The organism is Pseudomonas sp. RIT-To-2 (genome assembly GCF_029623465.1).
Taxonomy (GTDB): Bacteria; Pseudomonadota; Gammaproteobacteria; order Pseudomonadales; family Pseudomonadaceae; genus Aquipseudomonas; species Aquipseudomonas silvicola.
The window spans coordinates 1-56,714 of the sequence record NZ_JAPYKM010000014.1 but is presented as its reverse complement, the minus strand read 5'-3'; the positions used below and the strand labels follow the sequence as shown (position 1 = coordinate 56,714).

Sequence of the window (56,714 nt, the reverse complement as noted above, 5' to 3'; positions counted from 1 at the left end):
GTATCGAAAGCCGTCGGCAGGTGACTGACCAGGCCATCGTCATGGCCGTGCTGGGCCGCCAACCCGAACGTGTTCTGGACCTGGGCTGCGGTGAGGGTTGGCTGCTGCGGGCGTTGGCGCAGCGGGGCATCGAGGCAGTGGGGGTGGACGGCGATGCCACGCTGGCGCAGGCCGCGCGGGCGGCAGGTTGCGCACCGGTGCATGTGGCGAGCTATGCGGCGTTGGTAGAAGCCCACGTGGACATCGGCCGCGGCTATGACGTGGTCTGCGCCAACTTTGCCCTGCTGCATCAGGACATCATCCCCCTGCTCGCCGCCATGCACGCCCTGCTTGCCCCTGGCGGCGCGCTGGTGATTCAGACGTTGCACCCGTGGGCGGTGTCGGCAGGTGACTACCAGGACGGATGGCGGGAGGAAACCTTCGCCGGGTTCCAAGGCCAGTGGCAGCCGATGCCCTGGTATTTTCGCACCTTGTCCAGCTGGGTCAGGGCACTGGAGATGGCCGGGTTCAGGCTGGCTGACCTGCAGGAGCCACAACACCCGCAAAGTGCCGTGCCGCAGGCGTTGTTGCTGGTGGGCGAGCGGCAGCCGGTGTGATGCGCCGCTACGCGAACCATCGGCCTTGCACCGCGAGCTGAAGGCCAAAAAGCTCGCTGACACGCCAGCGCCTGCAACAAGACAGTGACTTCGCTGCGGGGGCCTGTTCAGGACGGAAACAGCTTGCCCAGGCAGCCCAGTTTTTTCTTGTAGGAACGTCGCGCCTCCAGCGCCTCCTCGAGGGTGACCGCCACAAAGCGGGCTTTCTGGTTGGGCTGCAGTTGGCCGATCAGGTCCAGGTCGGCGCTGATCACCGTGCCGATCATCGCGTACCCTCCACCCGACACGGCATCTCGGTGCAGCACGATGGGCTCCAGGCCGGCCGGTACCTGGATCGAGCCGATGGGGTAGCAACTGTCGACGATGTTCGAAGGGTCGGAACCCGCACCGAACGGCTGCTCACGGGGCTGAAAGCTCAACGCGCTCCCCCCCTTGAAGCGGTAACCGATGCGGTCGGCTTCCGAGCCGACCGTCCAGGGCTCGGCGAAAAAATTCTGCGCCGCGCTTTCGCTCAAGCGCTGGTAGTAAAGCCCTGGGACCACCCGCAGGGTGATTTCGCCACCCAGGGACTGGCGCAGCGCCATGGGCAAACTGTTGCCGGCGCGGCCTTTGCCGCTGGCGACACCCAACGGCAGTTCATCACCGGCCACCAGCCTGCGCCCCTGAAAACCACCCAGGCCACCCAACGCGTACGTCGACCGGCTACCCAGCACCACGGGAACATCGATGCCACCGGCCACCGCCACATAGGCGCGGGCACCGGCCCTGGGGAAATCGAAGCGCAGCACCTGCCCCGCCCTCACCTTGAATGCCGTGTCCTGGTGCATGTCCACGCCATCGACCCGTGCCGTCATGTGCGCGCCGCACACGGCTACCAGCGCATCGTGCTGAAACTCCAGTTCCGGCCCGACCAGCGTGCACTCCAGGGCCGCCAGCCCTGGCGCGTTGCCGACCAGTTGGTTGGCGGCGCTCAAAGCATATTGGTCCAGCGCGCCGGACGGCGGAATGCCCAGGTGGTAATAGCCTTCGCGGCCCAGGTCCTGTACCGAGGTGGCCAGGCCGGGTTTCAGTACTTTGATCATGCCAGCGCCTCCTGCAAGGCCTTGGGGTAACCGACCGGGTCGGCCAGGAACGCGTCCAGGGAAAACTCCACCGGGCGAATGCGCAGGTCGAAACGCCCCGCCTCCACTTCGGTCACGGCGTGGTCGTAGGCCTCGCGGTCGATAGGTTTGAACTGGACGATGTCGCCCGGGCGAAAGAACACCATGTGCTCCTGAAGGTACGCCAGGTTCTGCTGTGGGTCGTAGATCGGTGCCGGGGTCACGCCAAACATCTGATAGCCACCGGCACCGCGTACCGAGTAGATGCAGCCAAAGCAGCCCCCATGCCCCAGGGTCAGTTTTGGCGTGTCAGTACGGGGGCGCAGGTATTTGGGCACCTGCAACTGGCGCTCGCGCTCGACCATCTGAAACATGAACGGCAACCCGGCCACGAAGCCAACCATGGAGACAAACCACGGCGCGCCGCTGTGCGCGGCGATGAACGCCTCCACGTCCGCCAGGCCGTTGATCCGCGCGGCGTACTCCAGGTCCGTGGCGCTGGGGTCCTGATGGCGGTCACGAAAGCGCATCAGGGTTTCGTGGGTCCAGGGGTCGTTGTACAGCACCGGGATTTCGATGATCCGCGTCTGCAGGGTGCGCTCGGCAACCGCCTCGGCCTCCGCGCCCTGTACCGCTTCAAGCAGGTCGTGGGGGGCGATGCGGTCGGGGTCGAAACGGATCTGGAACGAAGCGTTCGCCAGGCACACATCCAGCACGCCATCGAGCGCCAGGCGCTCTACCGCACGGGTCACGGCCAGGCCCTTGAAGAAGGCATCCAGGGACATGCTGTCGCTGACTTCGGCGAACAGATGCTCGTCGGCGCCAAAGCTGTAACGAATGGGCGTGCTCATGCCGCACCTCCGCGTGCGCCCGCGGCTACCTCGAAGCACTGAGTGGTTACCGGGTGTTCGGCCATGTCTGTTCCCTTTGGAATAGTTGTAGAAAGGCAGGCAAAGCATTTACCGCAAAACCCTGGCCTCTGCGGGCCAGGTGTTTTCACATCAACGGGGGGCGCGCACCTCGATACCGGCAGCATCGAGCGCCCGACGGGTAGCCTCGACCAACGCAAGGGCCCCCGGCGTGTCACTGTGCAAACAGATGGAATCGAATTCAATTGGCAGGTCCTGGCCCTCGACCGTGCGCACCACGCCCTGCTGGCAGGCACGCAGCACGCGGGCCGCCACCTGCGCCGGGTCGTAGGCGCGCACGTTGCGGGTGAAGACGATGGAGCCGCTGAGGTCGTACTCACGGTCGGCATAGAACTCGCGAACCACCGGCTGCCCCAGCTCCTGGGCCACCCGCCAGATCACCGAGTCCGGCATGCAATACAGCAACAGCTCAGGCTCCAGGCGGCGCAGGTTGACCACCAGCAAGCGTGCCGCCTCTTCATCCCTGGCCAGGTGCATGTAGAGCGCACCGTGGGGTTTGATGTGCTGCAACGCCACGCCCTGCACCCGGGCCAGCTCACGCAGCGCGCCGAGCTGATACAGCATGTCGTCCACCAGTTCCTGAGCCGGGGCATTGATGTGCCGGCGACCGAAACCGACCAGGTCGCGAAATCCCGGATGCGCGCCGATGGCCACGCCCAGGCGCTTGGCATGCTCCACGGTACGGCGCATGGTGCTGGGGTCGCCGGCATGAAACCCGGTGGCGATGTTGGCCGAACTGATGAAGCCCATCAGCTCATTGTCCACGCCATCGCCGATGGTCCACGGGCCAAAGCCTTCACCCATGTCCGAGTTGAAATCCACTGCCTGCATGACGCGCCCTCTCCACACTTGTGACTTGGTGCCCACCACGTTAGATTCCTCCTACCCCCTTGGGAAGACCTATTAACAGATAGGGTATCTTCTGAAAAACAGATACCTCGTCGTTTGGAGCGCCTATGTCCCTGACCCTGCGCCAGGTTCGCTATTTCGTCGCCACGGCCGAGATCGGGCAAATCTCCCAAGCGGCCATTCACTTGAACATCTCTCAGTCGGCGGTGACCACGGCGATCAAGGAGCTTGAGAGCATGCTGGGTGTGCTGCTCTTCCAGCGCTCCGCCCAAGGCATGAGCCTGACCGAGGCCGGGCGGCACTTTCTCAACCGTGCCTACGTGATTGTGCGCAGCGTCGACGATGCGTTGAACAGCCCCCTGCCCGACATGCGTGCCAGCGGCCTGCTGCACCTGGCCGCCAGTTACACGGTGCTCGGCTACTTCCTGCCGCACCACCTGCAGCGCCTCGAACACTGGCACCCGGACGTGACCATCCACGTTCATGAACGGGAACGCCACGCCATCGAACAAGGCCTGCTGGAAGGCCAATTCGACATGGCCGTGGTCCTGACCGCGAACCTGAAGCACCCGGACATCGTCTCGGAAACGCTGTTCAACTCGGAGCGCCGGTTGTGGCTGCCCGGCCACCATCCGTTGTGCGAGTGCTCGGCGGTCAGCCTCGCCGACGTGGCGAAGGAGCCCTACATTCTGCTGACCGTGGACGAAGCTGAACAAAGCGCCATGCGCTACTGGCAATTGGCGGGCCAGCAGCCCAACGTGCGGGTGCGCACCAGTTCCGTCGAAGCGGTGCGAAGCATGGTGGCCAACGGTAGTGGCGTGGCGATTCTGTCAGACCTGGTGCACCGCCCCTGGTCGCTGGAAGGCAAGCGCATTGAAACCCTGACCATCACCGACACGGTCACGCCCATGAGCGTCGGGCTGGCCTGGCATCGCGAGCGGGAGCTGAGTCCCGCCATGCAGGCGGTTCGCAATTACTTTCATGATGCATTCCTGGCGCCGCAGCAGCAGGCTGCGCGGCGCTGAAAGTGCGGTACTTGCGTCCTGGTGGGAGCGTAGCTTGCTAGCGAAGAAGGCAGCGCGGTGTGCCTGTTGGACCACGGTGTCCCCTTCGCCAGCAAGCTGTGCTCCCACAGGCTACGCAGTGCTGGTGCGGTACTCGCGTCCTGGTGGTACCTGTTGGAGCGCGTTGCACCCTTCGCCAGCAGGCTGTGCTCCCACAGGCGATGCGGTGCTGGTGGGGTACCTGCGTCCGTGGTGGGAGCGTAGCTTGCTAGCGAAGAAGGCAGCGCGGTGTGCCTGTTGGACCGCGGTGTCTCCTTCGCCAGCAAGCTGTGCTCCCACAGGCTACGCAGTGCTTGTACGGTACTCCCGTCCTGGTGGGAGCGTAGCTTGCTAGCGAAGAAGGCAGCGCGGTGTACCTGATGGACCGCGTCGTAGCCTTCGCCAGCAAGCTGTGCTCCCACAGGCTACACGGCGCTGGTGCGGTACTCGCGTCCTGGTGGGAGCGTAGCTTGCTAGCGAAGAAGGCAGCGCGGTGTACCTGTTGGACCACGGTGTCTCCTTCGCCAGCAAGCTGTGCTCCCACAAGCTACGCGGTGCTGGTGCGGTACTCCCGTCCTGGTGGGAGCGTAGCTTGCTAGCGAAGAAGGCAGCGCGGTGTACCTGTTGGACTGCGGTGTCTCCTTCGCCAGCAAGCTGTGCTCCCACAGACTTGCGGTGCTTGTACGGTACTCGCCTCCTGGTGGGAGCGTAGCTTGCTAGCGAAGAAGGCAGCGCGGTGTGCCTGTTGGACTGCGGTGTCCCCTTCGCCAGCAAGCTGTGCTCCCACAGGCTACGCAGTGCTTGTACGGTACTCCCGTCCTGGTGGGAGCGTAGCTTGCTAGCGAAGAAGGCAGCGCGGTGTACCTGTTGGACTGCGGTGTCTCCTTCGCCAGCAAGGTGTGCTCCCACAGGGTGGAACGCGGCCGGGGCCGCTACGCAGCGCCGGTGACCTTTTCGACGTTGACCATCCATGGCACACCGAAGCGGTCGGTGAGCATGCCGAATCCCTGCGCCCAGAAGGTCTCGCCAAAGGGCATGCGCACGGTACCGCCCTCGCTCAGGCCATCAAACCAGGCTTTGCCTTTGGCCAGGTCATCGGTCGCGATGGACAGCGCATAGCCGGCATGGGGTTTCTGATCGGGGCTGGGGTCATCGCTCATCATCAACTGCGTGCTACCAATCAGCAGGTTGGCGTGCATGATGCCGTCCGGTGGCGCGGACGGGCAGTCACTGCCCGTTGAAGGCTCGGGCGCTTCGGCATAGGTCATCTTGAACTGCACCGTGGCACCCAGCACGGCGCAGTAGAAATCCATGGCCTGCTGGCAGGTGCCAGCCAGGAAGATATAGGGTTGGACGTTCATCACGTTGCTCCCGGACAGTGGCGACGCGAGATGCGCCACCCTTGAACAGTCTAGGCCTTGCCAGCACTGTGGGGAGGAGATTGGACCTGCGGGTGGGCCGACTGGCAACAGCAGAAGCTGGCTTGCCGGCGAGCTTTCTTCAACCGCTGAAAAGCTCGCTGGCAAGCCAGCTTCTGCACGATGGCGGTATGGCTATCGCAAGGCATCTATTCGGAATCGATCAAGCTGTCCGTTTTCACAGCGCCTTCTTCACCGTCGGGCTGCGCATCCTGATCAGCCTCTGGGTCCGCCGGGGGTGGGTTCCAATCCTCGGGGCGTTCATCCGTTCCCTGCTTGGGTTCGGAGCTGGTTTGCTCAAGACCGGACTCATGGTCTTCGGCGGTCTCAGGCGTACTGTCGGCTGGCCCTGGGTAGGCTGCCTCGGGTCCATTATTCAAGTTCACCATCATGATTCTCCCATCGGGAGCGCAGAATTTGCGCGCCTGTACATGGGAGGATGGGCGCAAGCTGCAAGTGCCGGGGCGCCGACGGATGGCCGAGGTGGTACCCTCCCCCGGGTTGATCAAGCAATAGAAGTGTCGCGCCGGGAAATTGTATCCTCTGCCTCAGCGTCCGGTTGGGACAGCCCCCACTCACCGAATCAAGGGAAACGACCTCAGTGAAAGCGCTTATCGTCATCGACGTCCAGCACGGCCTGTTCGCCTCAAGCCCGCCGCCATTCGACTCGCAAGACGTCATCAGCCGCATCAATGCGCTGTCAAACCGAGCAAGAAGCCACGGCGTACCGGTTATTTTCGTCCAGCATGAAGCCACCACCGGTGATTATTTCAGGCACGGCAGCGATGCCTGGAAACTGGACCATCGGCTGGAAACCACCCCCGCCGATCATTATGTGCGCAAGACCACGCCCGACGCCTTCCTTCAGACAGCGCTGCAAGCGGTCCTGACGAAAACCGGTTGCACTGACGTCGTGGTATGCGGCTACGCCACCGAATTCTGCATCGATACGTCAGTACGACGTGCGGCGGGCCTGGGCTACAACGTGGTCTTGGCCAGCGATGCCCACACAACCCACGACAAGGCCCATGCAACGGCGGCGCAGATCATTGCCCATCACACCGCTACGTTGCCTGCGATCAAGAGCTTCGGGGTGCAGATCGTCGCACAGGAGAGCGGGACACTCGATTTTCAGGGCTCAAGCCCTTCCCCAAGCCAGCACAGGTAAAAACGGAGTGATGGATGTGGACCCATTGGCGCGATGACTTCGCTGAATATGGCCCGTGCCCGGAATGCAGCCGGGCACCCGTTGCCTGAACCGCCATGGCAACAACCTCGGTTTCGGCGTGCGGGGCCGGAGCGTTGCTGGCGGATGTTGCAGTGGCTTGCGGCTTCTTCGACCAAACCCATCTGGCGCGGCATTTTTCCAGGGTGTTCGGCACGACACCCGGCGCCTACGGGTAGATCATGGCTCAACAGCCACGGAACCCGGACAGGGACTCGATGGTTGCGGTGCAGCCGCCGCACACGATGACCAGCACGTTGCTATGCGCTCGCAGGGACAGCTTGTTCTCGTAAAGCAGCGCCAGAGAGGCGCCGCACGCCGGCTCAACCAGTGTGCGGTGGTCGTTCAGGTAGGCCAGGCAGGCACTCACCGCCTCTGCGTCCGTGACTTGCACGGGCACCACGGGGCGCTCCTTCGACACGTCAAACGCCCGCTGACAGACCTGCCGCGCCCCCAGCGAGGTGGCCACCCCGGACACCACTGGAATCTCGGTCAAATCCCCCGCCTGGATCGACGCATTGAACGACGCCATGCCTTGCGTTTCGACGGCATAGATCGGCACGCTGCCCAGCCCATTGCGGCGCAACCCTTGATCGACACCGGCGAGCAAGCCACCGCCGCCAACAGAAAGAACCACGGCATCAGGGCGTACACCTTCGGCAACGACCTCGTCGATCATCGATGCATGCCCTTCCCACAGAAGCGGATCGTCGAACGGGTGGACGAAGGCGTCGGCGGGTGTCTCTAACGAACGGGCAAGTTCGTTGGCTTCGAACCATGACTTGCCATGCACGACGACCTCGGCGCCCTCCAGGCCCAAAAGGATTCTGGCTCGCTCCGAGGTTGTTTCTGGCACGACCACGACCACGGGAACGCCCAATCGACGCCCAGCATAGGCAACCGCGAGCCCGGCATTACCGCCCGACGAAGAGATGAAGCGCTTGGCACCTCGGGCGTGGTGCTGCTCGCAGGCGTGACCGACGCCTCGAATCTTGAAAGAACCCGAAGGCTGCAATGCCTCCATTTTCATCCACACCTGGGTGCCGGTGGCGTGGCTCAGAGGCAGTGACTGCAAAAGAGGTGTGTTGATACTCAGAGGCATGTAGTGAGTTCCGAAAAATGCGGTACCGATGAGGTCCTGGCCGGCGTTAGCGTGGCGCGTTCTTCAGCTCGTCCAGGTAGTTGTAAACCGTGTAGCGGGTGACCCCCAGGGCGCTGGCGGCCATCTCTACGCTGCCCTTGATCAGGAAAATCCCCTTTTCCTGCATCTCCTGCACGGCCAACAGGTTTGTTCGCTTGGTATTGGCTCGACCGCTGCCAGGGCTCTGCTCAGTGGCGCTTCTGATGATGGCGTGCACAAGGTCCTCGACGTTGTCGGGTCCAGGCTCGGCATTCGGTTCGGGGACGTGCGCCACTGCTGCGGGGAGCGGCGTGACAGCGCCAACCAGACACTGGAGCAGGTTGATGGCGTCGCTGATCCCGGCAGTATTGACGTTGATGCACAGCGCAGCGAAAGGCCGGCCATTACTGCCACGGTAAAACGCAGTGCTGCTGCGCAGCGCATGCCCTTCGCGGGAAAGCGTCGGGTAGTCCAGCACCAGCGACACAGGCTCATCCTTCTCTTCCAGCACGCTGGCGAAGGCTTTGTCCGCACGCATTCCGGCGAGTACCGAATCGCCTTTTTTCCGCCCGCTCACGTGCGCGTTCGCGATCTCGGCAATCGAGTATTCGGGCTTTCGAAGGTCGTGAAGCACAAGCTCGGCGTTGCCAGGCAGTACGCTGCCGATGGCCCGGACAGTGCTCGTCAAAAGCGCCAGGACGCTATCTTCGTCGAAAGTCAGGGGTGAGGTCATGGAAGTCTTAATTCAACAATTTGTGTAAAACTATCACCATGCCAGTGATATTTTCAACATAACGTCAAAATTTTCCGCCATCGTTCAACAGTGTTCGGTCCTTGGAGCAGCCATCGGCCAGAAGCGTGCGAGGGGGAATATGGACCCAGACCGTACTGGTGCCCTTGGCAATCAACTGACCAGTCCGTTGGAAAAGTTCTCTACGGCGAAGTCTACAAATGCACGGACTTTGGGCGCCATTTGCCTGCTGCTTGGCCAAACGACGTGGAAGGTACTCCCCCCTGCAAGGCTGCTGCTGAGTACCTTTTCCAAACGCCCGGCAGCCAAGCTGTCTTTGACAGCGAAATCAGGTACGCACGCGATCCCTCGGCCTGCCTGCGCAAGGTAGATCAGCGCCTCTACGTTGCTGCAGACCATAGTGACCGGGAGAGACTCACCTGCCTGAATGGCCTGTTGTTTCTTGAAAGGCCACTGATAGAGCTTCCCTGAATTCTGCCACCGGTAGTGCAAGCAGGAATGATTCAAGAGATCGCTGGGCTGGGTCGGAATACCTCGCGTTTGAAGGTATGCCGGCGACGCTACAAGGCATGACCGGTAAGGCCCGAGTGGTCGGGACATCAGCCGGGAATCCTGGAGTTCGCTACCCCGGATAACCACGTCGAACCCTTCGTCGATCACATCCACCATGCGGTCAGTGAAATCCAGATCCAACTGTATCTCTGGATAGCGCTCCATGAATGCGGAGATAAACGGCAAAGGCAATCCTCCAACAAGGGCCAAGCCGACGCGCAAACGTCCACGAGGGGACGTCGTCAGCGCCGAAAGATCGTCTTCTGCGGCTTGGATCTCGCCGAGGATACGCCTGCACCTTTCCAGAAACACTTCACCCTCGGACGTCAGTCTTACCGTCCGAGTGCTTCGCTGGAAGAGCCTGACTCCGACCCGCTCTTCAAGCCTGGAGATGCTCTTGCTGACAGCAGACGCGGATATCCCCATTTTCCGGCCCGTCGCAACAAAGCTCTGGCTCTGCGCGGTTTCGACGAAAATCTCCAGGCCACTCAACGTCTCCACAATCAACTCCGAATTAGTGACTGATGTGTCATTAGTGTTATGCACGTTACCTGCCTTAATCCAGACCGGTCAACGGCATACCATGATCAACACAACGCAGACTTCAACAACCTTCATCTGCCGACTATTCAGAAGCTATCGCAGCCTATCAGCCTGTTCGTGAGGCCCTGAGCCGGGCGTTCGAAGGCTATGCCTTTGGCGATCCAGCGGCAACGGCAAGAGCGATCGGGCTTTTCTTAAAACCGACGATCTCTCCCAGATCGCAAAAGCCGAGAACACCTATGAACACTGCTAACCGCTTGACCATCGTTACGGAATCCCAAGCGTACTGGCGCGTCATCTTCAACAATCCACCGCTCGCCCTGTTTGATCCGAAGACGTTTGCCGAGTTGAACGTACTGATGGACAACATCGAGAAGGATGAGCACCTCAAAGTCGTTGTGTTCGAGAGCGCCGATCCAGATTTTTTCATGAATCACCACGATGTCGAAAATCGCCTGACCGTTCCCGATCAACCAGGGGCAATGCCATTCTTTGGGAACTGGCCAAAGTGGGTCACGCGCCTTGCACAGTCTTCCGTGATCAGCATCGCCAAGGTACGTGGCCGGGCACGTGCTCAGGGCTTTGAATTTGCATTGGCCTGCGACATGCGTTTCGCATCCAAGGAGCACGCACAGTTTGCATTGATTGAAGTTGGTGGCTCATCGATTCCTGGGGGTGGCGGTGTTGAATGGCTTTCGGCGCTGGTGGGACGCTCCCGCGCACTGGAGATCGTGTGCAGCGCTGATGATTTCGACGCTGACCTCGGCGAGCGATATGGCTTCGTGAACCGGGCTCTCCCTGATGCTGAACTCGACGCGTTCGTCGATGCGCTTGCACACCGCATGGGACGCTTCGAGAAACGTGCTCTGGAGACCGGCAAGAAAATGGTAAACGCTCGTGCAGGCGTTCCCACCGAAGGCGATCTGTGGATGTCGAACCATATCCTTCAGGGCGTAGACCTGTGGCCCGAAGCTCAGAATGCATTCACAAAAATGCTCGATGCAGGGCTGGGTAAAGTCGGTGAGTTTGAGCTGAATTTTGCCGAACGGCTTGGCGATCTACCTGCCGCTTAATGACTCCGATAACTGACTGACCACCCAATGTGGGCCGTAATCAAAACGATCTGCGGCTCATGAATGCACCGAGGATAAACCATGACAGCTTATGTTGTTTACGTCAGAGATCGCATCACCGATGCAGAGGAATTCAAGATGTATGAGGAAAGGGCGGGGGCCGCGTCGGCAGGCCATCCAGTCACCCCACTCGCCTTCTACGGCGCGGTGGAAACACTTGAGGGCGCCCCAGTAGATGGTGCCGTTATCCTTCAGTTTCCGACCCTGACGGATGCCAAGGCTGCCTACGATAGCCCTCTGTACCAAAAAGCGCTGAAGCACAGGTTAAAGGGAGCAGACTACCGCGTGTTTATCGTAGAAGGCTTACCAAACGTGGCCGCCTCCGCACCCTGATGGCACGATCTCGACGATTAGAAGGTTAGACACTCCAGGGCGGTGCCATCCTGTCGGTTTTGAAAGCGCTCCCTGCCGGAAGCGCCTTGAACATCAAAGGCTCCGAGCCACCTCAGAGGCAAGCACCAGTCGCTCAAGCCCGATACCGAACCCAGCTCCTTCACGATAAGCTCCACCGCCGACAACTTGCTGCTGTGCCCCCAGCACAGGGCAACGCACCTCAAATCCATTGCCCTCAAGGTAATAACTCAGGCCACGCTTCACTGCGAGATTAAGTTCATATTCGAGTCCCAGCGAGTCAAGAAAGCCGGTGCAAATCGCTTGGCTACGCTGCAATGCCTGCGCGGGTGTGGAACTCAGAATTTCCAGTCCCAGTTGAGTGAATTCGCGATACCGACCGGCTTGAGGTCGCTCATACCGGTAACATCGCGCCACGTAGAAAAACATCGCTTCGTCTCGTGCCCCGAGAAGTGCCTTGTTGCGCTCCTGAAAAAGCGCGGTTGCTTCTGGGATGAGACAACAAGGACGTCCGGCCTTGTCATCAAAGGCCCACATTTGTCCGATTATTTCACTTCCACCGGCTTTCTCAATAAACGTGTCTTGGCCCCACAATGCAGGAACTATGGCCTCTTCAGCCCCGGCATCGATGAAGGTAGCTCCGAAATCTGCCTTCTATCTCACGCATGGTTGCAGCTTCTTTCCCTGTCACTATTCGAGTTCCGCGAAGCATTGTCATTTATAGATCTCCATTTTACAGGCAATAAAAAAGGCGCCATTGGCGCCTTGGTTTGGTTCATTGATTGGTCAGAATGGATGTTTAAAATTCTGAGCATTCGATGAGCGTGAGCAACCGCGGCACCCTGAGTGAGGTCCGTGATGATGACGGCGATTGCTTGGAATTAATTGAGTCATAGCTGATCCTCGCACAATTCTGGAAGCGCTCACAAGCTGCTGTATCTTTTTACCCATCGCAGGCCAATGACGCGGGCCGCTAATCCCGTTTTCACACAGCCCGGGTCTAACACGTCCAGAGCGAAACGCTATTGGAGTCCCTTCAGCCAACCAATCGCTTGCGCATGGGCGTGCATGCCAGCTCAAGCCCCGATGGCGAGGTATAGATGCCACCAACCTCCCCTTGGTAGCCACACCGATGGTAGAACGCAGTAGCATTCGGGGTCGCGTCCAGATGAATTTCAGCAAGCCCAGCCGCAAGCGCCAGTTGTTCCAGGTGCTGGATCATGGCCTTGCCAATGCCCTGCCCCATGTACGCGGGCAGCACAAAGAGAGCGCCCAGCTCCCCGGACTGGAAATCGATCAGCCCCGTCGCAACCGCCACGTCGCCCCACCAGGCAATGTGGTACTGCCGCTCCACACTGGCCCGGTACCGGTCCGTCAGGGGCACGTCCGTCCAGGCTTGAACCTGTTCGGGCGTGTAGACGGTAATACACTGGTGTCTTATGGCCTGAAGCCGGATATCGAAAGCGACCTCGGCGTCGCTGTACCTGGCGGGGCGGATCTGCAGCATGCTCACTCTCCTTGTCATGAATGTTCATGACCGGAGCATGAAAGAAGCCCCGGCCGTTGGTGGCGGGGCTTTGGGGATGCGTGGGACTTACACGCGCAACGCCCTATGGCCCGCCGAAGGCGGTCATCATGGGGCGCATCATGGTTATGCGGCTGCACGTAGTCATGGGGGCATCATCTGATGTTTCAGAAAAGAGTGCAAACTTCGGGGCGCAGAGGCGCTCGATGGACTGCCACCGGCCAGAAGCGGGTGGTCGCGAAAAAAGCCTGAACCCAAGATGCCTGTCTGAAAAAAGTGCCACCTGTTCGACAGCGCCGCACTGGGCCTGTGTAGCCTGGGCCCGCGGTAGTCCGGGTACTTGCCGGCTACACTGGCCGGAACCGCGAGACAATACTCCTTCCAAAGCAGAACGCTACTTGCTCATCGGTAATGCCATGAACCAGCCAATACGTAGCCACTCGTGAAGCGAGTACTCATCAGCGTTCAAGTAGACGCTGCCCTGATCCTTGTCAGGTCGGGCATAGCCATCATCATGGCGTGGCTGATTTGCGCAACGCTTTCACTGGGGGCAAGCTCAGGCTTGGCGCCATGGACCGCAGCGGGTGTGCAGAGGTTCGGGCTACTGTTTATTTTACTGGCTGTAACCCCCAGTGCACCGGGGATTGCCTGGGCGGCTCGACTAGGCAACCAGGTGAATACTTCACGGGCGAAGATCATCAGGCTGGTGGTGCAGCTGGGGAAATTCTGTTTTCTGGCGGGTGCACCTTCTGCAATTTTAATACCTGTCGTTGCAGCGTTCAAATAACGCGTCTATCGATCCATTGCAGCCTTTCGTGTCGGGCGGAACCCGGCCAGAAGCAGGCACAGAGCGACCTAAAGCCGGCTGCGGCCATCCTGACGTCAGCGGCTGACCCAGGCAGGTTCTGCCATCAACAGAAAATTGGCGAGTGTCGGCGTCGTGTCATTGCGGCGGTAGACCAGGCCAGTTTCAAGGTGAGGTCCATGACTGTCCAAATCGAGATAGCGTACCCCCGAGCGCGCCAGGTTTCTCAACGAGGCCGGTACCAAGGCGATACCCATGCCAGCCGAGACCAGGCTGATGATCGTCTGCATTTGAATGGCATGCTGGGCAATGTGAAGGCGCCCGCCGCAAGCGGTGTAATACTCGGTGACCAGGTCATAGAATGCCGGGGCGGCACGTCGGGGGAAGACCACCAGGGGACTCGCGATCATCGCTGCCGCAGACAATCGGCCTCCACCGAAGTCCAGACGCCCCTCCGATAACCATGCCTCAGGCACAGCTGCAATCAGCGGCTCAACCACCAGTGTCCGGTACACAAGCTGATCGGGAATACTCGCGCCCGGGTTGGCGATCACGATGCCGGCGTGCCCTCGCCCTTCGCTCAGTGCGCCGATCTGGACGTCGCTGGTAGCTTCCATCAGCGACAGCTCAACGTCAGGGTACGAACGTCGAAACTGTTCTACCAATGCAGGCAGAACGCTGTAATCCGCTGTGCTGACAAAAGATAGCTCAAGCTTGCCAGCCTGCCCTCGCAGCATGGCCTGTGCGGTGTTCCCCAGCCGGTCGATACCCTCCAGCGCTGCCAACACCTGGGGCAGCCATTGCTCGGCAAACGCCGTCAGCGCCACGCTGCGCTTGGTGCGCACGAACAACGGCGCACCCAGTTCGCGCTCCAGCGCCATGATCGATTGGCTTAGCGGCGGTTGTGTCATGCAGAGGCGCTGTGCCGCCAGACTGAAATGCAGGGTTTGAGCCACCGCCACAAAATGCCTGAGTTGGCGCACGTCCATCACTTATATCCCTGCCGACCTAATAAAGCATAAATAATATATTTCACTATCATCCTCTGGATCTCTAGCCTGAGTCCATACCCACAGCCCAGGAGGACTCCATGCCCGCTTATCGTTCTCGAACTACCACCCATGGCCGCAACATGGCCGGCGCCCGCAGCCTGTGGCGTGCGACAGGCATGACAGATAACGACTTTGGCAAACCGATCATTGCCATCGCCAACAGCTTCACCCAGTTCGTTCCCGGCCACGTTCACCTCAAGGACCTCGGTCAGCTCGTGGCCGGTGAGGTCGCACTGGCGGGTGGCGTGGCGAAGGAGTTCAACACCATTGCCGTCGATGACGGAATCGCCATGGGTCACGACGGTATGCTCTATTCATTGCCCTCGCGAGAATTGATTGCCGACGCCGTCGAATACATGGTCAACGCCCACTGCGCCGATGCCTTGGTGTGCATTTCCAACTGCGACAAGATAACCCCGGGCATGCTGATGGCTGCCATGCGCCTCAACATCCCCACGGTGTTCGTTTCCGGTGGTGCAATGGAGGCCGGCAAGGCGGTGATCAAAGGGCGATACCAGTCTCTGGACCTAATCGATGCCATGGTGATCGCGGCCGATGACGACTACAGCGACGAAGAGGTTGCGGCTGTCGAACGCGCCGCCTGCCCCACGTGCGGTTCGTGCTCCGGAATGTTCACCGCCAACTCGATGAACTGCCTGACCGAAGCCCTGGGCCTAGCGCTGCCGGGTAACGGTACAGCGCTCGCGACCCATGCCGACCGCGAGCAGCTGTTTCGGCAAAGTGGCCGTTTGATCGTCGAACTGGCCAAGCGTTGGTATGAGCAAGATGACGCGCGCACGTTGCCGCGCCACATTGCCAATCGAGCCGCGTTCATAAATGCCATGAGCCTGGATATCGCCATGGGCGGATCGACCAATACCGTTCTTCACCTGTTGGCCGCCGCGCGTGAAGGCGGTGTGACGTTCACCATGGCCGACATCGACCAGTTGTCACGCCGCGTTCCCTGGCTGTGCAAAGTCGCTCCGGCGAGCAACCAGGTCCACATCGAGAACGTGCACCGCGCCGGAGGCATCATGGCGATTCTTGGCGAACTGGACAGGGCGGGTTTGATCGATACGCGCTTGTCGGTCATCCACGCGCCGACCCTCAAAGACGCTCTGGACCGTTGGGATATCGCTCGTCACCCAGACAATCAGGTGCAGACGTTCTTCCGGGCAGCACCAGGCAACGCTCGCACCCAGAAAGCATTCAGCCAGGCGGCGCGCTGGGAAGAGCTAGATACCGACCGTAGTGCCGGTGCGATCCGTTGTGTGGAGCATGCGTTCAGCCAGGATGGCGGGCTTGCAGTTCTGTTCGGGAACCTGGCACCTGAGGGGTGCATCGTCAAAACTGCCAGCGTAGACCCGGCGATGCTGATTTTCGAAGGCAAAGCCATAGTCTTCGAAAGCCAGGAAGCCGCCGTGGCGGGCATCCTCGGTGACCAGGTCTGTGCTGGCGATGTCGTGGTCATCCGCTACGAAGGCCCCAAGGGAGGTCCCGGCATGCAGGAGATGCTCTACCCCACCAGTTATCTCAAGTCCAAAGGGCTGGCCAAGTCCTGCGCGCTGTTGACCGATGGTCGTTTTTCGGGAGGCAGTTCGGGGCTGTCCATCGGCCATGTGTCACCTGAGGCAGCCGAGGGGGGACTGATCGGGCTGGTGGAAACAGGCGATGTGATCAGGATCGACATTCCAGGGCGCAGCATTGCACTGCGGCTGGGCGATGAGACGTTGCGTCAGCGCTACCGAGCAATGCACGCACGCGGGGAGCAGGCGTGGCAACCCGCTCCACGTGCTCGCATGGTCTCCCCGGCCCTCCAAGCCTACGCCGCACTGACAACCAACGCCGCGCGCGGCGCGGTGCGAGATGTGACGCAGGTTCAGCGGCGCATTCAGCCGACCTTTAGGTGTGCGGCTCCATCCGGATAAAACCACCGTCAGGTCGTGGTGCGAATGTGTACCTGGTAAACCCAGAAATGGCCTCAGACCATGGACACCATGCCTGCTCCATAACTCTTTACTGTCCACTCATGCCGTTGTCAGTCAGCAACGGCCTGAAAAACGCTGGCGGTGGTTTGCCTGACCTGTTCCCGCAACCACCGGTGAACCGGTTCGGCATCGTGCCGGGGATGCCAACTCATCGCGATACTGACCGAAGGTGTATCCACTGGCAGTGCGAAAATGTGCAACTGGCTGGAGTTAGGGCTCCATCGGGCGAATGGCTCGGGTATGGCCGCGATGAAATCCGAACTCATGGCCATGGCCATGGCAGCTTGGAAAGAGGGAACCACCAATGCCACGCGGCGTTTTGCGCTTGACGCGGCCAATGCATCATCAATCGGGCCGCCCGCCACTCCACGTCGCGACGCATTGACATGGGGCCAGGCGATGAACTGGGCTAGATCGATGTATTCCGATCCGGCCAGCGGGTGGTCCGCCCTGACGACCCCCATGAAGTGCGTCTTGAGCAGTGTCTGGGTCTTGATCTCGGGTGCGTCCCCGTCGAGCACCCCCAAGTCCAGGTCTACCTCGCCGCTGCGCAACGCCTCCATGCTTTTCTTGGGTCGTAACACGAAGCGCAAGGTAATCCCCGGTGCCTGTTCCAGCAGCCGAGCGCATAACGCTGCCGCCCAGGTTCCGATCACGCCGTCGCTGGTGCGCAACGTAAAGGTACGCTCAACCTGAGCAAGCTCAAGGTTTGGCGGTGTGAGAATCCCCCTCACTTCCTCGATCAGCGTACGCACCCGCTCGCGCAAATCGATCGCCCGCTGGGTAGGCACCAACCCTCTCCCTGCCTGTACGAATAACGGGTCACCCAACGCGTGCCGCAGATGCGAGAGACGACGACTCATGGCGGGCGCACTTAGATTCAAGCGCCTGGCGGCCCCCGCAACGCTGCCCTCGCTGAGCAAGGCATCGAGGTCAATCAAGTGATTGAGGTCGAGATTCTTCATGTGGTTACCTGAATAAAGGAACATAGCCAGCCAGATAGCTGCAAATTGTGCATGCATAGGTTGCTATCAGTGCAATTTATTTAATCGATGGGTTAGGGAAAAATCCACGGCATTCGCCATCATTCCAGGGATCTGCCATGCCTGACTCACCAGACGTACCCGTCGCACGCCGCGCGTCCGTCACGGACGCGATGACCACCTCACTTGCACCGCTATGCGCCGTCGTCATCTGGGCGGGCAACACTATCGTCACCAAAGCCGCTTCCGTGGCCATCCAGCCTGCCTCGATTGTGTTCTATCGGTGGCTTCTCGCGTTTGCACTGCTTAGCCTTTTTAACGGCAAGGGTATTTGGCGTAATCGCCACGTGGTGGCGCAGCACTGGTCAAAACTGATGGTTTTGGGGGTGCTGGGCATGGCGGTCTATCAAGGGCTGGCCTACCAGGCTGCACTGAGTATGTCGGCCATCAACATGGGCGTGCTCGTATCGCTGGCGCCGCTCATGTCGGCTTTGCTATCCAGCGCCATTGCCCGCGAGGCCGTGCCAGTTCGCACGCTGGTTGGCGCATTGCTATCCCTGACAGGACTGGTTTGGCTGACCAGCCAAGGGCACCCCGCGAGCCTGTTCCAGCAAAGCCTTCAGCCGGGTGATGGACTCATGCTGATCGCCATCTTCGCCAACTCACTGTACGGGCTATTGCTCAAACGCTGGGCGGTACCCCTTTCAACCTGGCAGCAACTGCATGTACAGGTGGGGTTTGGTGTACTCGTGACCCTGCCGATATGGCTGGCAAGTCCCATCTCTCCAATCACCGTCAACAACGCGCCACTGATTCTGTACGCGGGCGTTGCAGCCTCGATCGGCGCGCCGTTTTTCTGGATGAAGGGGGTGCATTCTCTGGGCGCGCCGAGGGCTTCGTTGTATTTGAATCTACTGCCTGTATTGGTGGCGGGGGTGGCCTGCGTGGTGCTGGGGGAGCAGCTGCATAGCTATCATGCTGTAGGAGGTGCGCTGGCATTGATGGGAGTTGCGGTGGGGCTGCAAAAAAAAATAGCGAACGGGCGACCAAGGGGAACAGCGTTGACGTGTTCCAGGTCGCTACCGATGGACCCGCGTCATTGACTATGCGAACGAACGTCGATGCTCCAGGACGCTGAGGCCCATGAGCGTTTTTTACACACTCTGGACCCATTGCGGACATGAGCCAGATGCTACAATACAGCCCCAAACCACTAGCAACTGCCTGCCCTAATCAACTGCAGGCTCATGAAAAGGAAGTCAAGCAAATGGATGTACGTTGCACCTCTCTGGACGAAGTCCGCCAAGGGATCGATGAAATCGACCGCAACCTCGTTTCGCTTCTCGCCAAACGGGGCCGGCTTGTAACGCAAGCAGCTGCCTTCAAGAAAACTACCGATGATGTGCGTGCGCCTGCTCGGGTTGAGCAAGTGATAACGAAGGTTCGTGAAATGGCTGACGAAACGGGTGCATCGGCTGAGGTCGTGGAACAGGTCTATCGGGCAATGATTTCGGCCTTCATCACTGAAGAACTGGCCACCCATGCGAAGCTGGCCAACGAACCTTAAGCATCTTGATGACAACGCGGGGCTCATCCGAAGCCCCGCCGCTTTTCCCTACCCACTACTTTTGACTCAAAGCCGCAATCGAAACACCAGATGCGACAAAGGTGAAGCCAGCGCCCACGTTTAGCCCATTTACCAGCCGCTGCCGCTGGTACAGGTAGCGAGATAACACCGTGGCGAAAATGCCCATCAAGGCAAACCCCAAGGCTGTGAGTACATCAAACCACACCCCGTAAACCATCATCTGCATACTGACCGATCCGCGACTCGGATCGACGAACTGGGGGAATGAATGCCAACACGAACAAGCCTGGTTTCGGGTTGAGCGCAGCCGAAAGCAGACCCGTTAAAAAAATGCTGGGCAACGCCGTCCATGGCTGCAAGAACGGCTGGATGACGGCCGGTACTATGGGTTCGCGCTCTGCGATGCTGATCAGGCCGTTGCGAGCATTGGCCTGATGACCATCGACTGGCCGCCCCATCCATCGCACCCCACCATGGACCGGCGTGGGTACGTGCTCAATGTATTTGTCGAACCCGCCTACCGCCGCCGTGGCTTGGCCTCAGCCTTGATGCAAATCGCCGAGGCCGAGTTTGCTGGACGAGGCGTCACCTTCGCCGTGCTACACGCAACTGCGGTTGGCAAGCCTGTGTATGAGCAAATAGGCTGGCTGGGCACCTCGGAGATGGCCAAAGCCATCGGTTGATAAGGACAGTTATCGGCCAATAGCGGTTACTTCGGACTCCTCAGAGACGCCTCTAGCTCGTCTAGAAAGACGCGCACACGATGCGGCACCTGTTGCCGGGTTGGGAGCACAGCCGTGATAAAGAGTTGCTCGGGAGTGGCGTCCTTCAGCTCCACTAGCCGCAAGCTGTTCTCCTCCAGATCTTTACGAACATCCCAATAGGTGAGCATTGCTAGTCCGAGCCCCTGCTTGCTCGCGGTGCGTACTGCTTCGACGCTATTGGCAGAGAACACGCTTTCCCCTTTGAAGCCAACCACCCCCCTCTCCCGCACGAAAGGCCAATGCGGCATACCGTGGAGCGCTATGCAGCGATGTCGACGCAGGTCATCGAGAGTAGTGGGTACCCCATGTCGCTCCAGGTAAGCGGGGCTTGCGCACAGCACGCGGGGATTAGGGGCCAGCGAGCGAGCAACCAAAGCGGAATCGCGTAGGGTCGCGATACGGATCGCCACATCAATCCCCAGGCTGACAATGTCTACGATGCTGTCGGATAGGTGGAGGTCTACTTGAAGTGCTGAATGCTCGGCCAGCAATTGTGGGATGAGCGGCATGATGACGGCCTGACCGAATACTGTCGGAGCTGTCACCTTAAGGACACCGCGGGCCGTTCCTGCATTAGCCTTCAAGGTGACTTTCGCTGCCTCGCTCGCCCCGAGAAGCGTCTTGGAAAATGGCAGGAAAAGCTCCCCTTCGGTCGTGAGCGAAACCGAGCGAGTGGTGCGATGCACCAGCCGAACCTCCAGCTCATGCTCAAGAGAAGCTAGACGTCGCGATACAGTCATGGGGGACAGTCCAAGTCGCCGAGCTGCGCCCGAAAGACTGCCGCTTTCAGCAATGGCCGCAAACACTTCAACCTCTGAAATCTGCATCTTTATATCTCTTTCCGTTAAGGCGCCCTATCCATTTCGCAGGATTCCAATTGTCGCCGCTGATGCCTAGGCTCTGCGCATTGCCTTACTCGGCAGAAAACACTGATAGGACACTGATGATGCTCAATCCACGAATTCTAACCCCATATGATATGGCTGGTCGCGCGCTGAAGAACCGTCTGGCGGTAGCTCCAATGACACGTGTCAGCGCTACCGCGGCCGGGCATGCAACCCAGGAGATGGCCCGGTATTACGAGCGCTTTGCCCAAGGAGGCTTTGGCCTGGTGATCACAGAAGGCATCTATACCGATCAGAAGCACTCGCAGGGTTACCCTTTCCAGCCCGGTATCACCGATGACGTGCAGGCCCGCGCCTGGCGAATGGTGACAGACAGGATCCACGCTCACCGGGGTGTAGTCTTTGCTCAGATCATGCACGCAGGTGCCCTTAGCCAGAGCAACCGCTTCGTCGACGTTTCGGCAGGGCCCTCAGCTCTGCGTCCCAAAGGGGAACAGATGAAGTTTTACTATGGCGCGGGTCAATACCCCGTACCCCGAGCCATGACCGAAGAAGACATTGCCGACGCCATCGAGGGCTTCGCACAGGCTGCATCCCTGGCAATCAAATCTGCACACTTCGATGGCATCGAAATCCACGGCGCCAACGGATACCTGCTTGATCAATTCCTCACGGACTACACGAATCAGCGTAACGACCGTTGGGGTGGCTCTGTGCAGGCTCGCATGTCCCTGACCCTTGAAGTCGTAAAAGCGGTAAGGCAGGCGGTGGGCATGGTACCCATGGGTGTTCGAATCTCGCAGGGCAAGGTCAATGACTTTGAGCACAAATGGGCCGAGGGGGAGCAGGCTGCTGAGGTGATCTTCGGCTCACTCAGTGATGCTGGAGTCGACTTCATTCACGTCACGGAATTCGAAGCCTGGAAACCCGCATTTTCAGCCGGCCAGAACAGCCTTGTATCCCTCTCTCGTCGTTACGCACCGAAGGCGGCGTTGATTGCAAATGGTGGTTTGCATACGGCTGAGCATGCGTCATCCGTGATGGAGGAAGGGGCCGATATCATTGCAATCGGAAAGGCTGCGCTCGCGAACCCGGATTTTCCTCGGCGGCTAGCCAGCAAAGAAGCTCTGGATGAGTTTGACGCCTCGATCTTGGGGCCTATCGCCAACATCAAGAATAGCGAACTGGCTTTGGCCTAAGAGCAATCCCGGAAGCGGACGGATCTGTCCGCTTTTGGCCGTGTATGGCCGAGCAGTATGAAGCGCGCAGGGTCTTCGCTCTGGGATAGATCAAAGATGCCTTCGAGATATCTCTCAGTCATAGCGGCGGTTGTCCCCGACCAGCTTTCCCTTGTTCCAACCCTGACAAGGGTAGCTATGATGTTCATGACCTGTCCTCCACCTGGGGAACGACAAGCGTGGCTCACCAGAACAACGGTTGCTGACCGGTTAGAAGTCGCAATTTGGAATCAAGACGCCACAGTGAAAAAGCGTCAGATCATTTTGGTCATGCCTGATCGTGACGCACTTTTGGAAGCGCCCCACTGGTGGCTGTCTTCCTTTATCTCCCTATGCCGGCACGCCTTTTGCTGCACGCTCCGTTACAACAGAGGCAAGGAAGCGACATGAGAGAGTGGCGTACCAATGACGATATTCACGAGATGCACTGTGAGGCAATCTCCGAAGGGGTTATTCAACATGGCCAGGCTTTATCACGTGCGCACGGCGGCTATGCGGAGCCTTTAGCGTGCATGCTGATGGATGATGACGTGCTGATTGGCGGCGTCACGGGCCGAACTGAGTTTGGCCGCCTCTTTATCAACTACCTCTGGGTGGATGCCCGGTGCCGTAATCAGGGACTCGGAACTGAACTATTGCACAGGATTGAGGCGCTCGCACTGCAACGTGGTTGCCTGGAAGCACTAATCGAAAGCCTTGATGAGAATGTGGCTCGCTGGTACGAGCGATGCGGCTACCGGTTGATCGCACATTTACCACAGTACTGCGGCCCCTGGGGGCGTCACACGCTATTGAAGCCGTTGATGCCAAATGATTAAGGAACTCAAGACCAACAGGAACTACGTATCATGGACGGTGAAAAAGCAGAAACCTGCTTGTTGAAGGATCAAGAGCCTGATTATGAAGGCTACATCCAAGTGATCTTTCTAGCCAAACAGCACCCCACAGACCTAAACGCTCAAATTGCCGCCGCTTATGCCTGTGATCGCGCAGGCGATGAGCATCAGGCGGTACGCTTCTATGAAATTGCGTGGGCCCTCGGCATTCCCTCTGCACTGCGGTTTGAGTTTCTGATTGGCTTGAGCAGCACCCTGAGGAATGTGGGGCGTGCTCAAGAGTCACTGGACTGGCTTGAAAAACTGAGTAAAGAGCATCCGGAGAATGCGGCATTAGCAGCCTTCATGGCGCTCACATTGCATGCCTTGGGCCAAACCGAACTGGCATTGGCGATGATGCTTGAGGCTGCGTTGAAAGCTGGAGATGGGAAGGGGCTCGCGCCCTATACACGAGCGTTGACCGAATATAGAGACGGGCTGAGCGCCACGGGGTTATCAGCTACTGTATGACCATGAGTGTCGAAAGCGGCCAGCCGCGACAGGCCGCTTTCGGCCAACCCCAGTCATTTTGGTCAGAACCCCGTGAACCAAGGTAAAACCGCAGAACTGTCATGCCCTTCGCACCCAACTTTCCCTCGAAGATCACGAAGGCATAGAACCAGACTGATTGTGGCTGGAATAGATAAAGCGTTCAGCATCCACAAAAAAAATTACCGGAATCAAACGCCACCAGCGCAGTAATGTTAACAACCACCCCGCTGATTATCACTATATTGTATTTGAGGTGCTGACGAGGTGCTGACGTCTGATGGCCACAAAGCCATCCCAGTCATAAATCAGCCACTCATGAGAAAAGCCTCCGCATTCGGGGCACTTATGGGTAAGCGGTAGCCTGATGGGGATATGGGTACAGCGGGGGTAGCGACGCTCAAGTGTATTCCGCCCAGGAATACCCCCATGAAAATCATCCATTTCACTATTGTTCTCTTATCTCATAGCGTGCTGTCTTCTGCATCAGGAGATCAGTTCATGGACCGCATGCGTTTATACGTCGATTCGCAATTCACCAGCCCCTACGCCCTGTCGGTCTTTGTTGCACTGAAGGAGAAAGGTATCGACTTCATGATGAACACCGTTGACCTGCAGGCACTCGAAAACCAGGCAGACGCCTACGCCCTTCTCTCGCAAACCCAAAGGGTCCCTGCCCTGGTGCATGGCGACTTTGCCTTGTCCGAATCGTCAGCGATCACGGAGTATCTCGAAACCGTTTATCCTCAGGTGCCCATCTATCCAACCGATGTTCGGCTGCTTGCAAAAGCGCGGCAGGTGCAAGCATGGATTCGCAGCGACCTGTTACCCATTCGCCAGGAGCGCTCCACGCTCGGGGTGTTCTACGGCGTGCAATCCAGCCCTTTGTCGCCGACCGCCAGTGCCTGCGCCGATAAATTGTTCAGCGCCGCACGAGTATTACTTGTGGACAACGCGGAATATCTGTTTGGCCGGTGGTCGATAGCCGATGTTGATCTGGCGCTGATGCTCAACCGGCTGATACTCAATGGCGACGCTGTGCCCGCGGCCCTGGTGGAATACGCGCAACGGCAGTGGCAGCGTCCCAGCGTGCAGGCGTGGGTCACACTTTCCCGTCCGCCGCTTTGAATCCAGCGGCTGGCTTGCGAGCGAGCTTTTAGACCGCCGAAAACTCGCTGGGCCAATCAGTTCCGACCCTTCACTTCGCCGCCTGGCAGGCGCTGACACCCCGCGCTGCCCTACTGATGCTTGACTGCACTCAGGCAGTGAGCCTGCGCGAATTCCCATGGAAGGGCGCCACTATGAAAACGGTGATACTCAAGTTCAAACATGAACTGAAGAAAATGGTCCCGCCAACCCTGTTCTTTTTCATCATCCTGCCTATCGTTGTCCTCATCCGCGCGCTGATGATCAAAGGGACGGGGCTGGACCTGCCTACTTCCAAACCTCGCTGGCGTAAACCAAACCCGCTGACACCCCTGTAGCCGCTGCCGGCAGGCTGCGCTGGCCCTTTTCCACGTTGATGATCTTCAGTGTGCTCAGGGGCCAGCGCAGCCTGTCGGCAGCGGCTACAGGTTGAGGGGGTAGCCCCGGTCCAGCAGTGGCCGGTCCCACTCGGGGACTTGCCCGATACGCCCGATCAGGAAGTCGATCAGGGTTCGCACTTTCAGCGCCCGTCGCTGGGTTTCCGGATAAACCGCAGCAAAGTCGAACGAGGACAGCTGATAGTCATTGAGCACTGGCATCAGTGCGCCGCTGATCAGGTCTTGGCCAGCAATCAGGGTGGGCAGGCAGGTGATACCGGCACCTGACACGGCGTAATCGCGTAACAGGTGCACCGAGGAAGAGCGCAATTGCCCGTGCAAGGTCAACTCTAGGCATTCTTCGTCTCGGGTGAACTGCCAGCGGTTGCGCGAAGGATAACCACCAAATAATGCAACATGGTGGTCGGTAAGTTGATGAGGGTGAGTGGGCGCGCCATGTAGTTCGATGTAGTGCGGTGACGCGCAAAACAGGCGATGGACAGTGAAAAGCTTGCGTACCACCAGCCGCTCCGCCAGGGGCGGAAACATCTGAAAGGCGATGTCGAAACCCTCTTCAATCGGATCGACCACCCGATCGTTGACGATGACATCAAATTCGATATCAGGGTACATGGCGGTGAACTCGGCCAGCAGCGGCCCCAAGTGGTCCACGGCGAAACCTTGCAGAACCTGCAGGCGCATCTGCCCAGTGAGGTTGGCGCGCTGATGGCGCATTTTCTCGGTCAGCCCATGAAAACCGGCGACCATGTCGGCGCACTCTTGAAAGTAGGCCTCGCCAATGTCGGACAGGCTGACATGGCGGGTGCTGCGATGAAACAGTGGCGAATTGATGAAGCTCTCGAGTTGCTGCACCCGGTGAGTGATCACGGACCGGGTGACGCCCAGTTGCTCGGCCGCCTTGGCGAAGCTGCCGGTTTGCGCCACGCGTACGAATGCTTCGGTACTGAGTAGACGATCCATGACCTTCCCCTCTTCTTATAATTATCGGCTGAACACAGCACAGCCCTACCCTGCCATGGTAAGGCCGTGCTTGAGCGGTTGCCAGCGAGGTCGTCAGGAAAGCAGGTAGTCGGTGGGCTCCACCTCATGGGTGCGGCGCCGGAACTCGATGGCATCGAAGGGGAAGTTCTGAGTTACCCGGCCTTTGCTGTTCTTGTACCAGCTGCTGACCTTGGAAAAACCCCACGCCCGCAAACCATTGGCCTGGTCAACCCGCTGGTTGTAATGCTCGAACACTTGGGGCTTTACTTCCATGCTCTGGTGGCCGCCTTCCAGCAACAGGCGCACGGCGTCGACTATGTAGGTGGCCGTCAGCTCGGAGAACTGGATGATGCTGCTGTAGACCACCAGGCTGGTGTTAGGGCCATACATGCAGAACATGTTGGGGAAGCCCGGCACGCTGGTGCCCAGGTAAGCCCGCGCATCATCCCCCTTCCAGACCGTGTGCAGGTCCAACCCATCACGCCCCGTGATCCTGATGGGCATCAGGAACCTGGAGGCCTGGAAACCGGTACCATAAACAATCAGGTCAACCTCATGCTCAGTGCCGTCCACGCTGCAAATACCCTTGGGCGTAATCGCCTCGATTGGCTTGCGAATCATGCTGACATTGTCGCGCTTGAGCGTGGCGATCCAGGTGCCATTGTCCCGAATGATGCGTTTGCCCCCTACGGGTGAATCGGGGATGACCACATCGCGCAAGTCCGGACGATCCGCGATTTGCGGTTCCATCCACGCACTGATCTGCTGGCGCAATTGGTCATTGCGAGCGGAAACTGCGACCTCGGTCGGGGGGTAATCCGGGTCCACCACTACATCCTCAAGGAACCCGACGATGTTCGGCATCGCCACGGCTGCACGATGCCAGAGGCTGTAGTTGGGCAAGTGATCGTGCAGCCACTTGCTGCTGGCCGGCACTTTGTCATGCAGGTCCGGGGTGGGCAACAGCCAGTTGGTGGTACGTGCGAATACCTTCACCTGGGCGGCAGTTTTTGCCAGTTGTGGAATGAACTGCGCCGCACTGGCACCGGTCCCGATGACCGCGACCCGCTTGCCGCTCCAATCGACATCATGGTTCCACTGTGCCGAGTGGAAGGCCTGCCCCTTGAAGCTATCGATGCCCGGTATGGCCGGGATCAACGGCCGGTTCAGTTGCCCTACGGCAAACACCACCAGGTTGCTTTCTACGCGAATTTCACCCTGCGCGCCCAGGCAACGCAGTTGCCAACGCTGGCTGGCCTCGTCCCAGTGCGCATCGGTGACCTCGGTATTGAATTGAATATGCTCGTAGAGCCCATTCTGACGCGCCACCTCCTGCATATAACTGAATACCTGCGGGGCCGGGCTGTAATAGTCGTCCCAGGTGCCACGGGCATAGGAAAAGCTGTAGAAGAAGCTGTTGATGTCCACCCGGCAACCCGGGTAGGAGTTTTCGCGCCAGGTGCCGCCAACATCATCACCTTTTTCAAAGATGGTAAAGGGAATACCTGCCTGCTTGAAGCGCCGCGCTGCGCTCATGCCGCTCTCCCCCGCGCCGATGATAACCACCTTGAAATCACGATCGGCAGCCACATGCGATTTATGCCAACGCGGTGCCCGGGGGTCCTCTTCCGCAGTCACGATCTCCTCGGCTACCAACGACAGGTAAGGTTCGATCACCGGCCCCATCAGCCAAGTGGCAATGGCAAACAACTCGTCGGTGGTCGGCCGCGGCGGCACCGGCTGGCCGCTTTCACCGAATGCCAACAGCTTGCGCAAGCAATAGTCGCGCACCTGCGCCTCAAGGCTTGCGTCCATGCCGCTGTGGGCCACACCCATGGTCACGACCGGTTTCCAAGTAGGCTTCAGCACCTCCAGGTCGCCCGTCAGGTGTGCGACGGTCATCAACAAGGTAGGTATATCGGCTGATTCCAAGTGGGCACGCAAGGTTTCTTCATCAGGGCTCAGGGACTTCAAGGTAGTGTTGAATGTGTTCATGGTTGAACCTCTTTTTTTTGTTGTCGGATGTCATTGATTGGTGTGCCAGCATTACGCGTCGCGAAGGTATGGCTTGATCTGCTCTGCCACCCAGTCCAGTGCCAGGCCACTGGCAGCCAGTAATGGCATGGTCACGAACCCGTGCATCTGGCCCTCGAAGCAGCGCGCACTGACAGCAATGCCGGCTTGGCGCAGGCGTTCGGCGTAGGCCTCGCCTTCTTCGCGCAGCACGTCGTACTCGGCGGTCACCACCACCGCTGGTGGCAGACCACGCAGGTCCTTGGCGGCCAACGGTGACGCGGCCACCTGGGTACGCTGGCTGACATCGGGCACGTAGTGGTCCCAGAACCAGCGCATATCTTCACGCGACAGCAACAACTGCCGATGCGGGTCGTGGTAGGCAGGCCCATCCAGGTCCGCCTGGGTGACCGGGTAGATCAACACCTGCAAGGCCCACTGCAATTCGCCGCATTGAGCAGCCCGCTGGGCAAAGACTGCGGCCAGGTTGCCACCCGCGCTGTCACCGGCAACGATCAGGGGGCCGTTGGGCGCGCCTGCCAGTTCGGTACGGCGGTCCGTCACCCACCGAGCGGCCTGTTCGATGTCATCCAGCGCGGCCGGGAAAGGGAATTCGGGAGCCAGGCGGTAATCCACCAGCACGACGGTACAGCCTGTCTGGTGCGCCAGTTGGCGAGCGAAGGGGTCAAAATCATCCAGATTACCCACTACCCAGCCACCCCCGTGCAGGTAAAGGATCGCGCCGCGCACGGACGTACCGGGTGTCAGCACCCGTAACCGCACCCCGCTCAATTGCACCTCTTCCACACGAAGCATCGGCGGCCCGACGATATCCGGGCGCAGGCTCGCCATGACATCACGGGCCTCGACCGGCTGTATTTGATGGAATGGCTTCATACCACTGGCGGCCAATCGCTCGAGCAACCGGGCTGATTCGTTATCAAGCGCCATATTTCAGTTCTCCTGCGACGAAAGCATTCATGCCGAACGTTCAAGAACGAAGTCGAACGACACCGCACGAAAGTCCTCGTCGATACCGAACTGCTCGGCCAGGGAATGGCCAGCAGGCCGCGGCTCATAGGTCACCAACAGCGAGTCCTTTACCCCGAACACGGCGTCGGACTCGATGTAGGGGTCATCGTCGTTGAACAGATGGGTAACCAGGCGACGATGCCCCGGGGCATCGATCATGAAATGCAGGTGCGCAGGCCGCCACGGGTGGCGCAGGCAGGCGTCAAGCAGCGAGCCTACCGGCCCGTCGGTAGGGATCGGGTAACTGACCGGGACGATGCTGCGGATCGCATAGCGGCCCTGTTCGTCGGTGTGATAGCGACCACGCAGGTTCCCGTGGGGCTGAGCGGTATCCTGGCCGGAGTACTGACCGTTTTCGGCGGTCTGCCAGACATCCAGCATGGCCCCCGCCAATGGCTTGCCTGACTCGTCACGTACGTAACCGGTGATCAACGACGGGCTACCGGGCTCCAGCGCCATGTTCTCGCCGTACTCACGGTCGGGCATGCCCGCAATGTAAAACGGCCCGAAGACCGTGCTCTGGGTAGCCTCGCCGCTGGTGCGATGCTCGATGGCATCCACTAGCATGGACAAGCCCAATACATCAGAGAGCAGGATGAATTCCTGGCGTACCACGTCATCACAAATCTGGCCGGTGGCCGTCAGGAACTGGATCGCCTGGAACCACTCTGCCTCGCTGAGCTGCACCTCACTGGCAAAGCTGTGCAGGTGGGTCACCAGCTTTTGCAGTAGAAAACGCAAGCGTTCATTGGGGGTTTGGGCAAAGCTTTTGATCGCTCGTGCGGTAATGTCGTGTTCTGCGGAAAGGTCAATGTTTTTCATCTTGTTGTGTCCACTTCTCATCAAAAAAACGGCCAGGCGATACTCAACCGGGTGCCTGTCCTTTCAGGGCGCGAGTCAGCAACGACTCGATAGCGTCCTGTTCGAACGGACGCGGGTTGTAGTAGGGGCTCGCACAGGCAATGCTCGCGGCCTCTGCCGGGCCATGGTCAGGGAAGCCGATGTCCGCCAGCGCCAACGGGATGCCCAGGCGACGGTTCAAGTCATAGAGCAATGGCCCGACGTCGTCGGCCTGCTGCCCTCCCAGTGCACGGGCGGCCCGCCGCAACGGCTCGGCAGCCGCCCGACGGTTGTAGTGCGCGGCGTGGGGCAGGACGATGGCGTGAGCTTGGGCATGGGGCAGGTTGAACGTGCCGCCCAGGGTGTGGCACAGCTTGTGATGAATCGCCATGCCCACTGACCCCAGGCAGATACCCGCCAGCCAGGCCCCCTGCAATGCTTGGGCACGGGCTTCAACGTTGTAAGGGTCATCCATCACCTTGGGCAGCGACTGGGCCAGGGCGCGGATCGATTCCTCGGCCATCAGCGAGATCACCGGGTTCGCGTCCTGGGCGTACAGCGCCTCGATCGCATGGGCCATGGCATTAAGGCCGGAACAGGCGGACAACCCGGTGGGCAGGGTCAGGGTCAGTTCCGGATCGTAGATCACCGTCTTCGGCAGCACCCGAGGGTCGCGACCGGTCTTCTTCAGGCGGTTCTCGGTCAAGCCATAGATCGGCGTCATTTCAGAGCCGGCGTAGGTGGTGGGCACAGCCAGAATGGGCAGGCCGCTGTCCATCGCAATTGCCTTGCCCAGACCAATGGTGGAACCGCCGCCCACCGCCACGCAGCAGTCAGCTTCACGAAGGATGGCTTCCTCCCGGGCGGCCTGGGCGGTTTCCAGGGGTACGTGCATCACCGCGTGGGGGTATACGCCAGCACTGCGCTCTCCCAGCAAGCGAGCGACATGGTCGCCCAGTTCGCGCTGTTCCGGGGTAGTGAGAATCAGCGCGCGGCGGGCGCCAAGGCGCTGAATTTCCTCACTGAGGCTGGCCAGCTTGCCAGCGCCAAAAATGACCCGAGTGGGTGTGCTTTGATAGACAAATGTATTCATGGGCAAAGGGTCCCCGCAGAGCCTGGAGCACTGGGAAATAAAGGTGTATGTGGGCGGTGGACCGGCATGGCGCCGGCGTGCACAGATCAGACGTGCACGAGGAGCAGCATCAACTGCCGAGCGTTCGTTCGGAGGGACCGTGGTTGAAGGGTTCAGACAAACTGAAGGGGGACGTGGAAGCAGCTGGGGAGTTCATGGTTTTCACCCTGTTGTTTTTGTGTACGAGTGACGGAACAGTAAAAGCCACGGGGGTCTGCAACAAGGCCAATCTCGGCGAAATGACTGTTCGCGAAACGCGAACAGTCCGTGCATCTGCAGCCACTGCCACAAGCTGTGGTGGCCATTTTCAACGCTGAAGATGTCCAGCACACAGGCCAGCCGGTCCAGGTCCTCGTCGTCGGCTTCAGCCGCATCATAGCCAGCGATGCCCCCCAGCCCGTGCTTGCCGCACCATGACCATGGGGCAGCAGCACCACCGCCACGTCGCCACCGCTGGCAGGCGCTGTCCCCTGCAATTGACGACGTGATCTGATGCTCCTGTCAACTCGAAGCCTTGGAGGTCTCGGGACTGGCGTTTGCCACAGCGCTCGCAAACGCCCTAGCCTGTTTTTCTTCGACACCAACCATCGACGAGACAGTGATGAGCGAACTACAGGGACGTATCAAGCTTTCCGGGCTGAAATGCCGACCACTTGGGGCCAAAACCATCACTTGATACCCTGGCCACTGGTCTGAGAAAGTACCGATCAAACCTGCCCACACCCGGCACAGGGATTTCATGCCATGGATTGCCCCCCGACACTTCACACCCACCGCCTGCTGCTCACCCCGCTTCACCTGACCGATGCACCGGCCATACAGCAGCTATTCCCCCACTGGGAAGTGGTCCGGTACCTGGACAGCCGGGTGCCGTGGCCCTATCCGCAGGAGGGCGGGTTGGTTTACGTTCGCGATGTGGCGCTACCCGCCATGGCCGCAGGGCGGGAATGGCATTGGATGATTCGCACACGCGCCCACCCTGAGCGCTGCATCGGCAGCATCAGCCTGTATGACCAGCCAGGAAACAACAGGGGTTTCTGGCTCGCCCCGCAGTTTCAGGGGAATGGCTACATGCGCGAAGCCTGCAAGGTGGTCAATGCCTATTGGTTCGACACCTTGGCGCGCCCCGTGATGCAGGTTCCCAAGGCAGTCGCCAACCATGCTTCGCGCAAGGTCTCCCAGCATGAAGGCATGCGCATGATCGAAGTACGGGACGGCCATTTCGTCTCGGGGCCCATGCAGGTCGAGGTATGGGAGATGACGCGAAGCGCGTGGCTTGCCGCACGAGTTGACGCTTGGCCTGATCTCCACCGATCACCGCCATAAAGCCCACCACCGCCCCCTGCCCCGCGCCTGCTCCCGCGGCAAGACCCCGGGCATGTCCCGCAGCCTGATCCATGGCTCATCGCGCCAGTACAACACACTCAATGGCCCACCCTGCCAGCTCATCGCCGTGATCGCCGGTTCCGTTCCGGGCTTGCTCTCCCGCAACGCCGGTATCACCTCCTGGGTCAACCACAGCCGCACCGCCCGGTTCTCCGGAATGTGGCTGCGCACGATCAGCGTGATCGCACCCGACTCACTCACCAGCAGGCGCTTGCGCCAATCACCGCTGGCCTCCACCCATTGCTCGCGGTGCTGGTCAGCATCCAGTCGGCGCACCAGGCGTTCGGGATAGGGAATGGCCAACAGGCGTGCCAGGTCATGAAGGCAAAACCAGCACTGGCCCTCGATCATTAGGGCACGCAGCGGACGGTTGTGGCGGAAGAACAGCGTAGCGGTATAGGCGTCCATCGCAAGGGCTCCTGTTCGGAAGCGCTGCCACGGAGCGAAAGATGGTGGGTGGCAGCTGCGCGCAGGTTAGCGAACCGGTCACGACCGGCAGGCCCGAAGGCCTCCCACACGCAGCTGCCATAAAGCTTATTTTAGGCCAACGGCCATCCAATAAGCATTATGGTGCTGCGGTATCGTGAAGCGGGTCGCTAAACCCGGCCTTCGAGGCATCGAAGGCGGGGAAAGGTTATCGGGGTACCTGGGCAGTGACAACGGTGAGGATGTAAAGGGAAGTTTCGCCCGGGCGCTACGCCAGGTGGCTGGGCTGTGAGGCTGGGCGAGGCTCGGGCAGCGGGCGAAGCGTTGGATGCATAGTGCGTGGGTAAGCATCTTAGCCCGCGGCATGGTGTCCATGCCGTTGTGCGAAAGTGGCAGGTATCGGCCATCGCTACCCTGAGCTTACTTCAGGAAAACTCGAAGCCCGTGGTCCAGGCATTGAGTTTCTGCCACTCTCTGGGGGCGTGGGCCACGATATAAATGGCCTCGAATACTGCAATCTCTCTAAGAGGCAACGTACTTATTTTTGCATCAGGAATAGCCTGACGAACTGCACCAAGCGATTTACGCACGCCATGTAGAGGCCCCAGAGGCCTAGGCACCCTGTCACGCGCCCGCCTGATCCTGAATGAGCGCACCACCAGGAGGTAGCATAAGCAAACCAGGCTAGCGACTACGCCTTGAAGCTTATGTGCAAGCGCGAAACCCTTATCTGTGCGAACGCCCGGATGTAGTTTCATCAAGCACTCGGGCAATCTAAGGGTTTTCTGGAATTTCATGGCCTCCTTGTTATTTCTAGACTTTGCTGGTACGAGTAACCAGCTACGCACACAGAACGTTTCATTAGCGCCCCCATTTCGGATCCCCAACGCTGCCGAGGTAATTTCTAGCATTGCCGAACGGTGGCTTTCAGGAGTGAGCTTGAAATCAGGATCTGCGAGATGGAATGATATTTTCCTGCCCCGGCCCAAAAAACGTTGGCGATCATAGGAGGCACTCAGCTTTGAGCTGAGTCGCTGCGTTAAGCCTTGTCTTCCCAAAGGGCTGAATAACGCCAACGTCGCACAAAAAATCCACAACCATATGACCAGGTCTGTTGAAAAACCCAAGGCTTGATCAAAAGACCAAGTGGCTAATAGCACAACAGATACCAGGGCGGCATGAACAGCAAAAGTCACTGTTAAAGCGCGGAACAGGTGGGAGCTGGCGCCTCGAAAAAAAGCCGAGTACACAGTTGATAGTATCGAATTACCAGGCAAAAAGCTGATGCCCGACCCGAGACGATTTAGCTCACAAAAAACGCGCCCCCATAAAAACATAAGGAACGCGCCAACCAGCCAGAAACCAAGATGAATCGCGAAAACCATGAACATTATTATCCCTGCCATCCATCAACCGGAGCATTAATGATCGCGCTGCCTTGCGCGCTCAACTACGAAACAGCCTGCCGCACCTGGAAAACTCATCGCATATACTAGGCTGTTCGATTATGGCCCTTTGATATCATTGTCGCAATAGCCATCCCGGCGGATTGAGTTCGAGGCGAGGTTTGCGCGCGCACTCTGCGCTACGTTCACTTCAATGCGCAGTCACCGTCGTTTCTGGCCAACACTTTTCACACAGGCCCTAGGGGGAGTTTCACCGGGACGTCAAGCGCCCTGGCTGGGCTTGGGGCTGAGCGAATTGGGCGGTAGCACCGCCAATTCTGCCTGTTTCCCCGCGAGTCATTGCTTGTCCGTTCGAACCCATTCGTCATGAATATCGGCAAGCCAGCCTTTGCAGGACTGACTGATACATTTCAGCCCTTTACCGTCCTCGGCCTGCGCATACACGTAAACGGAATTGTTGTACCCCGTCAGAATGATCCGATCACTTTTTTGCTCAACCTTGTATTGGTTGGTCCCAAAAAGCCGCCCATATTGGTATAGGGACCTCACGGCGGTGTCATCCTTGATCTCCAATATCTGTTTACCCGGGGGAAAACCAGCGGGTTGGTATTGCCCATTCCAGGATTTGCCACAGCCTGAAATCACTGCCGCACCGAGCAATACGGGGACCAGCTTTATCAACGAACGCATCATCTGTCCTGATTACCACTTGTAAAGGTGCCGGTATATTGGCGTCATTTTGATTATGGCTATTTGACACTATTCTCGCAATCCCTTGGTAGCCGGGCCGTGGGCTGTGGCCACCCCTCTGCCAAACGAGACCACTCAGGGTCCGACGCCACCCACTCGCACGGCGTGTGTGATTAGCAAACAAACGAGAAGGTGAGCACAAAACCCCACCCCACTACGCTGTATGCTTGCGCCCCACCTGAACACGCACCCTCTGGATAACGGAACATCCAATGAACCTCCCCTCGTTCACCTACCATCCTGCCCCCCTCGCTACCGGCTCACTGCAACTCTCCCCAAACACCTGCATCGTCTGCCAGCAAGCCCGTGGCTACATTTACGTGGGCCCGGTGTACGCGGTCGAAGAGTACGAAGCCTGCATCTGCCCCTGGTGCATTGCCGATGGCAGCGCCCACCACCGCCTGGGTGCCACCTTCATCGACGAAGACAGCATCGGGCCAGATGCCTCGCTGGATGACGCCGTGGTTACCGAACTGAGCCAGCGCACCCCCGGCTTCGCCGGCTGGCAACAGGAACAATGGCTTGCCCATTGCGATGACGCCTGCGAGTTCATCGGCAAGGTTGGCCACGCCGAGCTTCTCGCGTTGGGCAGCGAAGCTATCCGCGCCGTGCAGGCGTCGACAGGCCTGCAGGACGGGCCGCGGTGGGACGTGTTTTTTGCGGTACTGGACAAGGACCGTGGCCCTACCGCGTACCTGTTCAAATGTCGCCATTGCTCAGCGCTCGACGCCTATCAGGACACTCACTGATCTCCCATTACCAAGGACCCCCGCATGTCTCTGGCAACCACCTACCTCGCCGGCCTGCGTTCGCGTTTGCCTGGCCATGACCTTGAACAGCTGCAACTGGCGCACGGCGCTTCGGCAGCAGACGTACACCGGCTTCTGGAACGCTACCCGCTGTGCCCGCCTGGCCTGTTGCAGTTGCTCGAGCAGTTCGACGGCACCCAGTACCGGGACTACCCGGGCGGTGAAGTGATGGTGCTGGTGTTAGGCTCGGACGTGTTCGGGTACCCCTACGGTCTGCGCTCGGTTGAACAGATATTCGAGGACGCTCGCGGTTACCGGGAAAGCATCGCGCAGATCTATGACGGCTACCTGGACGAGATGCCTGACTTGATCGGGCCCGGGATTGATGGCGCGGTGCCCATGAGCGACCGGCTGTGTTTCTCGCACTGCATGAACAATGGCGGCACCTCGCAACTGTACATCGATTTCGATCCCGCGCCGGGCGGGACTGTGGGCCAGGTAGTGCGTTACCTGCACGACCCTGACAGCTACGAAGTCATTGCCGCTGGGTTCGATGATTACCTGCAGCGGTTGATTGACGACGATTACGCGTTTATTCAGGAGGCCGATGAGTAAGGAGCTGGATGGGCTGGACCGAAGCAAGCCTGCGCCCACTACCCGCCTTGGCCGAAGCAGGCCAGAGGGGGTTGAGCGAAACCCTCAAGTGGCTTCGGCAACCACCCCGCCACCCCACGGCCTGAACACCAGAAAGCTTGCCACCGCCGCCACGCAGACGCTGGCCACGCCATACATCAGCACCCAGCTGAAGCCAAGGTCGAGCGCCGCATGGAAGGCGCCCACCGGCACCACTTGCTTGCCGGCCGCCACTGCCTGCGCCGCGGCCTGCAGTGCAGCGCCTTCGCTCACGCCGGACAGGGCCGCGCGGATCCCCTGCACCAGTATCCAGCCCATGACCGCGATGTTGATGGCCAGCGAGGTCATCCGCGCGCTCATGTCCATGCCCGACGCCATGCCCGCCCGGGCCGGGGGAACGGAGCCGGTACTGGTGTTGGTCACGGGGGTGTTGGTCAGGCCTAGCCCGGTGCCGGCCAGCAAGCAGCCAGCGACCATGCCAGGCACCATCAACCCGGCATGGCCGATGCAAACGCACATCAGCAGCAAGCCCGCACCGATCACCAGCAACCCGGCGGGAATCATCACACCTGGGTTCAGCTTCAGCGCGAGGCGTTCACCCAGCGGCGGCACGAACAGCGTGGGCAAGGTATACGCCAGCAATAGTGCACCGGCCTCGGCTTTGCCAAGCCCCATCCCCGCTTGCACATAAATGGGCAGGTAGATCATCAGCGGCCAGAAGCTGAAGTTCATGCCGGCCGAACCCAGCAGCGCCCCCGAGAACCCTCTGATACGCAATACCGAGAAGTCCATCATCGGCTGTTGGCTACGCTTCTGCGATATCACAAATGCCGCGAACGCCAGCAGGCTCAACACCAGGATCACACCGGCCTCCACACTCGACATGCCAGGCTGCGGGCCCTGGATGATCACGTAGGTCAAACCGAACACCGCTGAGGCCAGCAACAGGATACCCAGGCCATCCAGCTTGCCAGCCTGCGCCTCGCTCGAAGCCTGCACCCCGGCGCCCGCCAAGACGCAGGCAAGCGCGGCGATTGGCGCATGGATCAGAAACACCCATTGCCAGCTGGCCAGCGCGAGGATACCGGTGCCGATGATCGGCCCCAGCCCCAGGCCCGCGCCGAACACGATGCCCCACAGCGCGAACGCCTTGCCACGCTCACGGGCCTGGGTGAATTGCCGGGACAGAATCGAAATCTGGCAGACCAGCATGGCGCCGCCGCTCGCGCCTTGAACCGCCCGCGCAATGATAAGTACCGTGGCGTTGCCGGCCAGGCCGCAGGCCAGCGAGGCCAGGCCGAACACCGCGACACTGAGGATGAACAACGCTTTGCGCCCGTAGCGATCCACCAGCGTACCCACGGCCATCAATACGGTGGTGCAGGCCAGTGTGTAAGCGTTCATGATCCATTGCAGGTCACTGAACCGGCTGTTGATGAGTGCTTCGAGGGTGGGCAGTATCACCGGGATACTGGAGATTTCCAGGCCAAACATCATCGCTGCCAGGCAGACAGCCGCCAGCGCCTTAGCCGAATCCTTCATGTCGCACCTTTCCATAGGCTGAGTAAGTGCGGCGATGATCAGGGCTGGCGGGTTTTGTGGAAATCGGCACACAGGCCATGTATCGTCAATTTCATGCCAAAACATGCTCCCGACGCACTCCCCTTCAATCATCGCCTCGTCGTGCTTGCCTACGACCAGCTATGCACTTTTGAATTCGGCACCGCCATCGAAGCCTTCGGGCGCGACGACCCGCTGCTCAAAAGGCCCCTCTATGACCTGCACGTGGCCGCGGCCGAGCCTGGGCCGCTGCGGGCCTTCGGTGGTGTGCAACTGAACGTGGAGGGCGGCCTGGAGCTGCTGGAGCAGGCCGGCACCATCGTCATTCCCGGGTGGCGCGACCTGGCGCCCGCGGTGTCCAGCGACCTGCTTGACGCGCTCAAGGCCGCCAGCCAGAGGGGCTGCCGTATCTTCACCATCTGTGCCGGCACCTTCGTGCTGGCGGCCACCGGGTTGCTGTCGGGCAAGCGCGCCACTACCCACTGGCACCACCACGAGGCGCTGGCGAAGGCTTACCCTGATGTGCGGGTCGAGGCGTCGGTGCTGTACGTGGATGAGGGCGACATCCTGACCTCGGCAGGGTGCGCGTCGGGGCTCGATGCCTGCCTGCATTTGATCCGCCGTGACTTCGGCCCGGAAGCCGCCAACCGGGCCGCGCGCCGAATGGTCACCCCGCCCCATCGCCTGGGCTGCCAGGCGCAATACATCGAACAGCCGGTCACGGTTCGGCCCGGCAGCAGCCTGGCGCCGCTGCTGGACAGGCTGCGGGCCAACCCGAACAGTGACATCGACATCGAACAGATGGCACGCGCCGCGCACATGAGTCGCCGCACGTTTCTGCGCCGCTTCCACGATTCCACCGGCACCACGCCGGCCAATTGGCTGCTGGGGGTCAGGCTCGAGCGCGCCAAGGCACTGCTGGAGATCAGCGCCCTGCCCATGCCATTGATCGCCGAACAATGCGGCTTCGGCACCGCTGCCACGTTGCGGCACCACTTCCGCAAGCATCTGGACAGCAGCCCGAGCTGTTACCGCAAGCAATTCGGGCGCACGGCTGATCAGGGCCCCGAGCTGTAAGGCACCGCATAGTGAAGGTCGCTACCGGGTGATGAGTAATCCATGCCATCGGACCTCAAGCACGGCCTCGTTCTCTTCAACCGCCCCACCGTGCAGTCAACCCATTCCAGATTGACCCCCTTTCGGGCAAGGGCGGCGGCCTTTGCTTCCATCTCGACGATCTGTGCGCGCCGAAACTCGATCTCTGCCTGGCTGGGTAACAAAGGCGCCACCCACAACCAGGCAGCCGCGCACAGGACCGCCAGCGACCCGATCATGACGGCAACCGTTTTCACCCCCAGCAGGAGCCCCGCCTGCTGGTAGCGCTTCGCGGCCTTGGCGGCGGCCACATCAGCCGCCTCGAACTTCTCGGCCAGCAGTGTAGCGGCTCGCGTGGCCGTCGCATCCGCCAGGACCGAGAGGTCTTTTCTCGCGATAGACAACTGCTTCTGCACTTCATGCTCAAGGTTGCCCAGCGCCCGGATGGCGGCGTCACACGCATCTTGAGTCTGCAGCCCAGCCGAGAGCAGCGAGGTAAGCACTTCTGCTTGGGTGCGGATTTTTTCGTCGTAGGTTTCGTACTCGGCAGCCGTCATGGGCGTCGTCACCGGCTCATCCCCCGGCCCAAGGACCTCTGCCTGGCGAGTTCCTTCTCCTGGGCTTTCTGCAGCATCAGTTGATGGCTTCGCTCGGTGTGTGCGATCCGTTCCCTTACCCATTCCTTGTGCATCATGTTGAGCTCCAACATATCCTCGATGGGGGCGAATTTCAGCAGGCCACCTGGCTCGGCCAATAGCAGCAGGCCGCCGGAGCCTGAAGCTGCCTTGCCGCTCACCGTCTTGATGGCAAGCAGGTATTGGTTGATCTGCGCGCCAGTGAAGCGGGTTTTGCGGGTAGCAATGGCTTCGGCAGTCGACTGCACAAGGGCCTCGAGCCGCCCCGTTGCCTGCGGGCTGATCCTGGGAAATGCGTCCAGATAGGGGACTGTCAGCAGCCCTAGTGTGTCGGTGGTGGCCTTGGTCTCAACGTACCAGTGCACTTCACGCGACAGCTCGCACAGCCCTTTGTCTTCGATCACCTTCTTGAGCCCGGCATGCTTGCCGCGCTCCTTGCCCAGGTTGGCGCCGCCGGCCTTGAACTCGAGAAGACGAGCAACACCGCTGAAGTTCAGCAACACGTCGCCCAGCAATTGGTCGGCAGGTGTCTGCTGAAGCAGGTTGATGGAGCCTGCGGCCGCGGCTTCCGGGCCCCGCTGTTTGTCGCGGATCGAATAGCCAAGGGAAAACAGGAAATTGCCGATGGTGATGTTTTCATAAAGCTTCATGGGGGTGGGCTGACTCCTTTCACTCTGCGGGAGCTGTTCTGGCGCTGGCTAGCCAGCCCCCACAAGGGCAGTGGCGGCCACGGGCGCCTGGAAGGACTAGGCAAGCAGATCTTCGTAGAAGGCACCATAAGGCAAGTTCGGGTGCGCGATCTGGATCTCCAGAATCCATAGCCCTTTGTTCGGGTAATGCTCGAAATCGCCCAGGTCCCCGCCGCGGTGGATAGCGTGGGGAAAGTCGCTGACGCGGTGGCCCTTGATGTCCAGGTTCAGCGTCCAGCCCATGGCCTGCGCCTGTTCCTCGGCATAACGGTACAGCTCGGGCCCGGCCATGCGCTGAGTGCGCCATTGCGTTTCAACGCGCTGGAACAGCGTCTTTGCGGCCTGGGCGCAAGCGGCCATGGCCGGGTCGTCGCCGGTGACGAAGGTTTCCCCGGCGTCGCCTTCATGGCCCTGCCACACAGCGCCCATGTCGATGAAGAAGATATCGTGCTCACCCAGCACCGGGTCGCCGTCGGAGCGCTGCTTGAAGGTCTTGAGGGTGTTGGCACCGAAGCGCACCAGCAGCGGGTGCCAGATGCGCTGCATGGCCAGGTCCTGGAGCACCTGCTTGCCCAGCGCGCAGGCTTCGGACTCCAGCATGCCCGGCTTGATGCGCTGCGACAGCTGCTCGATGGCCCGCCAGGTCATGGCCTGGGCGTGGCGCATGGCGTCAATGCTGTAGTCAGGGCCCACGGCTTCCTTGGGTTGTACACTCACGGTTTTATCTCCTGTATCCCTCAGAAAAAATCGCTATACAAGCAACTATATAGCGATAGGGGCTCAAGCGGGGAATTCTCACCCCTTCAGGGGGCAAAGACGCCATATGCCTGTAGCGGACCTGACCCCGTCATGAAAGTCGCGCACACTCGGGCGCACCGCATGCACCGCCGACAAGGCATCGCGGTTGCCGCTGCAAAGTGACGTGCCGCGGTACATGACATCCATGCGACGCCAAGGCACCATGACGGCTCTACCCTATGGAAGTTCGCCTGCAAATGGACATTGAAGCAATCAGAAGACACCTGGCCAAACCCGCGACGAAATTCATCGCCGGCGGCTTCCGCCCCACCCATCGCGTGGAGGAAAGTTGGCTTGGCAAGGTGTCCCTTTACCGCCCGAACGAAGGTATCCCCACCAACGAAGCGGGCGAGCAGATGCTGCCGTACGCACAGTTTCACCTGCCGAGCCTGCCCTTCAACCACCCGGCCCTGGCAGACGTTCGCGTGTTGACGTTGTTCATGTCCAGGTCCTTTCCTGATGAGTTCGAGCCAATGGGCAAGAACTGGGTCATCAGGGAGTACAGCGCGAATGAGGAGCTGGTGTGCAAGGACCTGACGGTTGCAGGTTCCTTCCTCAAGGCATTTCCCCTGAAAGCTGAGGCAGTCGCCGAAGACTATCCGTTATGGGACGGTGGCGGCGTGCCCAGGGATATTGAAATCGCGGTGCTGGAGCTTGAGCGGGCAGGCGCGATAGAGAGTTATTACGACCTTGTGACGCACGCCTACGAACACAAGATCGGCGGCTACCCTTCGTTCTGCCAATCGGGGGTGGAGCCTGATGAGGACTACGAGTTCGTGTTCCAGATTTCCTCGGACGCCAAGATCAACCTCAACGTGGTGCACAGTGGCAGCCTGATGTTCTGGAAAAGCAGAACCTCGGGCGACTGGACGGTCTATTACGATTTCTACTGAAAGGACGTACATGCTTATCGTCTTCAGCGGCCTGCCCGGCACCGGAAAAACGACCATCGCCAAGGCTCTCGTGGCGGCCACGGGGGCCGTGTACCTGCGCATCGACACAATCGAACAGGCGCTGCGAAACGCCGGCGTGCTGGCCCAGGGCGTGGGCCGCAGTGGCTACCAGGTCGCTTGCGAGTTGGCGCTGGCCAACCTTCGCCTGGGCAACAGGGTGGTCGTTGATTGTGTCAACCCCGTCCTCGAAAGCCGGAGCGCCTGGCGTGAAATCGCCGTGCAGGCGGGTGCTCGGTCGCTCGACATCGAGGTGATCTGTTCCGATGCGCAGGAACATCGGCGCCGGGTGGAAACCAGGACCACGGATGTCCCCGGGCTGACCCCGCCTACCTGGCGGTCCGTGCTGGAACATGAATATGAGCCATGGGATGAAGCCCCGTTTTGCCTGGACACTGCCCTGATCTCGCCCACGCACGCGGTCTCGCTGATTACCCATCGCCTGCAGATTGAAGCGCATCGTCCGCGAGACTGAGCCGCGGCCGCCTTCAAGTTGCGCTCCCAGCCCTGCTGGGGACAGCCGCACGATAACAATATCAACCCCTGCGCTGTCCCCAGAACAAGTGACAAGGTCGCCGCAGAACCCTTCACCCGATCAATACCCATTCCCTGCAAACTCTGTATCATTTCCGGCGATTCGCTGAAGATCGCTGCATTTTTTCTGGCGTCAATTAACCAGCACCCTGGCAATCACCCAGCCCGTCTACGTCGAAATCCGTTCACGGCGCAGCAGAGGCTTCCCAACAAACACCGAAGGTTTTACGTTTTTAAAATCACCTTGAATCAATGACTTACCTTTCCAACGTCATTTATTTGACACTATCAAAAAACAAAAGCGTTTGACAACAAAACATTGACGCAGGCATATTGCCACCACTCAGGCAGCCCGCACTTCATTCCCCACCTTGTTGGTCAGACCCCTTGGGACTGATCTCTTGTGCTGCTCAATGTTTGTACGACCTCGATGGTTCACTTGCACCCAACCGCACGCAGGCACGCTCCCCCATGCACCATTCCGATGATATTGCGAACTTGTTCAACAGACTCGGCGCACATGTGGGCGACTATCAGGAGATAGAGTCTGTTTTCGAATACCACGAAGAATCCCTGCCACCCACCCCGGCGCCAGCGCCTTCGACCACCGCCCGCCAGCCGCTGAGCCGCCTGCTGCAGGAAATCGAACAGCAACGCCAGCGCCTGGAGGCCGCCAGTGACGCACCGCGGGCTTTCGCCCCCATGGGCAAGGCCAGGGTTGTCGCCGTGGTGTCGGCCCAGGGCGGGGTCGGCAAGAGTACCTTGGCCGGCGTGCTGGCCAATGCCCTCAAGCGGCCTGGCGGGCGCACCCTGGCACTGGACCTGTCACCGCAGAACGCCCTGTGCCTGCACGTGGGCGGTACCCTGCAGTGGCCGGGCATCGCCCAGAACGCAGGCGGCAATGGCCGTGAATTGCTGCGCGAGGGCTACGGTCGCAGCCACTGCCTGGCCTACGGCGTGGTCGACGACGTTCAGCGCGTAGCCTTTGAACAACGGCTGGCCAATGACCCGCTGTGGCTGGCCGGGTACCTGGCTGCCCTGGACCTCAATGCGCACGACACCGTGATCATCGACACGCCCCCCGGCGCCTCGGTGTACCTGAGCCAGGCCCTGGAAGTGGCTGACGTGGTGGTGGTCGTGACCACCGCCGAAGCCGCGTCCTATGCCTCCCTCGACCAGATGGACCGCCTGCTCGCCCCCTACCTGCAACGCCCAGCCCCAGCGCACTGCACCTTTGTCATCAACCAGCTGGACACGTCCCGCCAGTTCAGCCTCGACATGTGCGCGGTACTGAAGAACAGAACCGGCATGCCACTGCTGGGTGTGGTTCGCCAGGATCACTTCCTCAGCGAGTCATTGGCGTATGACCGCGATCCGTTGGCGCACACCCCAAACACCCGAGGCTGCCAAGATGCCCTCGACCTCATCGAATCATTGCGTGAATTGCTAGTGCAAGCCACGCGAGAGCTCTGAATGCCATGACCGACGCCCCACACCCTAAGCCCGGCTTCAAGGGGCGCGCCGAACTGCGCCTGAACGGTTGGCTGAGCCGCTTCCGCCAATGGCGTGGCATGGCCCGCTGGACGCTGATCCTGGGCACCACGGCCATCGCCGCGCTGCTGCTGGTCAGCATCGTCAGCGCACCCCTGGACCTGTACACCCAGTGCCTGTTCGCCGCCCTGTGCTTCCTCTCGGCGCTGCTGCTCAAACGCCTGCCGGGGCGCTTGCCGGTGCTGGCGCTGATCGTGCTGTCGCTGGTGGCCTCGCTGCGCTACGCCTACTGGCGCCTGGCCGACACCCTGGGGTTCGACGGCTGGCTGGACTCGGTGTTCGGCTATGGCCTGATGGCCGCCGAGCTGTACGCGCTGGTGGTGCTGCTGTTCGGATACGTGCAGACCGCCTGGCCCTTGCGGCGCCAGCCAGTACTGCTGGCCGGTGAGCCCAGCGAATGGCCGACCGTGGACGTGTTCATCCCCACCTACAACGAAGCGCTGAACATCGTGAAGCTGAGCATCTTCGCCGCCCAGGCGATGGACTGGCCCAAGGACAAGCTGCGCATCCACGTGCTGGACGATGGCCGCCGCGATGAATTCAAGCGCCTGTGCCACAGCATCGGCGTGAACTACATCACCCGTGACAACAACGACCACGCCAAGGCCGGCAACCTCAACGAGGCACTCAAGGCTACCGACGGCGAATACATCGCCATGTTCGACGCCGACCATGTGCCCACCCGCTCCTTCCTGCAGATCGGCATGGGCTGGTTCCTCAAGGACCCGAAACTGGCAATGCTGCAAACCCCGCACTTCTTCTTTTCGCCCGACCCGTTCGAGAAGAATCTCAACACCTTCCGTGCCGTGCCCAACGAAGGCGAGTTGTTCTACGGCCTGGTGCAGGACGGCAATGACCTGTGGAACGCCACCTTCTTCTGTGGTTCGTGCGCCATATTGCGCCGCAAGCCGCTGGAAGAAATAGGCGGTGTTGCCGTGGAAACGGTCACCGAGGACGCCCACACCGCGCTCAAACTCAACCGCGCCGGCTACAACACCGCGTACCTGGCCATTCCTCAGGCCGCGGGCCTGGCCACCGAGAGCCTGTCACGGCACATCAGCCAGCGCATCCGCTGGGCCCGCGGCATGGCGCAGATCTTCCGGGTGGACAACCCACTGCTCGGCAAGGGCCTGAAGCTGGGCCAGCGCGTGTGCTATGCCAACGCCATGCTGCACTTTTTCTATGGCCTGCCGCGCCTGGTGTTCCTGACAGCGCCCCTGGCGTACCTGATCTTCGGGGCGCAGATCTTCCACGCTTCGGCCTTGATGATCACTGCCTACGCCCTGCCGCACCTGTTTCACTCCAACCTGACCAACTCGCGTATTCAGGGGCGCTTTCGCCATTCGTTCTGGAACGAGGTGTACGAGACGGTACTGGCCTGGTACATCATGCCGCCGGTACTGATGGCCCTGGTCAAACCCACCTTCGGGGGCTTCAACGTCACCGACAAGGGCGGCATCATCGCCCGGGAATACTTCGACTGGAAACTCGCACGCCCGTACATCGTGCTGCTGGTGCTGAACCTGATCGGCCTGGGCTTCGGCATTCACCAGTTGATCTGGGGCGCGCCGAATACCGCCATCACCGTGCTGATCAACGGCACCTGGACCCTCTACAACCTGATCATCATCAGCGCCGCGGTAGCGGTGGCCAGTGAAAGCCGCCAGGTGCGGTCCGAACCGCGGGTGCGCGCCGAGCTGCCGGTGAAGGTGCGATGGGCCAACGGTCACGAAGTGATCTGCACCACCCAGGACTTCTCGCAGCACGGCCTGGGCTTCAAATTGCCTGCCGGCACGACCGCCCATGCCGGTGAGCGGGTGCGCGTGACGCTGTCGCGCAACGCCGCCGCACGCATATCCCACGCCGAGTTCGACACCACGGTGGTGTTCAGCAAAGGCCAATACGTGGGCGTGCGCTTCGACCCGCTGACCCTGCGCCAGCAAAGTGAACTGGTGCGCATGACTTTCTCGCGGGCCGACACCTGGGCCGCCAGCTGGGGCAGCGGCAAGGTCGACACCCCGCTGTCGGCCCTGCGTGAAGTCAGCGCCATCGGGCTGCTGGGCATGGTCGCACTGCTCAAGGCCCTCATCAGCCGCCCCTCTGAAACATCGACGGCGCGCGTCGCGCCTTCGCTCGCGCTCGATTCCAATCTGGACAAGTCATGATCATGAAATCCCACCCTTCGCGCCGCCCTTTCATGCGCCTGGCTTGCTCCGTCCTGTGCCTGGCCACGGTGGTACACAACGCTTGCGCAGCAACGCCCGCCGATGCCACGCCTGTGGCCGGCAGCTACAGCCGTGATATCACGCTCAAGCAACTGGGCCATCTGGAAACCATGAACCTGCAGGGCGTGGAATCCTCCGACAGTGTCGACTTCAGCGTTCGCGCCGACGAAGTGGTCAACGGCGCCTCGCTGGTGCTGGACTACAGCTACTCGCCCGCCTTGCTGGCCGACCTGTCGCAGATCAACGTACTGGTCAACGACCAGGTGGCTGCCAGCCTGGCGCTGCCCAAGGACGGCGCGGGCAAGCCACAGCAGCAAGTGGTCACCATCGCCCCGCAGTTGATCACCGAGTACAACCACCTGCGCCTGCAGTTCATCGGCCATTACACGATGGAGTGCGAAGACCCGCAACACAGCAGCCTGTGGGCCAAGATCAACAGCAGTTCGCAACTGCGCCTCAGCGTGTCGCCGGTGCCGCTCAAGGACGACCTGTCGATTCTGCCGATGCCGTTCTTTGACCGCCGCGACGCCAGCCAGGTGAACCTGCCGTTCGTGTTCGCCAAGGCGCCAGGCAATGGCACCCTGGAGGCCGCGGGCGCCTTGTCGTCGTGGGTCGGCGCGCTGGCAGGCTACCGGGGAGCGCGCTTTACCAGCAGCGTGGGCGAGATCCCGCAAAAAGGCAGCGCCATCGTGCTGGTGGAGGGCCAGGAAGCCGCGCATTCGCTGGCCAGCCTTGGGCTGAGCGAGTTGAAGGGCCCCACCGTCACCCTGATGGCCAACCCCAATGACCCCCACGGCAAAGTGCTGATCGTGGCTGGCCGCACCGCCGCTGAACTCAAGCTCGCGGCTGACGCCGTAGCCCTGGGCAGCAAGGCGCTGGTGGGCAACAGCGTGGTCATCGACCACCTGGACGCGCTCAGCCCGCGCAAGCCGTACGATGCGCCAAACTGGCTGCCTTCCGACCGCCCGGTACGCCTGGGCGAGCTGATCGACACCCGGAAACTCAGCGTGTCGGGCTACAACCCGGGTTACATCACCGTGCCCCTGCACCTGCCGCCGGACCTGTTCAACTGGCGCGAAAACGGTGTGCCGCTGGACCTGAAATACCGCTACACCCCGCAGCAGGAGTCGACCAACTCGTCGCTGCTGGTGAGCCTCAATGACCGTTTCATGAAGTCCATGCCGCTGCCGTCACTGAAAAGCCTGGACGGCGGCGACAACCTGCTGGCCATGCTGAAGAAAGACGAGAGCCTGCCCCGCGAAGCCATCGTGCGCCTGCCGCTGGACCTGGCCCCCGCGCGCTCCCAGTTGCAGTTGCGCTACATGTTCGACTACGTGAAGCAGGGCCAATGCCGTGACATCATCATCGACAACATGCGCGGCCTGATCGACCCGGATTCAAGCCTGGACCTGAGCGGCTACAACCACTATATCGCCCTGCCGAACCTGGGCGTGTTCAACGACAGCGGCTTTCCGTTCACGCGCCTGGCCGACCTGTCCCAGAGCGCCGTGGTGATGCCGGACAACAGCGGTCCGGCCGAATGGAGCGCCTACCTGACCGTGCTGGGGCGCCTGGGCCTGTCCTCCGGCTACCCCGCCACCGCCGTCACCGTGGTGCAGGCCGACGCCGTGCAATCGGTGCGCGACAAAGACCTGCTGGTACTGGCCTCGGGCGGCAACCAGCCGTTGCTGAGCCAATGGGCCGACCACCTGCCCGTCAACGGCGAAGGCGGCAACCACCGCTTCAACATCTCCGACCTGGCCCTGCGCGTGCGTGACTGGATCAGCCCCGACCCACAGGCCAACCAGCGCAAGCCGCGCGTTACCGTGACCTACAGCGGCCCGGACAGCAACACCTACCTGGCGGGCTTCGAGTCCCCGCTCACGGCCAAGCGCAGCGTGGTAGTGATCGCCAGCGGCCGCCCGGAAGGCCTGAGCGATGCCACCGATGCCCTGATCGGCGGCGAGCAGTACAAAGACACCCTGCAAGGCAGCCTGGCCGTGGTTCACGGCAACCAGATCAACTCCCTGGTGGCCGACGAGCAGTACTACGTGGGCGACCTCAGCCTGTTCAAGCGCGTGCAGTGGACCCTGTCGCAGAACCTGCAGTGGATGCTGCTGGTGACCGTGTTCGGCATCCTGCTGGTGAGCGTGTTGCTGTACCTGTTCCTGCGCTCGCGCGCCCAGAAGCGCCTGTCATGAAAAGCGCTGCCCTGACCGCGCTGGCGCTGGCCACGCTGCTGCCCGGGCTTGCCCAGGCACAGACGTGCAGCGCGCAGAACTGGCCGCTGTGGAACGACTACGTGCAGCGCTTCGTGCAAAAGGACGGGCGCATGCTCGGCTCCAGCATGGACCCCAACCAGAGCAGCTCCGAAGGCCAGTCCTACGGGATGTTCTTCGCCCTGGTGGCCAACGACCCGGTCACCTTCGACGCCCTGTGGCGCTGGACCCGTGACAACATGGCCGGGGCCAACCTGGGCCAGAACCTGCCGGGCTGGCTATGGGGCCTGGGGCCGGCGGGCACCTGGAGCGTGCTGGACAAACACTCGGCCACCGACGCCGATTTGTGGTTCGCCTACGCCCTGCTGGAAGCTGACCGCCTGTGGCACAAGCCGCATTACCGCGCCGATGCCCGGCTGATCCTGGCCAACGTCGAACACACGCTGATCCGTGACATTCCCGGCTTGGGCAAGATGGTGCTGCCCGGCCCCGTGGGCTTCGAGCACCCCGACCAGCTGTGGCGCTTCAACGCCAGCTACACGCCTATCCCGCTGATGCGCCGCTTCACCCGGGAGTCGCCCGCCAGCCCCTGGAAGGCAGTGGCCGACAGTACCGCGAAGATGGTCGCCGACCAGGGCGTCAACCGCGCAGGCTTCGTGCCGGACTGGGTGGCGTACCGCGGCACCGATGTCAACAAGGGCCTGTTCGTGGTGGACCCGTTCTCCAATGCCCTGGGCAGCTATGACGCTATCCGCACCTACCTGTGGGCCGGGCTGACCGCACCTGCCGACCCGCTGTACAAACCCATGCTCGAACACCTGGACGGCATGGCCCGGGCCACGGCTTCGGCCGGGGTGCCGCCGGAGAAAGCCAATATCCTCACTGGCGCCACCGAAGGCGTGGGCCCGTATGGCTATTCCGCTTCCATGGTGCCCTACCTGCGCGCCAAGGGCCTGGGGCAACTGGCTGACCAGCAGCAGCGCATCGTCGACCAGGCCATCGCCCATTACAGTGACCCGGCCGACCCGGCCTACCGGCAACCGCAGTACTACCACGTGATGTTGAGCCTGTTCTCCCTCGGATGGACCGAGCATCGTTACCAGTTCAATCAAGACGGCACGCTCAATGTGTCGTGGGAGGCCGCATGCGCCAGCAAACCTTAGCCCTGGCCATCTGCGCCGCCCTGGCCTCCACCGCGGCCCTGGCAGCCCCACCGCCGGCCAATAGCCCGCAGGCGTTGCTGATCGAGCAAGGCTACTACTGGCAAGGCAAGAACCAGCCCGACCGCGCCCAGGAAGCCTGGACCAAGGTGCTGACCCTGGCGCCCGAACAACCCGATGCCCTGTACGGCCTGGGCCTGATCGAATTGCAGCGCAAGCGCTTGCCCGCCGCCCAGGGTTACCTCGCACGCCTGCAGGCGCTGAGCCCCTTGCCGCGCCAGGCCTTGCAACTGGAGCAGGACATCGCCCTGAGCCCGGATGACCAGCAGCAACGGCTGGAACAAGCCCGTGAAGCCAGTGACGCCGACGAGCGCGACAAGGCCGTGGCCCTGTACCGCCAGTTGTTCAACGGTCGCCAGCCCCAGGGCCTGATTGCCCGCGAGTACTACAACACGCTGGGTTTTGCCACCGGTGGCTGGCCAGAAGCGCGGGTCGGCCTTGAGCGGCTGCGCCGCGAACGCCCGGACGACGAGATCCTGGACCTGTGGCTGGCCCTGCACCTGGCCCGCAACCCCGCCAGCCGCCCGGAAGGCATCCGGGCGCTGGCGCGTCTGTCCCATAACCCGGACATCGGCGGCAATGCCGACGAAACCTGGCGCTTTGCCCTGGTGTGGCTGGGGCCGCCCAACCGCGACCAGGTCTCGCTGTTCCAGCAATACCTGCAAGCCCACCCCCAGGATGAGGAGATCCGCGCGCTGATGGCCAAGGGCATTGCCCAGGGCCGCGGCGGCATCGGTTGGCAGCGCGACCCGCACGTAGCCCGCGGCCTCAAGGCCCTGGACGCCGAGGACATGAACACGGCAGAGCAGGAATTCCAGGCACGCCTGAAAGACGCGCCCAGCGACTTCGATGCACTGGGCGGCATGGGCATCGTGCGTCAGCACCAGAAGCGCCTGAGTGAGGCCGAGAGCTACCTGGTACAAGCCAGCAAGGCGCCTGGCGGCGGTCAATGGAAAGCAGCCCTTGACGATGTTCGCTACTGGCTGTTGCTGGACCAGGCTGCGGCCGCCCAGCGCAGCGGCCAACTGGCCCAGGCCAGCGAACTGATCGAACAGGCCATCGCCCGCAAACCTGCAGACCCGGCAGGCTTGACCGCCCGTGCCGGTTTGCTGGTGCAGGCCGGTCAACTGCCGGCCGCCGAGAGCGTGTACCGTCAGGTACTGGCCAGCGCACCGGATTACCCCGACGCCCTCAATGGCCTGATAAGCGCGCTGGCTCGCGATGGCAAGCCCGACGAAGCCCTGCGCCTGATCGACGGGCTGACGCCGTCGCAACAGGCACGCCTGTCGCCGACCATCCACATTCGTGCCCTGCGTAACGCCCAGCTTGCAGGCCTGGCCCAGCGCCGTGGTGACTGGGCCGGGGCGCAAAAGGCCTACCAGGCAGCCCTGGCCGACGACCCCGGCAACCCGTGGACACGCTTTGCCCTGGCGCGCGTGTACCTGCACAACGGCCAGGTGCAGATGGCCCGCGACTTGATCGACGAACTGCTCAAGCGCCAACCCAACCAGCCCGACGCCCTGTACACCAGCACCCTGCTCTCCGCCGAGCTGGGTGAGTGGAACAAGGCCCAGGCCACCCTCTCGCGCATTCCCGCCGCCGACCGCAGCGCTGACATGAACGAGATGGACGTGGACGTGCGCCTGCATGTGCAGACTGAAATGGCCGTCGAGATCGCCCGCCGCGGCCAGCGCCAGGATGCCTGGGCCTTGCTTGCGCGCTGCGAACCCCTGGCCCGCGGTAAGCCCGAGCGCCTGGCGGTGCTGGCCAGTGCGTATGCCGAAGCCGGCAACCCCGACCAGGCCGTGCGCCTGATGGCCGGGCTGATGGAGCACACCCCGGCCACCCCGGACCCGCAACTGCTGTACGCCGGGGTGCTGCTCAAGGCCGACCATGACAGCGAAGCCAGCGACATCCTGCGCCAGTTGCAGGGCACGCCCATGAGCGACAGCACCACCCGTCGCTATGAAGACCTGGTGTACCTGTACCGCGTGAAGCAGGCCGATGAGCTGCGCGAGAAAAATGACCTGGTGGCGGCCTATGACATGCTCTCGCCGGCGCTCAAGCAGCGCCCCCACGACAGCCTGGCGGTGTCGTCCCTGGCGCGCATGTATGCCGCCAGTGGCAACGTCGAAAAAGCCCGCCAGCTGTATGAGCCGCTGATCCAGGGTGACCCGCACAACGCCCGGCTGCAACTGGGCCTGGCCGATGTCGCCTTGCAAGGTCGGGACTTCAGCCTGGCCGAAACCTCAGCGCAGAAGGCCCTGGCCCTGGAGCCGGGCGTGCCCCAGACCCTGACGGCGGCAGCCCGCGTCTATCGCGGCATTGGCCAGAGCGGCGAAGCGGCGCGGTTGCTGCGCAAGGCGGTGGCTATCGAGAACAGCCAGCGCGCCACTACCCCGTACGTCGCCAATACCCCGGCGGCGGAAAAAACCGTCGCCTCGGACAACCCCTTCGTCGGCCTGGCCGGGCAGCGTCGCCAGGCCACGGTGCTGGCCACCAACAGCCTGATCCCGCCCCCGGTGGACGGCGCCGACGGCGCCGCGACTGACACCGTCGCGGCGGTGGCCAGCCGCAAGACGACGCCGGCCGCCACCGTGGCCGCCAACCCGTTCCAGAACGTCTATGCGCGCGACGGCGACACCGCGCCGCGCACCGACCTGAGCCCAGCCCAGGTGGCGTTGAACGATATTCTGCAAGACCGTACCCCGTCGGTCACCCAGGGCGTCTCGGTACGCAGCAACAACGGCGAAAAAGGCCTGAGCAAACTGACCGATGTCGAGGCCCCGCTGGAGGCTACCCTGCCCGTCGGCGATGGCACCGACAGCGTTGCCCTGCGCGTTACCCCGGTATCCCTGAGCGCAGGCACTCCGGGCAGCAATGCCGTGGCGCGCTTCGGCGCCAGCGGCACCGACACGGTCGGCTCGCAGAAAGCCAATGGCGTGGGCGTTTCCGTGGCCTATCGCAACAAGGACGAAGGCATCAAGGCCGATGCCGGGGTCAGCCCCCTGGGCTTCATCTACAGCACCCCCGTGGGCGGTGTCAGTGTCAACCGGCCGTTTGCCAGCGACGGCAACTACCGCTACGGCGTCAGCGTCTCGCGACGCGTGGTCACCGACAGCGTCACCTCGTTCGCTGGCTCGCGCGACTCGCGCACCGGTGACAAATGGGGCGGCGTGACGGCCAACGGCGTGCGCGGTGAGCTGAGCCACGACGACCAGCAGGTGGGCGTGTACGGCTACGGCTCGGCGCACAAGCTGGTAGGCAACAACGTGGAGTCCAACAACCGCTTCGAATTGGGCAGCGGCGTGTACTGGTATTTGCGCAACGCGGCGGACAGCACCCTTACCGTGGGCCTGAGCGGCTCGGCGCTGACCTACTCGAACAACCAGAATTTCTACACCTACGGCAACGGCGGCTACTTCAGCCCGCAACAGTTCCTGGCACTGGGCGTGCCGGTCACCTGGGCACAACGCGGCGAGCGTTTCACCTATCGCCTCAAGGGTTCGGTGGGCGTGCAGCACATCGGCCAGGACAGTGCCGATGTGTTCCCAGGCCACAGCAGCCTGCAGGCGCGGGCCACGGCAGCGGGCCTGTCGGGCTACGACAGCCAGAGCAGTACCGGCATCGGCTACAACGTCAGCGCGGCGGGCGAGTACCGCCTGACCTCGAACTTCGTGCTGGGCGCCGCGCTGGCGGCGGACAACGCCAGCGACTACCGCCAGGTCACGGCCGGCCTGTACCTGCGCTACACCGTCGAAGACATGACCGGGGCCATGGACCTGCCGGTCAGCCCTTTCGCCTCCCCTTATTCGAATTGATTCAACGAGGACTTTTTCATGGCTGCTTCCGTACTGGCTGGTTTGACCTTACTCGTGATCGGCGAAAGCCACATGAGCTTTCCCGACTCGCTGATGAACCCGCTCTACGACAACCTCACCCAGCAAGGCGCCACAGTGCACGCCATCGGCGCGTGCGGTGCCAACCCGACCGACTGGGTAACCCCCAAGCTCAAGCTGGACTGCGGCGCTACCCGCGAGCCGGGCGAAAAGATCAAGGTGATGAGCCGCGGCACCATGGACACCCAGCCCATCAAGGACGTGATCGCCAAGGACAAGCCCGACGTGGTGGTGCTGATCATGGGTGACACCATGGCCTCCTACAAGACCACGCCGTTCCCCAAGGTATGGGCGTACCAGAGCGTCACCGCCCTAACCCGGCAGATCGCCGACACGGGCGCCAAGTGCGTGTGGGTAGGCCCGGCCTGGGGCAAGGCCAACGGCAGCAACATCTACGAGAACACCTACGGCAAGAACCAGGTGCGCACCCAACTGGTGGCCGGCACGCTGGCCAACATGGTCGCGCCGTGCACCTACATCGACTCCACCCATTTCTCCAAACCGGGCGAGTGGATCACCTCCGACGGCCAGCACTTCACCATCGCCGGCTACAAGTCGTGGGCGGCCGCGATCGGCAAGTCCATCAGTGAACTGCCGGCCAGTGCCGTGGGGGCCAAACCGTGATGCGCCTGGCCTTCGTCATCGGTGGGCTGGCCCTGAGCGCCAGCGCCGTGAGCGCCGAAATTGCGCTCTACCCCACGGGGCCCGCCCAGGACTCCGCTTACCTGCGCCTGGTCAACGTCAGTGCCAGCCCGCTGGTGCTGACGCCTGACGGTACCCAGGCGACCCTGAACCTGGCAGGCGACACGTTCGCCACCGACTTCATCGCCGTGCCGGGCGGCAAGACCGCCAAGGGCACTCTCAGCCGCGATGGCCATCAGGTACCGCTGGCCGTGACCGTGGCACCGGGCGACTTTGCCACGGTGTTCGCCCTGCCGGCCGCCGGCGGTGGCATTGAGCAACAGGTGGTCACCGAACCGTTCGACCTGCCGAACCAGCTCAAGGCCTCGCTGGCCTTCTTCAATGCCGATGCCCAGTGCTCCGACGCCAAGGTGAACGTGGCCGGCAAGGACCTCGACCTGTTCCAGAAAGCCCCCGCCGGCAACCCGCGCCGCCAGGAACTGAACCCGCGCGCGCAACTGGCCGTGCAACTGGTGTGCGCCGGGGCCAACATCGGCGCGGCGCTGGAAATCGGCCCGCTGCAGGCCAACAAGCGCTACAGCCTGCTGCTGATACCCTCGCCTGGCGGCCCGCGCCTGGTCGCTGTCACCGACAGCGTCGCCAACTGAAGGGAAACCCGCGCCACCATGGTTTTTGCCTCGCTCGAGTTTCTGACACTGTTCCTGCCGGCCTTCCTGCTGGTGTACACCCTGGCGCGGCCGGCGTGGCGCAACGTCATCCTGCTGGTGGGTAGTTGGTTGTTCTATGGTTGGCTGAGCCCGCTGTTCCTGTTCCTGCACATGGCCCTTACCGTGCTGGCGTGGGTCGGCGGCCTGCTGGTGGACCGCGCCCAGGAGGGTGGGCGCGAACGTGTGCGGCGGTTGGTCGGCCTCATCGTGATCAACACCGCCGTGTTGTGCTGGTACAAATACGCCAACATCCTGGCCGCCACCTGGAATGACCTGCTCACCCACTACGGCGCCCTGCCCATGGCCTGGCAACGGGTGGCGCTGCCCGCGGGGTTGTCGTTCATCGTGTTGCAGGCCATCTCCTACCTGGTGGACGTGCACCGGCGCGTGGTGCCGGTGGAGCGCAGTTTCATCAACTTCGCCACCTACATTTCCATGTTCGGGCACTCCATCGCCGGGCCCATCATTCGCTATGACTGGGTGCGCCGGGAGCTGAACCAGCGCTACTTCAACTGGCAGAACTTTTCCCTCGGCGCCCGGCGTTTCATGATCGGCCTGAGCATGAAAGTGCTGGTGGCCGATACCTTGTCGCCGCTGGTGGACGTGGCTTTTCACCTGCATCAGCCATCGTTGGTGGATGCCTGGGCCGGCTGCCTGGCGTACTCGCTGCAACTGTTCTTCGACTTTGCCGGTTACAGCGCCATGGCCATCGGCCTGGGCCTGATGCTGGGCTTCCATTTCCCGGAGAATTTCAACCGGCCCTACCTGGCCAGCAGCATCCAGGATTTCTGGCGCCGCTGGCACTTGTCACTGTCCAGCTGGCTGCGCGACTACCTCTACATCGCCTTGGGCGGCAACCGCAAAGGCGCATGGAAAACCTACCGCAATCTGTTCCTGACCATGGCTATCGCCGGGCTCTGGCATGGGGGTGACAGCTGGAACTACCTGCTTTGGGGTTCGGCCCACGGTGTGGCGCTGTGCCTGGACCGCGCCTGGTCGCGCTCGCGGCTGCCGGCGGTTCCGGCGTGGGCCGCGCACACCGGTACGCTGCTATTCGTGTGCCTGGCCTGGACACTGTTCCGCGCGCCCGACTTCGCCACCGCCATGGACCTGTACGCCGGCCAGTTCGGCCAGCACGGCGTGGCGCTCGGTGAAGCCATGGCCGTGACCCTGCGCCCGGTGCATGGCCTGGCGGCACTGCTGGGCGTGGCGTGCATCCTGGCCCCTTTGCTGCAAGCGCGTTGTGAGCGTCGACTGGCAGGCAACGCATTGTTTGCGCTGGCTGCCGCCCTTTGGCCCGTGCTCGGATTCGTGCTGTCGTTCTGTTTGATCGCCA

Annotated in this window: 53 protein-coding genes and 2 pseudogenes (1 of these 55 running past the window's edge); 29 read left to right on the top strand and 26 right to left on the bottom strand. The window is 61.4% G+C overall.

Annotated elements, in window-relative coordinates:
- Positions 1-596: the 3' portion of a methyltransferase domain-containing protein gene (locus QBK88_RS14685; RefSeq protein ID WP_277962556.1), read on the top strand. It extends 79 nt beyond the left edge of the window; 596 of the gene's 675 nt are visible here — the last part of the coding sequence; its start codon lies beyond the left edge, outside the window; it ends in the stop codon at positions 594-596.
- Between the two features lie 107 nt (positions 597-703).
- Here the strand turns inward: QBK88_RS14685 and QBK88_RS14680 are convergent, their stop codons facing one another.
- From QBK88_RS14680 to QBK88_RS14670, 3 genes are all read right to left on the bottom strand, one after another.
- The gene (locus tag QBK88_RS14680; protein WP_277962555.1) at positions 704-1,678 is read right to left on the bottom strand and encodes a 5-oxoprolinase subunit C family protein; all 975 of its coding nucleotides are present in this window, start codon (positions 1,676-1,678) and stop codon (positions 704-706) included.
- The gene (locus QBK88_RS14675) at positions 1,675-2,547 is read right to left on the bottom strand and encodes a 5-oxoprolinase subunit B family protein (protein WP_277962554.1); all 873 of its coding nucleotides are present in this window, start codon (positions 2,545-2,547) and stop codon (positions 1,675-1,677) included. The genes QBK88_RS14680 and QBK88_RS14675 overlap by 4 nt, the downstream gene beginning before the upstream one ends.
- Before the next feature lie 150 nt (positions 2,548-2,697).
- Positions 2,698-3,456: a 5-oxoprolinase subunit PxpA gene (locus tag QBK88_RS14670; RefSeq protein ID WP_277962553.1), complete on the bottom strand. Its 759-nt coding sequence runs from the start codon at positions 3,454-3,456 to the stop codon at positions 2,698-2,700.
- A 125-nt stretch (positions 3,457-3,581) separates the two neighbouring features.
- Here QBK88_RS14670 and QBK88_RS14665 point away from each other — a divergent pair, with 125 nt between their 5' ends.
- Entirely contained in the window at positions 3,582-4,499 is a 918-nt protein-coding gene (locus QBK88_RS14665) for a LysR family transcriptional regulator (protein WP_277962552.1), read from the top strand.
- A gap of 950 nt (positions 4,500-5,449) precedes the next feature.
- On the opposite strand, the gene yjdN is transcribed toward QBK88_RS14665, so the two are convergent.
- Positions 5,450-5,878, bottom strand: a complete 429-nt coding sequence (gene yjdN, locus QBK88_RS14660) for a VOC family metalloprotein YjdN (RefSeq protein WP_277962551.1) — start codon at positions 5,876-5,878, stop codon at positions 5,450-5,452.
- Positions 5,879-6,536: 658 nt separating this feature from the next.
- Here yjdN and QBK88_RS14655 point away from each other — a divergent pair.
- Positions 6,537-7,103: a cysteine hydrolase family protein gene (locus QBK88_RS14655; RefSeq protein ID WP_268143053.1), complete on the top strand. Its 567-nt coding sequence runs from the start codon at positions 6,537-6,539 to the stop codon at positions 7,101-7,103.
- Positions 7,104-7,198: 95 nt separating this feature from the next.
- The gene (locus QBK88_RS30890) at positions 7,199-7,339 is read left to right on the top strand and encodes a helix-turn-helix domain-containing protein (protein ID WP_445764936.1); all 141 of its coding nucleotides are present in this window, start codon (positions 7,199-7,201) and stop codon (positions 7,337-7,339) included.
- 8 nt (positions 7,340-7,347) lie between these two features.
- Here QBK88_RS30890 and QBK88_RS14650 read toward each other — a convergent pair whose 3' ends face one another.
- The 3 genes from QBK88_RS14650 to QBK88_RS14640 form a co-directional block, all read right to left on the bottom strand.
- Complete coding sequence (locus QBK88_RS14650) at positions 7,348-8,262, bottom strand: pyridoxal-phosphate dependent enzyme (protein ID WP_277962550.1); 915 nt, start codon at positions 8,260-8,262, stop codon at positions 7,348-7,350.
- A 46-nt stretch (positions 8,263-8,308) separates the two neighbouring features.
- Positions 8,309-9,013, bottom strand: coding sequence for a PAS domain-containing protein (locus tag QBK88_RS14645; RefSeq protein ID WP_277962549.1), 705 nt, complete (start codon positions 9,011-9,013; stop codon positions 8,309-8,311).
- 171 nt (positions 9,014-9,184) lie between these two features.
- The gene (locus QBK88_RS14640) at positions 9,185-10,084 is read right to left on the bottom strand and encodes a LysR family transcriptional regulator (protein ID WP_277962639.1); all 900 of its coding nucleotides are present in this window, start codon (positions 10,082-10,084) and stop codon (positions 9,185-9,187) included.
- Between the two features lie 281 nt (positions 10,085-10,365).
- On the opposite strand from QBK88_RS14640, the gene QBK88_RS14635 reads away from it, so the two are divergent.
- Together QBK88_RS14635 and QBK88_RS14630 are read left to right on the top strand one after the other, a co-directional pair.
- Entirely contained in the window at positions 10,366-11,199 is an 834-nt protein-coding gene (locus tag QBK88_RS14635; RefSeq protein ID WP_277962548.1) for an enoyl-CoA hydratase/isomerase family protein, read from the top strand.
- Between the two features lie 81 nt (positions 11,200-11,280).
- Positions 11,281-11,592: a DUF1330 domain-containing protein gene (locus QBK88_RS14630; protein WP_277962547.1), complete on the top strand. Its 312-nt coding sequence runs from the start codon at positions 11,281-11,283 to the stop codon at positions 11,590-11,592.
- A gap of 93 nt (positions 11,593-11,685) precedes the next feature.
- Here QBK88_RS14630 and QBK88_RS14625 read toward each other — a convergent pair whose 3' ends face one another.
- The 4 genes from QBK88_RS14625 to QBK88_RS14610 all read right to left on the bottom strand — a co-directional run bounded on the left by QBK88_RS14625 (position 11,686) and on the right by QBK88_RS14610 (position 14,929).
- Entirely contained in the window at positions 11,686-12,240 is a 555-nt protein-coding gene (locus tag QBK88_RS14625) for an ATP phosphoribosyltransferase regulatory subunit (RefSeq protein ID WP_277962638.1), read from the bottom strand.
- Positions 12,241-12,646: 406 nt separating this feature from the next.
- Positions 12,647-13,117 carry a GNAT family N-acetyltransferase gene (locus tag QBK88_RS14620; protein WP_277962546.1) on the bottom strand — a complete coding sequence of 157 codons (471 nt, stop codon included), beginning with the start codon at positions 13,115-13,117 and terminating at the stop codon, positions 12,647-12,649.
- A gap of 483 nt (positions 13,118-13,600) precedes the next feature.
- Entirely contained in the window at positions 13,601-13,918 is a 318-nt protein-coding gene (locus QBK88_RS14615) for a hypothetical protein (protein ID WP_277962545.1), read from the bottom strand.
- Between the two features lie 99 nt (positions 13,919-14,017).
- On the bottom strand, positions 14,018-14,929 hold the full coding sequence (locus tag QBK88_RS14610) for a LysR family transcriptional regulator (protein ID WP_277962544.1): 912 nt from the start codon (positions 14,927-14,929) through the stop codon (positions 14,018-14,020).
- Between the two features lie 101 nt (positions 14,930-15,030).
- On the opposite strand from QBK88_RS14610, the gene ilvD reads away from it, so the two are divergent.
- Positions 15,031-16,920 (top strand): dihydroxy-acid dehydratase, encoded by a 1,890-nt coding sequence (ilvD, locus tag QBK88_RS14605; protein WP_277962543.1) that lies wholly within the window; start codon positions 15,031-15,033, stop codon positions 16,918-16,920.
- 110 nt (positions 16,921-17,030) lie between these two features.
- Here the strand turns inward: ilvD and QBK88_RS14600 are convergent, their stop codons facing one another.
- Positions 17,031-17,945 (bottom strand): LysR family transcriptional regulator, encoded by a 915-nt coding sequence (locus QBK88_RS14600; RefSeq protein WP_277962542.1) that lies wholly within the window; start codon positions 17,943-17,945, stop codon positions 17,031-17,033.
- 191 nt (positions 17,946-18,136) lie between these two features.
- Between QBK88_RS14600 and QBK88_RS14595 the strand changes: the two genes are divergently transcribed.
- Both QBK88_RS14595 and QBK88_RS14590 read left to right on the top strand, forming a co-directional pair.
- Positions 18,137-19,066, top strand: coding sequence for a DMT family transporter (locus QBK88_RS14595; protein WP_277962541.1), 930 nt, complete (start codon positions 18,137-18,139; stop codon positions 19,064-19,066).
- 164 nt (positions 19,067-19,230) lie between these two features.
- Positions 19,231-19,530 carry a chorismate mutase gene (locus QBK88_RS14590; RefSeq protein ID WP_277962637.1) on the top strand — a complete coding sequence of 100 codons (300 nt, stop codon included), beginning with the start codon at positions 19,231-19,233 and terminating at the stop codon, positions 19,528-19,530.
- A 55-nt stretch (positions 19,531-19,585) separates the two neighbouring features.
- Here the strand turns inward: QBK88_RS14590 and QBK88_RS14585 are convergent.
- A pseudogene (locus QBK88_RS14585) lies at positions 19,586-19,895 on the bottom strand (LysE family translocator); the annotation flags it as partial.
- Between QBK88_RS14585 and QBK88_RS14580 the strand changes: the two are divergent.
- Positions 19,896-20,234: pseudogene (locus QBK88_RS14580) on the top strand (GNAT family N-acetyltransferase); the annotation flags it as partial.
- A gap of 26 nt (positions 20,235-20,260) precedes the next feature.
- Here the strand turns inward: QBK88_RS14580 and QBK88_RS14575 are convergent.
- The gene (locus QBK88_RS14575; protein ID WP_277962540.1) at positions 20,261-21,142 is read right to left on the bottom strand and encodes a LysR family transcriptional regulator; all 882 of its coding nucleotides are present in this window, start codon (positions 21,140-21,142) and stop codon (positions 20,261-20,263) included.
- A 116-nt stretch (positions 21,143-21,258) separates the two neighbouring features.
- On the opposite strand from QBK88_RS14575, the gene QBK88_RS14570 reads away from it, so the two are divergent.
- The 5 genes from QBK88_RS14570 to QBK88_RS14550 all read left to right on the top strand — a co-directional run bounded on the left by QBK88_RS14570 (position 21,259) and on the right by QBK88_RS14550 (position 25,246).
- Positions 21,259-22,359, top strand: coding sequence for an NADH:flavin oxidoreductase (locus tag QBK88_RS14570; protein WP_277962539.1), 1,101 nt, complete (start codon positions 21,259-21,261; stop codon positions 22,357-22,359).
- A gap of 425 nt (positions 22,360-22,784) precedes the next feature.
- Positions 22,785-23,216, top strand: a complete 432-nt coding sequence (locus QBK88_RS14565) for a GNAT family N-acetyltransferase (protein WP_277962538.1) — start codon at positions 22,785-22,787, stop codon at positions 23,214-23,216.
- Positions 23,217-23,246: 30 nt separating this feature from the next.
- Positions 23,247-23,744, top strand: coding sequence for a tetratricopeptide repeat protein (locus QBK88_RS14560; protein ID WP_277962537.1), 498 nt, complete (start codon positions 23,247-23,249; stop codon positions 23,742-23,744).
- Between the two features lie 519 nt (positions 23,745-24,263).
- Entirely contained in the window at positions 24,264-24,890 is a 627-nt protein-coding gene (yfcF, locus tag QBK88_RS14555; protein ID WP_277962636.1) for a glutathione transferase, read from the top strand.
- Between the two features lie 137 nt (positions 24,891-25,027).
- Entirely contained in the window at positions 25,028-25,246 is a 219-nt protein-coding gene (locus QBK88_RS14550) for a hypothetical protein (protein ID WP_277962536.1), read from the top strand.
- A gap of 84 nt (positions 25,247-25,330) precedes the next feature.
- Here the strand turns inward: QBK88_RS14550 and QBK88_RS14545 are convergent, their stop codons facing one another.
- From QBK88_RS14545 to QBK88_RS14525, 5 genes are all read right to left on the bottom strand, one after another.
- Entirely contained in the window at positions 25,331-26,266 is a 936-nt protein-coding gene (locus QBK88_RS14545) for a LysR family transcriptional regulator (protein WP_277962535.1), read from the bottom strand.
- A 93-nt stretch (positions 26,267-26,359) separates the two neighbouring features.
- Positions 26,360-28,282, bottom strand: coding sequence for a flavin-containing monooxygenase (locus QBK88_RS14540; protein ID WP_277962534.1), 1,923 nt, complete (start codon positions 28,280-28,282; stop codon positions 26,360-26,362).
- Positions 28,283-28,333: 51 nt separating this feature from the next.
- Positions 28,334-29,251 (bottom strand): alpha/beta hydrolase, encoded by a 918-nt coding sequence (locus QBK88_RS14535; RefSeq protein ID WP_277962533.1) that lies wholly within the window; start codon positions 29,249-29,251, stop codon positions 28,334-28,336.
- 27 nt (positions 29,252-29,278) lie between these two features.
- A complete protein-coding gene (locus tag QBK88_RS14530) occupies positions 29,279-30,154 on the bottom strand; it encodes an intradiol ring-cleavage dioxygenase (RefSeq protein WP_277962532.1) in 876 nt (291 codons plus the stop codon).
- Positions 30,155-30,197: 43 nt separating this feature from the next.
- A complete protein-coding gene (locus QBK88_RS14525; protein ID WP_277962531.1) occupies positions 30,198-31,265 on the bottom strand; it encodes a maleylacetate reductase in 1,068 nt (355 codons plus the stop codon).
- 783 nt (positions 31,266-32,048) lie between these two features.
- On the opposite strand from QBK88_RS14525, the gene QBK88_RS14520 reads away from it, so the two are divergent.
- Complete coding sequence (locus QBK88_RS14520; protein ID WP_277962530.1) at positions 32,049-32,630, top strand: GNAT family N-acetyltransferase; 582 nt, start codon at positions 32,049-32,051, stop codon at positions 32,628-32,630.
- Here QBK88_RS14520 and QBK88_RS14515 read toward each other — a convergent pair.
- The 3 genes from QBK88_RS14515 to QBK88_RS14505 form a co-directional block, all read right to left on the bottom strand.
- Positions 32,619-33,098 (bottom strand): BRO-N domain-containing protein, encoded by a 480-nt coding sequence (locus QBK88_RS14515; RefSeq protein ID WP_277962529.1) that lies wholly within the window; start codon positions 33,096-33,098, stop codon positions 32,619-32,621. The genes QBK88_RS14520 and QBK88_RS14515 overlap by 12 nt on opposite strands.
- Before the next feature lie 443 nt (positions 33,099-33,541).
- Positions 33,542-34,501, bottom strand: coding sequence for a hypothetical protein (locus QBK88_RS14510; protein ID WP_277962528.1), 960 nt, complete (start codon positions 34,499-34,501; stop codon positions 33,542-33,544).
- A gap of 357 nt (positions 34,502-34,858) precedes the next feature.
- Entirely contained in the window at positions 34,859-35,212 is a 354-nt protein-coding gene (locus QBK88_RS14505; protein ID WP_277962527.1) for a hypothetical protein, read from the bottom strand.
- A 272-nt stretch (positions 35,213-35,484) separates the two neighbouring features.
- Here QBK88_RS14505 and QBK88_RS14500 point away from each other — a divergent pair, with 272 nt between their 5' ends.
- Both QBK88_RS14500 and QBK88_RS14495 read left to right on the top strand, forming a co-directional pair.
- A complete protein-coding gene (locus tag QBK88_RS14500; RefSeq protein WP_277962526.1) occupies positions 35,485-36,021 on the top strand; it encodes a CbrC family protein in 537 nt (178 codons plus the stop codon).
- Between the two features lie 24 nt (positions 36,022-36,045).
- Positions 36,046-36,636 (top strand): SMI1/KNR4 family protein, encoded by a 591-nt coding sequence (locus QBK88_RS14495; RefSeq protein ID WP_277962525.1) that lies wholly within the window; start codon positions 36,046-36,048, stop codon positions 36,634-36,636.
- An 84-nt stretch (positions 36,637-36,720) separates the two neighbouring features.
- Here the strand turns inward: QBK88_RS14495 and QBK88_RS14490 are convergent, their stop codons facing one another.
- Positions 36,721-38,196: an MFS transporter gene (locus tag QBK88_RS14490; protein WP_277962524.1), complete on the bottom strand. Its 1,476-nt coding sequence runs from the start codon at positions 38,194-38,196 to the stop codon at positions 36,721-36,723.
- 93 nt (positions 38,197-38,289) lie between these two features.
- Here QBK88_RS14490 and ftrA point away from each other — a divergent pair, with 93 nt between their 5' ends.
- Positions 38,290-39,291: a transcriptional regulator FtrA gene (ftrA, locus tag QBK88_RS14485; protein WP_277962523.1), complete on the top strand. Its 1,002-nt coding sequence runs from the start codon at positions 38,290-38,292 to the stop codon at positions 39,289-39,291.
- Here ftrA and QBK88_RS14480 read toward each other — a convergent pair.
- The 3 genes from QBK88_RS14480 to QBK88_RS14470 all read right to left on the bottom strand — a co-directional run bounded on the left by QBK88_RS14480 (position 39,273) and on the right by QBK88_RS14470 (position 41,350).
- On the bottom strand, positions 39,273-39,866 hold the full coding sequence (locus QBK88_RS14480) for a hypothetical protein (RefSeq protein ID WP_277962522.1): 594 nt from the start codon (positions 39,864-39,866) through the stop codon (positions 39,273-39,275). The two genes, ftrA and QBK88_RS14480, sit on opposite strands and share 19 nt — an antisense overlap.
- Before the next feature lie 8 nt (positions 39,867-39,874).
- On the bottom strand, positions 39,875-40,594 hold the full coding sequence (locus tag QBK88_RS14475; RefSeq protein WP_277962521.1) for a hypothetical protein: 720 nt from the start codon (positions 40,592-40,594) through the stop codon (positions 39,875-39,877).
- A 96-nt stretch (positions 40,595-40,690) separates the two neighbouring features.
- Positions 40,691-41,350: a M24 family metallopeptidase gene (locus tag QBK88_RS14470; protein WP_277962520.1), complete on the bottom strand. Its 660-nt coding sequence runs from the start codon at positions 41,348-41,350 to the stop codon at positions 40,691-40,693.
- A 278-nt stretch (positions 41,351-41,628) separates the two neighbouring features.
- On the opposite strand from QBK88_RS14470, the gene QBK88_RS14465 reads away from it, so the two are divergent.
- The 10 genes from QBK88_RS14465 to QBK88_RS14420 form a co-directional block, all read left to right on the top strand.
- The gene (locus QBK88_RS14465) at positions 41,629-42,324 is read left to right on the top strand and encodes a DUF1963 domain-containing protein (protein ID WP_277962635.1); all 696 of its coding nucleotides are present in this window, start codon (positions 41,629-41,631) and stop codon (positions 42,322-42,324) included.
- 10 nt (positions 42,325-42,334) lie between these two features.
- Positions 42,335-42,856, top strand: a complete 522-nt coding sequence (locus tag QBK88_RS14460; RefSeq protein WP_277962519.1) for an AAA family ATPase — start codon at positions 42,335-42,337, stop codon at positions 42,854-42,856.
- Between the two features lie 557 nt (positions 42,857-43,413).
- Positions 43,414-44,388: a cellulose synthase operon protein YhjQ/BcsQ gene (locus QBK88_RS14455; protein ID WP_277962518.1), complete on the top strand. Its 975-nt coding sequence runs from the start codon at positions 43,414-43,416 to the stop codon at positions 44,386-44,388.
- A gap of 5 nt (positions 44,389-44,393) precedes the next feature.
- The gene (gene bcsA, locus QBK88_RS14450) at positions 44,394-46,631 is read left to right on the top strand and encodes a UDP-forming cellulose synthase catalytic subunit (RefSeq protein WP_445764935.1); all 2,238 of its coding nucleotides are present in this window, start codon (positions 44,394-44,396) and stop codon (positions 46,629-46,631) included.
- Positions 46,628-48,892 (top strand): cellulose biosynthesis cyclic di-GMP-binding regulatory protein BcsB, encoded by a 2,265-nt coding sequence (gene bcsB / locus QBK88_RS14445; protein WP_445764934.1) that lies wholly within the window; start codon positions 46,628-46,630, stop codon positions 48,890-48,892. Before bcsA ends, bcsB begins: the two co-directional genes overlap by 4 nt.
- Complete coding sequence (gene bcsZ / locus QBK88_RS14440) at positions 48,889-50,073, top strand: cellulose synthase complex periplasmic endoglucanase BcsZ (protein WP_277962517.1); 1,185 nt, start codon at positions 48,889-48,891, stop codon at positions 50,071-50,073. The genes bcsB and bcsZ overlap by 4 nt, the downstream gene beginning before the upstream one ends.
- The gene (locus tag QBK88_RS14435; RefSeq protein WP_277962516.1) at positions 50,055-53,951 is read left to right on the top strand and encodes a cellulose biosynthesis protein BcsC; all 3,897 of its coding nucleotides are present in this window, start codon (positions 50,055-50,057) and stop codon (positions 53,949-53,951) included. The genes bcsZ and QBK88_RS14435 overlap by 19 nt, the downstream gene beginning before the upstream one ends.
- An 18-nt stretch (positions 53,952-53,969) precedes the next feature.
- Positions 53,970-54,653 carry an SGNH/GDSL hydrolase family protein gene (locus tag QBK88_RS14430; RefSeq protein ID WP_277962515.1) on the top strand — a complete coding sequence of 228 codons (684 nt, stop codon included), beginning with the start codon at positions 53,970-53,972 and terminating at the stop codon, positions 54,651-54,653.
- Positions 54,653-55,318 (top strand): cell division protein FtsQ, encoded by a 666-nt coding sequence (locus tag QBK88_RS14425; protein WP_277962632.1) that lies wholly within the window; start codon positions 54,653-54,655, stop codon positions 55,316-55,318. Before QBK88_RS14430 ends, QBK88_RS14425 begins: the two co-directional genes overlap by 1 nt.
- 18 nt (positions 55,319-55,336) lie before the next feature.
- The coding region (locus QBK88_RS14420) for an MBOAT family O-acyltransferase (RefSeq protein ID WP_277962514.1) at positions 55,337-56,714 on the top strand (1,378 nt) is incomplete at its 3' end.

What these genes read in the sequence shown, in the direction of transcription:
- QBK88_RS14680 (WP_277962555.1), bottom strand. Translation starts at nt 1,678, where the DNA reads ATGATCAAAGTACTGAAACCCGGCCTGGCCACCTCGGTACAGGACCTG.
- QBK88_RS14675 (WP_277962554.1), bottom strand. Translation starts at nt 2,547, where the DNA reads ATGAGCACGCCCATTCGTTACAGCTTTGGCGCCGACGAGCATCTGTTC.
- QBK88_RS14670 (WP_277962553.1), bottom strand. Translation starts at nt 3,456, where the DNA reads ATGCAGGCAGTGGATTTCAACTCGGACATGGGTGAAGGCTTTGGCCCG.
- QBK88_RS14665 (WP_277962552.1), top strand. Translation starts at nt 3,582, where the DNA reads ATGTCCCTGACCCTGCGCCAGGTTCGCTATTTCGTCGCCACGGCCGAG.
- yjdN (WP_277962551.1), bottom strand. Translation starts at nt 5,878, where the DNA reads ATGAACGTCCAACCCTATATCTTCCTGGCTGGCACCTGCCAGCAGGCC.
- QBK88_RS30890 (WP_445764936.1), top strand. Translation starts at nt 7,199, where the DNA reads ATGGCAACAACCTCGGTTTCGGCGTGCGGGGCCGGAGCGTTGCTGGCG.
- QBK88_RS14650 (WP_277962550.1), bottom strand. Translation starts at nt 8,262, where the DNA reads ATGCCTCTGAGTATCAACACACCTCTTTTGCAGTCACTGCCTCTGAGC.
- QBK88_RS14645 (WP_277962549.1), bottom strand. Translation starts at nt 9,013, where the DNA reads ATGACCTCACCCCTGACTTTCGACGAAGATAGCGTCCTGGCGCTTTTG.
- QBK88_RS14635 (WP_277962548.1), top strand. Translation starts at nt 10,366, where the DNA reads ATGAACACTGCTAACCGCTTGACCATCGTTACGGAATCCCAAGCGTAC.
- QBK88_RS14630 (WP_277962547.1), top strand. Translation starts at nt 11,281, where the DNA reads ATGACAGCTTATGTTGTTTACGTCAGAGATCGCATCACCGATGCAGAG.
- QBK88_RS14620 (WP_277962546.1), bottom strand. Translation starts at nt 13,117, where the DNA reads ATGCTGCAGATCCGCCCCGCCAGGTACAGCGACGCCGAGGTCGCTTTC.
- QBK88_RS14610 (WP_277962544.1), bottom strand. Translation starts at nt 14,929, where the DNA reads ATGGACGTGCGCCAACTCAGGCATTTTGTGGCGGTGGCTCAAACCCTG.
- ilvD (WP_277962543.1), top strand. Translation starts at nt 15,031, where the DNA reads ATGCCCGCTTATCGTTCTCGAACTACCACCCATGGCCGCAACATGGCC.
- QBK88_RS14600 (WP_277962542.1), bottom strand. Translation starts at nt 17,945, where the DNA reads ATGAAGAATCTCGACCTCAATCACTTGATTGACCTCGATGCCTTGCTC.
- QBK88_RS14595 (WP_277962541.1), top strand. Translation starts at nt 18,137, where the DNA reads ATGACCACCTCACTTGCACCGCTATGCGCCGTCGTCATCTGGGCGGGC.
- QBK88_RS14590 (WP_277962637.1), top strand. Translation starts at nt 19,231, where the DNA reads ATGGATGTACGTTGCACCTCTCTGGACGAAGTCCGCCAAGGGATCGAT.
- QBK88_RS14575 (WP_277962540.1), bottom strand. Translation starts at nt 21,142, where the DNA reads ATGCAGATTTCAGAGGTTGAAGTGTTTGCGGCCATTGCTGAAAGCGGC.
- QBK88_RS14570 (WP_277962539.1), top strand. Translation starts at nt 21,259, where the DNA reads ATGATGCTCAATCCACGAATTCTAACCCCATATGATATGGCTGGTCGC.
- QBK88_RS14565 (WP_277962538.1), top strand. Translation starts at nt 22,785, where the DNA reads ATGAGAGAGTGGCGTACCAATGACGATATTCACGAGATGCACTGTGAG.
- QBK88_RS14560 (WP_277962537.1), top strand. Translation starts at nt 23,247, where the DNA reads ATGGACGGTGAAAAAGCAGAAACCTGCTTGTTGAAGGATCAAGAGCCT.
- yfcF (WP_277962636.1), top strand. Translation starts at nt 24,264, where the DNA reads ATGGACCGCATGCGTTTATACGTCGATTCGCAATTCACCAGCCCCTAC.
- QBK88_RS14545 (WP_277962535.1), bottom strand. Translation starts at nt 26,266, where the DNA reads ATGGATCGTCTACTCAGTACCGAAGCATTCGTACGCGTGGCGCAAACC.
- QBK88_RS14540 (WP_277962534.1), bottom strand. Translation starts at nt 28,282, where the DNA reads ATGAACACATTCAACACTACCTTGAAGTCCCTGAGCCCTGATGAAGAA.
- QBK88_RS14535 (WP_277962533.1), bottom strand. Translation starts at nt 29,251, where the DNA reads ATGGCGCTTGATAACGAATCAGCCCGGTTGCTCGAGCGATTGGCCGCC.
- QBK88_RS14530 (WP_277962532.1), bottom strand. Translation starts at nt 30,154, where the DNA reads ATGAAAAACATTGACCTTTCCGCAGAACACGACATTACCGCACGAGCG.
- QBK88_RS14525 (WP_277962531.1), bottom strand. Translation starts at nt 31,265, where the DNA reads ATGAATACATTTGTCTATCAAAGCACACCCACTCGGGTCATTTTTGGC.
- QBK88_RS14520 (WP_277962530.1), top strand. Translation starts at nt 32,049, where the DNA reads ATGGATTGCCCCCCGACACTTCACACCCACCGCCTGCTGCTCACCCCG.
- QBK88_RS14515 (WP_277962529.1), bottom strand. Translation starts at nt 33,098, where the DNA reads ATGGACGCCTATACCGCTACGCTGTTCTTCCGCCACAACCGTCCGCTG.
- QBK88_RS14510 (WP_277962528.1), bottom strand. Translation starts at nt 34,501, where the DNA reads ATGGTTTTCGCGATTCATCTTGGTTTCTGGCTGGTTGGCGCGTTCCTT.
- QBK88_RS14505 (WP_277962527.1), bottom strand. Translation starts at nt 35,212, where the DNA reads ATGCGTTCGTTGATAAAGCTGGTCCCCGTATTGCTCGGTGCGGCAGTG.
- QBK88_RS14500 (WP_277962526.1), top strand. Translation starts at nt 35,485, where the DNA reads ATGAACCTCCCCTCGTTCACCTACCATCCTGCCCCCCTCGCTACCGGC.
- QBK88_RS14495 (WP_277962525.1), top strand. Translation starts at nt 36,046, where the DNA reads ATGTCTCTGGCAACCACCTACCTCGCCGGCCTGCGTTCGCGTTTGCCT.
- QBK88_RS14490 (WP_277962524.1), bottom strand. Translation starts at nt 38,196, where the DNA reads ATGAAGGATTCGGCTAAGGCGCTGGCGGCTGTCTGCCTGGCAGCGATG.
- ftrA (WP_277962523.1), top strand. Translation starts at nt 38,290, where the DNA reads ATGCCAAAACATGCTCCCGACGCACTCCCCTTCAATCATCGCCTCGTC.
- QBK88_RS14480 (WP_277962522.1), bottom strand. Translation starts at nt 39,866, where the DNA reads ATGACGGCTGCCGAGTACGAAACCTACGACGAAAAAATCCGCACCCAA.
- QBK88_RS14475 (WP_277962521.1), bottom strand. Translation starts at nt 40,594, where the DNA reads ATGAAGCTTTATGAAAACATCACCATCGGCAATTTCCTGTTTTCCCTT.
- QBK88_RS14465 (WP_277962635.1), top strand. Translation starts at nt 41,629, where the DNA reads ATGGACATTGAAGCAATCAGAAGACACCTGGCCAAACCCGCGACGAAA.
- QBK88_RS14460 (WP_277962519.1), top strand. Translation starts at nt 42,335, where the DNA reads ATGCTTATCGTCTTCAGCGGCCTGCCCGGCACCGGAAAAACGACCATC.
- bcsA (WP_445764935.1), top strand. Translation starts at nt 44,394, where the DNA reads ATGACCGACGCCCCACACCCTAAGCCCGGCTTCAAGGGGCGCGCCGAA.
- bcsB (WP_445764934.1), top strand. Translation starts at nt 46,628, where the DNA reads ATGATCATGAAATCCCACCCTTCGCGCCGCCCTTTCATGCGCCTGGCT.
- bcsZ (WP_277962517.1), top strand. Translation starts at nt 48,889, where the DNA reads ATGAAAAGCGCTGCCCTGACCGCGCTGGCGCTGGCCACGCTGCTGCCC.
- QBK88_RS14435 (WP_277962516.1), top strand. Translation starts at nt 50,055, where the DNA reads ATGCGCCAGCAAACCTTAGCCCTGGCCATCTGCGCCGCCCTGGCCTCC.
- QBK88_RS14430 (WP_277962515.1), top strand. Translation starts at nt 53,970, where the DNA reads ATGGCTGCTTCCGTACTGGCTGGTTTGACCTTACTCGTGATCGGCGAA.
- QBK88_RS14425 (WP_277962632.1), top strand. Translation starts at nt 54,653, where the DNA reads ATGCGCCTGGCCTTCGTCATCGGTGGGCTGGCCCTGAGCGCCAGCGCC.